This window comes from Vibrio sp. 10N.261.46.E11 (genome assembly GCF_041472735.1).
Classification (GTDB): Bacteria; Pseudomonadota; Gammaproteobacteria; order Enterobacterales; family Vibrionaceae; genus Vibrio.
Genome location: NZ_JBFRQW010000019.1, coordinates 1 through 54,680 on the forward strand (window position 1 = coordinate 1; position 54,680 = coordinate 54,680).

The 54,680-nt window shown below is 41.6% G+C and carries 59 protein-coding genes; 36 read left to right on the plus strand and 23 right to left on the minus strand.

Going from position 1 to position 54,680, the window contains the following annotated elements; all coding sequences use genetic code 11:
* Positions 1-522 precede the first annotated feature (522 nt).
* Positions 523-1,410, minus strand: a complete 888-nt coding sequence (locus tag AB4407_RS06335) for a hypothetical protein (protein ID WP_372119668.1) — start codon at positions 1,408-1,410, stop codon at positions 523-525.
* 555 nt (positions 1,411-1,965) lie between these two features.
* On the opposite strand from AB4407_RS06335, the gene AB4407_RS06340 reads away from it, so the two are divergent.
* The 5 genes from AB4407_RS06340 to AB4407_RS06360 all read left to right on the plus strand — a co-directional run bounded on the left by AB4407_RS06340 (position 1,966) and on the right by AB4407_RS06360 (position 4,824).
* Complete coding sequence (locus AB4407_RS06340; protein WP_372119670.1) at positions 1,966-2,646, plus strand: inovirus Gp2 family protein; 681 nt, start codon at positions 1,966-1,968, stop codon at positions 2,644-2,646.
* 60 nt (positions 2,647-2,706) lie between these two features.
* Positions 2,707-3,387, plus strand: a complete 681-nt coding sequence (locus AB4407_RS06345) for an inovirus Gp2 family protein (RefSeq protein ID WP_372119672.1) — start codon at positions 2,707-2,709, stop codon at positions 3,385-3,387.
* A gap of 60 nt (positions 3,388-3,447) precedes the next feature.
* Positions 3,448-4,047, plus strand: a complete 600-nt coding sequence (locus AB4407_RS06350; protein WP_372119674.1) for an inovirus Gp2 family protein — start codon at positions 3,448-3,450, stop codon at positions 4,045-4,047.
* Positions 4,048-4,114: 67 nt separating this feature from the next.
* Positions 4,115-4,303 (plus strand): AlpA family transcriptional regulator, encoded by a 189-nt coding sequence (locus tag AB4407_RS06355; RefSeq protein ID WP_372119676.1) that lies wholly within the window; start codon positions 4,115-4,117, stop codon positions 4,301-4,303.
* A gap of 80 nt (positions 4,304-4,383) precedes the next feature.
* Positions 4,384-4,824: a ribonuclease HI gene (locus tag AB4407_RS06360; protein ID WP_372119678.1), complete on the plus strand. Its 441-nt coding sequence runs from the start codon at positions 4,384-4,386 to the stop codon at positions 4,822-4,824.
* 325 nt (positions 4,825-5,149) lie between these two features.
* Here the strand turns inward: AB4407_RS06360 and AB4407_RS06365 are convergent, their stop codons facing one another.
* From AB4407_RS06365 to radC (AB4407_RS06405), 9 genes are all read right to left on the minus strand, one after another.
* Complete coding sequence (locus AB4407_RS06365; protein WP_372119680.1) at positions 5,150-6,409, minus strand: putative phage abortive infection protein; 1,260 nt, start codon at positions 6,407-6,409, stop codon at positions 5,150-5,152.
* Positions 6,410-6,756: 347 nt separating this feature from the next.
* Positions 6,757-6,990: a hypothetical protein gene (locus AB4407_RS06370; RefSeq protein WP_372119682.1), complete on the minus strand. Its 234-nt coding sequence runs from the start codon at positions 6,988-6,990 to the stop codon at positions 6,757-6,759.
* Positions 6,991-7,030: 40 nt separating this feature from the next.
* Positions 7,031-7,291 carry a hypothetical protein gene (locus AB4407_RS06375; RefSeq protein ID WP_171372629.1) on the minus strand — a complete coding sequence of 87 codons (261 nt, stop codon included), beginning with the start codon at positions 7,289-7,291 and terminating at the stop codon, positions 7,031-7,033.
* 50 nt (positions 7,292-7,341) lie between these two features.
* The gene (locus AB4407_RS06380) at positions 7,342-7,722 is read right to left on the minus strand and encodes a hypothetical protein (protein WP_171372628.1); all 381 of its coding nucleotides are present in this window, start codon (positions 7,720-7,722) and stop codon (positions 7,342-7,344) included.
* A complete protein-coding gene (locus tag AB4407_RS06385; RefSeq protein ID WP_372119685.1) occupies positions 7,719-8,486 on the minus strand; it encodes a transcriptional regulator in 768 nt (255 codons plus the stop codon). The genes AB4407_RS06380 and AB4407_RS06385 overlap by 4 nt, the downstream gene beginning before the upstream one ends.
* Positions 8,487-8,623: 137 nt before the next feature.
* Positions 8,624-8,800, minus strand: a complete 177-nt coding sequence (locus AB4407_RS06390) for a hypothetical protein (RefSeq protein WP_004735678.1) — start codon at positions 8,798-8,800, stop codon at positions 8,624-8,626.
* Positions 8,801-8,803: 3 nt separating this feature from the next.
* Positions 8,804-9,247 (minus strand): DUF2787 domain-containing protein, encoded by a 444-nt coding sequence (locus AB4407_RS06395; RefSeq protein ID WP_372119687.1) that lies wholly within the window; start codon positions 9,245-9,247, stop codon positions 8,804-8,806.
* 45 nt (positions 9,248-9,292) lie between these two features.
* Positions 9,293-9,730 (minus strand): DUF2787 domain-containing protein, encoded by a 438-nt coding sequence (locus tag AB4407_RS06400; protein WP_171372625.1) that lies wholly within the window; start codon positions 9,728-9,730, stop codon positions 9,293-9,295.
* Positions 9,727-10,200, minus strand: a complete 474-nt coding sequence (radC, locus tag AB4407_RS06405; RefSeq protein WP_171372624.1) for a DNA repair protein RadC — start codon at positions 10,198-10,200, stop codon at positions 9,727-9,729. The genes AB4407_RS06400 and radC (AB4407_RS06405) overlap by 4 nt, the downstream gene beginning before the upstream one ends.
* A gap of 404 nt (positions 10,201-10,604) precedes the next feature.
* On the opposite strand from radC (AB4407_RS06405), the gene AB4407_RS06410 reads away from it, so the two are divergent.
* On the plus strand, positions 10,605-10,745 hold the full coding sequence (locus AB4407_RS06410; RefSeq protein WP_372119690.1) for a hypothetical protein: 141 nt from the start codon (positions 10,605-10,607) through the stop codon (positions 10,743-10,745).
* Positions 10,746-10,978: 233 nt separating this feature from the next.
* Positions 10,979-13,576, plus strand: coding sequence for an N-6 DNA methylase (locus AB4407_RS06415; protein WP_372119692.1), 2,598 nt, complete (start codon positions 10,979-10,981; stop codon positions 13,574-13,576).
* Positions 13,577-13,824: 248 nt separating this feature from the next.
* On the opposite strand, the gene AB4407_RS06420 is transcribed toward AB4407_RS06415, so the two are convergent.
* Together AB4407_RS06420 and AB4407_RS06425 are read right to left on the minus strand one after the other, a co-directional pair.
* Positions 13,825-15,048: a tyrosine-type recombinase/integrase gene (locus AB4407_RS06420; protein ID WP_372119694.1), complete on the minus strand. Its 1,224-nt coding sequence runs from the start codon at positions 15,046-15,048 to the stop codon at positions 13,825-13,827.
* A 237-nt stretch (positions 15,049-15,285) separates the two neighbouring features.
* The gene (locus tag AB4407_RS06425; protein ID WP_372119696.1) at positions 15,286-16,152 is read right to left on the minus strand and encodes a YicC/YloC family endoribonuclease; all 867 of its coding nucleotides are present in this window, start codon (positions 16,150-16,152) and stop codon (positions 15,286-15,288) included.
* A 214-nt stretch (positions 16,153-16,366) separates the two neighbouring features.
* Here AB4407_RS06425 and rph point away from each other — a divergent pair, with 214 nt between their 5' ends.
* On the plus strand, positions 16,367-17,083 hold the full coding sequence (rph, locus tag AB4407_RS06430; RefSeq protein WP_215406366.1) for a ribonuclease PH: 717 nt from the start codon (positions 16,367-16,369) through the stop codon (positions 17,081-17,083).
* 215 nt (positions 17,084-17,298) lie between these two features.
* Complete coding sequence (gene pyrE / locus AB4407_RS06435; RefSeq protein ID WP_004735727.1) at positions 17,299-17,940, plus strand: orotate phosphoribosyltransferase; 642 nt, start codon at positions 17,299-17,301, stop codon at positions 17,938-17,940.
* Positions 17,941-18,073: 133 nt separating this feature from the next.
* Here pyrE and lpxL read toward each other — a convergent pair whose 3' ends face one another.
* From lpxL to coaBC, 3 genes are all read right to left on the minus strand, one after another.
* Positions 18,074-19,024: an LpxL/LpxP family Kdo(2)-lipid IV(A) lauroyl/palmitoleoyl acyltransferase gene (gene lpxL / locus AB4407_RS06440; RefSeq protein ID WP_372119699.1), complete on the minus strand. Its 951-nt coding sequence runs from the start codon at positions 19,022-19,024 to the stop codon at positions 18,074-18,076.
* Between the two features lie 22 nt (positions 19,025-19,046).
* A complete protein-coding gene (gene slmA / locus AB4407_RS06445; RefSeq protein WP_017100198.1) occupies positions 19,047-19,637 on the minus strand; it encodes a nucleoid occlusion factor SlmA in 591 nt (196 codons plus the stop codon).
* A gap of 138 nt (positions 19,638-19,775) precedes the next feature.
* A complete protein-coding gene (coaBC, locus tag AB4407_RS06450) occupies positions 19,776-21,017 on the minus strand; it encodes a bifunctional phosphopantothenoylcysteine decarboxylase/phosphopantothenate--cysteine ligase CoaBC (protein ID WP_372119701.1) in 1,242 nt (413 codons plus the stop codon).
* Between the two features lie 223 nt (positions 21,018-21,240).
* On the opposite strand from coaBC, the gene radC (AB4407_RS06455) reads away from it, so the two are divergent.
* The 10 genes from radC (AB4407_RS06455) (at position 21,241) to AB4407_RS06500 (ending at position 29,511) form a co-directional block, all read left to right on the plus strand.
* The gene (gene radC, locus AB4407_RS06455; protein WP_012603038.1) at positions 21,241-21,915 is read left to right on the plus strand and encodes a DNA repair protein RadC; all 675 of its coding nucleotides are present in this window, start codon (positions 21,241-21,243) and stop codon (positions 21,913-21,915) included.
* A gap of 292 nt (positions 21,916-22,207) precedes the next feature.
* The gene (rpmB, locus tag AB4407_RS06460; RefSeq protein WP_004728407.1) at positions 22,208-22,444 is read left to right on the plus strand and encodes a 50S ribosomal protein L28; all 237 of its coding nucleotides are present in this window, start codon (positions 22,208-22,210) and stop codon (positions 22,442-22,444) included.
* 13 nt (positions 22,445-22,457) lie between these two features.
* The gene (rpmG, locus tag AB4407_RS06465) at positions 22,458-22,625 is read left to right on the plus strand and encodes a 50S ribosomal protein L33 (RefSeq protein ID WP_002535344.1); all 168 of its coding nucleotides are present in this window, start codon (positions 22,458-22,460) and stop codon (positions 22,623-22,625) included.
* A gap of 347 nt (positions 22,626-22,972) precedes the next feature.
* A complete protein-coding gene (locus AB4407_RS06470; protein ID WP_372119703.1) occupies positions 22,973-23,521 on the plus strand; it encodes a hypothetical protein in 549 nt (182 codons plus the stop codon).
* Positions 23,522-23,523: 2 nt separating this feature from the next.
* The gene (gene mutM / locus AB4407_RS06475; RefSeq protein WP_372119705.1) at positions 23,524-24,333 is read left to right on the plus strand and encodes a bifunctional DNA-formamidopyrimidine glycosylase/DNA-(apurinic or apyrimidinic site) lyase; all 810 of its coding nucleotides are present in this window, start codon (positions 23,524-23,526) and stop codon (positions 24,331-24,333) included.
* 208 nt (positions 24,334-24,541) lie between these two features.
* Positions 24,542-25,492, plus strand: coding sequence for a glycosyl transferase family 90 (locus tag AB4407_RS06480; protein ID WP_372119707.1), 951 nt, complete (start codon positions 24,542-24,544; stop codon positions 25,490-25,492).
* The gene (waaF, locus tag AB4407_RS06485) at positions 25,489-26,544 is read left to right on the plus strand and encodes a lipopolysaccharide heptosyltransferase II (RefSeq protein WP_009847976.1); all 1,056 of its coding nucleotides are present in this window, start codon (positions 25,489-25,491) and stop codon (positions 26,542-26,544) included. The genes AB4407_RS06480 and waaF overlap by 4 nt, the downstream gene beginning before the upstream one ends.
* Before the next feature lie 13 nt (positions 26,545-26,557).
* Positions 26,558-27,877 (plus strand): lipid IV(A) 3-deoxy-D-manno-octulosonic acid transferase, encoded by a 1,320-nt coding sequence (gene waaA, locus AB4407_RS06490; RefSeq protein ID WP_372119710.1) that lies wholly within the window; start codon positions 26,558-26,560, stop codon positions 27,875-27,877.
* Positions 27,874-28,614 (plus strand): glycosyltransferase family 25 protein, encoded by a 741-nt coding sequence (locus AB4407_RS06495; RefSeq protein ID WP_372119712.1) that lies wholly within the window; start codon positions 27,874-27,876, stop codon positions 28,612-28,614. The genes waaA and AB4407_RS06495 overlap by 4 nt, the downstream gene beginning before the upstream one ends.
* Positions 28,615-28,617: 3 nt before the next feature.
* Positions 28,618-29,511 (plus strand): hypothetical protein, encoded by an 894-nt coding sequence (locus tag AB4407_RS06500; RefSeq protein WP_372119714.1) that lies wholly within the window; start codon positions 28,618-28,620, stop codon positions 29,509-29,511.
* 21 nt (positions 29,512-29,532) lie between these two features.
* On the opposite strand, the gene AB4407_RS06505 is transcribed toward AB4407_RS06500, so the two are convergent.
* Positions 29,533-30,237, minus strand: coding sequence for a 3-deoxy-D-manno-octulosonic acid kinase (locus tag AB4407_RS06505; RefSeq protein WP_372119716.1), 705 nt, complete (start codon positions 30,235-30,237; stop codon positions 29,533-29,535).
* A 71-nt stretch (positions 30,238-30,308) separates the two neighbouring features.
* Between AB4407_RS06505 and AB4407_RS06510 the strand changes: the two genes are divergently transcribed.
* The 6 genes from AB4407_RS06510 to AB4407_RS06535 are packed head-to-tail and all read left to right on the plus strand — an operon-like array spanning position 30,309 to position 35,498.
* Positions 30,309-31,409, plus strand: coding sequence for a glycosyltransferase family 9 protein (locus tag AB4407_RS06510; protein ID WP_372119718.1), 1,101 nt, complete (start codon positions 30,309-30,311; stop codon positions 31,407-31,409).
* Positions 31,402-32,466, plus strand: a complete 1,065-nt coding sequence (locus AB4407_RS06515; protein ID WP_372119720.1) for a glycosyltransferase family 9 protein — start codon at positions 31,402-31,404, stop codon at positions 32,464-32,466. The genes AB4407_RS06510 and AB4407_RS06515 overlap by 8 nt, the downstream gene beginning before the upstream one ends.
* Before the next feature lie 9 nt (positions 32,467-32,475).
* The gene (gene coaD, locus AB4407_RS06520; protein WP_017097381.1) at positions 32,476-32,964 is read left to right on the plus strand and encodes a pantetheine-phosphate adenylyltransferase; all 489 of its coding nucleotides are present in this window, start codon (positions 32,476-32,478) and stop codon (positions 32,962-32,964) included.
* A gap of 18 nt (positions 32,965-32,982) precedes the next feature.
* A complete protein-coding gene (locus tag AB4407_RS06525) occupies positions 32,983-33,939 on the plus strand; it encodes a glycosyltransferase (protein WP_372119722.1) in 957 nt (318 codons plus the stop codon).
* The gene (locus AB4407_RS06530; protein ID WP_372119724.1) at positions 33,929-34,816 is read left to right on the plus strand and encodes a lipopolysaccharide biosynthesis protein; all 888 of its coding nucleotides are present in this window, start codon (positions 33,929-33,931) and stop codon (positions 34,814-34,816) included. Before AB4407_RS06525 ends, AB4407_RS06530 begins: the two co-directional genes overlap by 11 nt.
* Before the next feature lie 7 nt (positions 34,817-34,823).
* Positions 34,824-35,498 carry a CatB-related O-acetyltransferase gene (locus AB4407_RS06535; protein WP_372119726.1) on the plus strand — a complete coding sequence of 225 codons (675 nt, stop codon included), beginning with the start codon at positions 34,824-34,826 and terminating at the stop codon, positions 35,496-35,498.
* A 65-nt stretch (positions 35,499-35,563) separates the two neighbouring features.
* Here AB4407_RS06535 and lpxM read toward each other — a convergent pair whose 3' ends face one another.
* Complete coding sequence (gene lpxM, locus AB4407_RS06540; RefSeq protein WP_372119728.1) at positions 35,564-36,517, minus strand: lauroyl-Kdo(2)-lipid IV(A) myristoyltransferase; 954 nt, start codon at positions 36,515-36,517, stop codon at positions 35,564-35,566.
* A gap of 75 nt (positions 36,518-36,592) precedes the next feature.
* A complete protein-coding gene (gene rfaD / locus AB4407_RS06545; protein ID WP_029222819.1) occupies positions 36,593-37,534 on the minus strand; it encodes an ADP-glyceromanno-heptose 6-epimerase in 942 nt (313 codons plus the stop codon).
* A 359-nt stretch (positions 37,535-37,893) separates the two neighbouring features.
* Here rfaD and rffG point away from each other — a divergent pair, with 359 nt between their 5' ends.
* The 5 genes from rffG (at position 37,894) to AB4407_RS06570 (ending at position 42,283) form a co-directional block, all read left to right on the plus strand.
* Positions 37,894-38,988 (plus strand): dTDP-glucose 4,6-dehydratase, encoded by a 1,095-nt coding sequence (rffG, locus tag AB4407_RS06550; RefSeq protein WP_372119730.1) that lies wholly within the window; start codon positions 37,894-37,896, stop codon positions 38,986-38,988.
* On the plus strand, positions 38,988-39,863 hold the full coding sequence (gene rfbA / locus AB4407_RS06555) for a glucose-1-phosphate thymidylyltransferase RfbA (RefSeq protein WP_372119732.1): 876 nt from the start codon (positions 38,988-38,990) through the stop codon (positions 39,861-39,863). The genes rffG and rfbA overlap by 1 nt, the downstream gene beginning before the upstream one ends.
* Positions 39,850-40,395, plus strand: a complete 546-nt coding sequence (gene rfbC, locus AB4407_RS06560) for a dTDP-4-dehydrorhamnose 3,5-epimerase (RefSeq protein WP_372119734.1) — start codon at positions 39,850-39,852, stop codon at positions 40,393-40,395. Before rfbA ends, rfbC begins: the two co-directional genes overlap by 14 nt.
* A 17-nt stretch (positions 40,396-40,412) precedes the next feature.
* Positions 40,413-41,537 carry a DegT/DnrJ/EryC1/StrS family aminotransferase gene (locus AB4407_RS06565; RefSeq protein WP_372119736.1) on the plus strand — a complete coding sequence of 375 codons (1,125 nt, stop codon included), beginning with the start codon at positions 40,413-40,415 and terminating at the stop codon, positions 41,535-41,537.
* A gap of 107 nt (positions 41,538-41,644) precedes the next feature.
* The gene (locus AB4407_RS06570; protein WP_029222818.1) at positions 41,645-42,283 is read left to right on the plus strand and encodes a TetR/AcrR family transcriptional regulator; all 639 of its coding nucleotides are present in this window, start codon (positions 41,645-41,647) and stop codon (positions 42,281-42,283) included.
* 233 nt (positions 42,284-42,516) lie between these two features.
* Here the strand turns inward: AB4407_RS06570 and AB4407_RS06575 are convergent, their stop codons facing one another.
* The 5 genes from AB4407_RS06575 to AB4407_RS06595 form a co-directional block, all read right to left on the minus strand.
* Positions 42,517-43,668: a murein hydrolase activator EnvC gene (locus AB4407_RS06575; RefSeq protein WP_372119738.1), complete on the minus strand. Its 1,152-nt coding sequence runs from the start codon at positions 43,666-43,668 to the stop codon at positions 42,517-42,519.
* A gap of 73 nt (positions 43,669-43,741) precedes the next feature.
* Positions 43,742-44,563, minus strand: coding sequence for a serine O-acetyltransferase (gene cysE, locus AB4407_RS06580; protein ID WP_009847961.1), 822 nt, complete (start codon positions 44,561-44,563; stop codon positions 43,742-43,744).
* A 199-nt stretch (positions 44,564-44,762) separates the two neighbouring features.
* On the minus strand, positions 44,763-45,809 hold the full coding sequence (gpsA, locus tag AB4407_RS06585) for an NAD(P)H-dependent glycerol-3-phosphate dehydrogenase (RefSeq protein ID WP_372119740.1): 1,047 nt from the start codon (positions 45,807-45,809) through the stop codon (positions 44,763-44,765).
* A 177-nt stretch (positions 45,810-45,986) separates the two neighbouring features.
* Positions 45,987-46,454, minus strand: coding sequence for a protein-export chaperone SecB (gene secB, locus AB4407_RS06590; RefSeq protein ID WP_009847959.1), 468 nt, complete (start codon positions 46,452-46,454; stop codon positions 45,987-45,989).
* A gap of 99 nt (positions 46,455-46,553) precedes the next feature.
* A complete protein-coding gene (locus AB4407_RS06595) occupies positions 46,554-46,988 on the minus strand; it encodes a rhodanese-like domain-containing protein (RefSeq protein ID WP_372119742.1) in 435 nt (144 codons plus the stop codon).
* Between the two features lie 306 nt (positions 46,989-47,294).
* Between AB4407_RS06595 and manA the strand changes: the two genes are divergently transcribed.
* The 6 genes from manA to AB4407_RS06625 all read left to right on the plus strand — a co-directional run.
* The gene (gene manA, locus AB4407_RS06600) at positions 47,295-48,497 is read left to right on the plus strand and encodes a mannose-6-phosphate isomerase, class I (RefSeq protein WP_372119744.1); all 1,203 of its coding nucleotides are present in this window, start codon (positions 47,295-47,297) and stop codon (positions 48,495-48,497) included.
* A 123-nt stretch (positions 48,498-48,620) separates the two neighbouring features.
* A complete protein-coding gene (locus AB4407_RS06605; RefSeq protein WP_372119746.1) occupies positions 48,621-50,021 on the plus strand; it encodes a mannose-1-phosphate guanylyltransferase/mannose-6-phosphate isomerase in 1,401 nt (466 codons plus the stop codon).
* Positions 50,021-51,406 (plus strand): phosphomannomutase CpsG, encoded by a 1,386-nt coding sequence (cpsG, locus tag AB4407_RS06610; RefSeq protein WP_372119748.1) that lies wholly within the window; start codon positions 50,021-50,023, stop codon positions 51,404-51,406. The genes AB4407_RS06605 and cpsG overlap by 1 nt, the downstream gene beginning before the upstream one ends.
* Entirely contained in the window at positions 51,406-52,200 is a 795-nt protein-coding gene (locus AB4407_RS06615; protein WP_372119750.1) for an ABC transporter permease, read from the plus strand. Before cpsG ends, AB4407_RS06615 begins: the two co-directional genes overlap by 1 nt.
* A complete protein-coding gene (locus AB4407_RS06620) occupies positions 52,200-53,465 on the plus strand; it encodes an ABC transporter ATP-binding protein (protein WP_372119752.1) in 1,266 nt (421 codons plus the stop codon). Before AB4407_RS06615 ends, AB4407_RS06620 begins: the two co-directional genes overlap by 1 nt.
* The coding region (locus tag AB4407_RS06625; protein ID WP_372119754.1) for a hypothetical protein at positions 53,462-54,680 on the plus strand (1,219 nt) is incomplete at its 3' end. The genes AB4407_RS06620 and AB4407_RS06625, both read left to right, overlap by 4 nt.

A 54,680-nucleotide genomic window follows, 5' to 3' on the forward strand; every position in this document is an offset into this window, starting at 1 on the left:
TGCTTAAATGATCAGTGTTACCTAAAACTAGGGGCTTATCTTGATCTAATTAACACCGTTAGTTAATCAACACTGATTCAGCTAGTGGTTATCCACAGTGTGTTACTGACAAACTGTTATTCAATATTCTGGATCTGTTTGTCGAGTAACTGTATTTATTGTTTGAAAATCAGTGGTTTAATGATTGCGTTTCATCTAATTTAGGGCTTTACTACCCAATATACTACCCGGTTGGTTTAAGTCGCTATATTTCTTACGTTGACAATAGTTCTGTTTTTGATGAAATAATCTTCACTCAGTCACTTTAAGTTGTGACAGTATCCTGTAGTTCAACTCTCGATATACTATATAGCTAGATCATTAATAATAGTGATAATGATGTTCATTTGCATGTATTGTTTGACTAATCGAAGCACTAAGCTGTGAGAGTGAGTTATATTTGTATATGAGGTACACATAGTGTCATGTGATTCTGCCGTAAACAACCGTGTTTTTGTTTTAGGTGTTGCTTCACCAGAGCATCTAGAGCAGCACTCGATAGGCGTGCACTTTAATCACCTCCTCGACCTCTGGCTGGCGTACTAATTTCAAGAGTCTCACTTTAAGAGTGTATATTTTATTTTGATACCAGAAGAAGCCTTCCTTACCATGTAGATAATAATCTGGTTTCTGATCGTCTAAGTTTTCCTTTATGTCATCGTACATACTTTCTTTATCGGCAATTCTAATTATTAAGTTTTCGTAATCTTGCTCAGGGGTGGTGTGATTGTCACGTGTGCCTACTTCAGAGTTTTCTTTTGGTTTAGCCTTCCCTTTTCTAAATAGAGACGTAAATTTCAATACAAATGTACGGGTAGGTTCAATAAAACAAGGAAGAGTCACACTGTCGATATCAGATCGCCTTTGGTGAAAAACGATTAATCCCATTTCTTCTAGTGATTTGATACTGACGGTTATCTTACGGCTGTTAGTTCCAAGTCTAGTGGCTAGCATTTTTATCCCCATTGGGATCCCACCTAGTTTCTCATCATAATTTTTTGCTAACAACATACACAAACAAATGAGGGTAGATTTTGGCTGTTGCCTGATGTTCTTTTTTTCGAAATAACGATAGATGTTTTGATACTCAACGAATTCATCGGCTATAGGGTTATTTCGAAATCTTGATTCGCTTAACGGGCTGAACGGGAGCAGGTAAGTGTCACCATAAGGGTTAAAATTCGGCTGTATTGGCTCTAGTTCTTCCCGGCTTTTTATTTCCAAATAACGTGCGGGAGAGTAACTTTTTTTAACAAGATGGTGTGTCTTGGGATTCCCTTCTGAAAATAAAATATAAGAGCCTTGCCTATCAAAGGGGTTGATGAAATTGTGGATATTGCAGGGTACATCTGTTATCTGGTTTTGGGACACAATGCTCTCCTTAATGGTCGGTGCATTTACGTTTACGCTCTGCTTTTTAGTGTAGTCCGATTGCTTTGTCTATTAAAATTATTTTTTAATTATCATCTTTTATGTGAGTAAATTCCAGAAATAAAAATGTATGAACCGTGGTTTTTGACAATGAATGGGGGCGCGTTGAGTCGTTTTGGCGTGATGGATTGTTGTTGAAGTAGTGTGCATTATCGAGATCTCTCTCTTCATTAACTAGCTCAACGAACTGTCATTTAACTTGTAACTGACTTGGATTCTAGAGTGGGGGAGCTGATATCGATTTTCCACAGTTCAGTGCCTAGGCGTTGATGGTTAGCTAGCAATTGCTCCTTCAGACGAACAGGAAATGAATAGGTAGCGTTTTTTGCATTGTCTGTCTGGTTAGTATTATTACGTTAATAACTAAACATCTACCATACCTAGTACACGACTACATCATCACATATCCCTGAGTCACACCAAGTGACTCACAGTACGCCATTATAAATAACGGCATCGACCTATCTATGAACCTCAACATAGGAATAGATAGCAATGAATGTACGTTCTAGAAAAAACAAAAACCTTAGACTCACCATTAAGAAAACCTTTCTTGGTCATCCTATCCAGACGGCACACGGTCCACTGTACCTCGATTACTTAGAAATAATGCACGCCACCATTGAACGAGCATTAGATGACTATCCTCGCCTCATGGCTATCCGTGTAGATTTGAGATTTCCAAAACTAAGAGCCAAAGAAGAATGCGGTAATGTCATCACAGATTTTATCCGCTCGTTGCAGTCACAGATAGCTTACTCTGGAAAGCGAAAAAAAAGACAAGAGGGTGGTAGGGTTCATCCCTGCAAAGTTCGAAACGTGTGGGTTAGAGAGCGCTCTACCTCAATGAATGACCACTATCACCTATTACTCATGTTCAATAAGGATAGATTTAACTGGTTGGGACAAACTCAAACACCAAATGATAACTTAGGCTCCTTTATCGTGGAGGCATGGGCTAGGGTCGTCGGTGTTGATTATGAAGAGGCAAATGGATTAGTACATTTCTCAAAGAGAAAGAATAGTGACAGCGTGGTTATTCATCGCTTGAACCGTAACTCTGATGACTTTGACGACGCGTTTGATGAGCTATTTAAGCACATTAGTTATTTAGCCAAAGAAGACACGAAACACTTTGGTAGCGGTAGACGGAATTTCGGCCATAGTCATAAGTAGTTTAAAAATTACGGTAGTGACAGTTCCTGTGGGATTAACAACAAACCACAGGATACTAGAATGCCAAACCAGCTCAACGCCACTCAACATCACTCAGAAGCGTCTAACCACCTCACCATCACTCATGACCGAAGGTTTAATGGAAAGCCACTCTACTACCATGAGGGTGGTCTTATCCTTGAGTATTTGGAGGATATCGATCAAGTACTGGTTGAAGCACTAAATCAATATCCGAGACTCTTTGCTGTTCACCTCAACCTAAATCTACCGAGTCACTTCAGGGGCGATTACCTAACGGTGTTTGCCCATTTCTTTCGTACTTTAGAATCGGAGACTAATGAACTCTGTAAGGACAAATACATCAATGATACCTATCAACATCCACAAATGGTGATCCGCTATATCTGGGCGAGGGAGTGTGACTCCACTAGCCAGTATCATCTTATCTTGCTCTTTGATCGAGAGCTCTTCCAAAGCTTAGGAACAGGTCGAGATAGTTGGGGGCGTTTTCTCTACAAAAAAGTAAGAAAGACATGGGATAGGGTGGTGGAAGCTCACTCTAACCAACGATGCTCAGGGTTAGCGTATTTCCCTAACAATGAAGGTTTTGAACTTTCTTCCGACACAGAAACGTTCCCGTTACAGCTAAACGAGTTCTTCTATCGAATGAGTCGTCTCGCGAAGCCCATTACCAAACACGGCGATAACCGTAGTACGAGTTTTGGTTGCAGTCGTCGATAACCTAAAAAATTACACCACAAGCAGTACTTATGTCATTCAACTAGCCATAGGTACTGTCTCATGCCCCACACTCCCCATACACCAGCAATAACCCATTCCACCACCTTTAACGATTATCCCGTGATCTACAGTGAGCACGGGCTGTATGAATCCGCCCTTACGAGTATGACCGACCTCTTTGAACAGGCACTAGAGCAGTTTGAGTTCACGTTAGTCATGCATTTGGGGCTATACCTTCCTAAAGACCACCCAGACACCGATTTAACCATCATCAATGACTACATCCACCAGCTTAAAAAGAAACTCAATACAGACTCACTCTATTACTCGTGGCGTAAGCGAGCCGATAAATCCCCCTCACACAATTACCAAGTCATACTCTTGCTTGATTACAACCAGTACTTTGGCTCCGCTATCTGTTGGGATAAACGTAATCAATTAGCCAACCACCTTAAAGAGGCATGGCAAGAGGCTGTAAAGAGCCACTACGAAGGCAAAGAGCGTTCATTGGTATTATTTAACGACCGAGGTAACTACGGCTTAGGGACGCGCTGCAAGAGTAAAAGTAGCGTAGTAAAGAACAATGTATTTCACCGCATGAGCCGTTTAGCTGAGGCATGGGAAGAAGAGCATTACTGTTTTGGCTCTAGCGAGGATTAACCCCACCGCACTTTTTTACAGCGGTGGCTTATCTCATGGGTATATACAAAATACAGGAGCATTCCCAATGAGATTCTTAAGATTAAAAGACGTAATCGCAGCAACAGGGTTAAGCCGTTCAACTATCTACAAGTTTATGGATGAAGAAGTCTTTCCTAAAACCATTCCATTGGGAGGAAGAGCAGTAGCGTGGCTAGAGAGTGAAATCGAAGAATGGATGGAACAGCGTCTAGCAATGCGAGAAAGCCAAAGCTAACCACAAGCAACAACGAACACAGTTATCACATCAACAGGGAGCCATTGAGGGCTCCCTTTTCAATTAGAGAGAGAAATAAAATGAGTTTTTCAATTTACGTAGATGGCGCAGCACCGAACAATCAACACGGATGCACACAGGGTGGAATTGGTATTGCAGCCTTTAATGAGCACGGTGAACTGGAGTATCAAGATAGCATCACTATCAGACGCAGTACCACCAATGCAGAATTAGAGCTAATGGCCTTAATCGAAGGTCTAGAGTATGCGCAGGATGGCGATGTCATCTACTCAGACAGTGACTTTTGTGTGAAGGGTTATAACGGTTGGTTAGATAACTGGAAGGATAAAGGTTGGCGTAAGTCAGACAAGAAGCCAGTAAAGAACCGTCATCTATGGCAACAAATCGACGAATTGCGTTCACAGAAATACGTAGAGGTGAGAAAGGTCAAAGCTCATTCAGGTGATAAAGGTAACGACATGGCAGACTTGTTAGCCATTGAAGCAGCAGAGGCTGATTAAGAAGATTGTGCACAGCTTGTTGGCAGACCGCTAGCAGGCTGTGCGGTCGTATTTTTGCTTTACCCTTAGGAACGGTGATTTGTCTTTAGAGTAGCGTTAAGCGTTTTTATAGATAACATATATCTGTAGGCTGATGCGATTTAGGGAAAGAGTCGGTAGTAGTTGTGCTGACTAAGATGGATTGTAACTTAAGCAATATTAATTGCCCTGGGCTGAGTACCGATTTGAGATAGTTAAGCTTATTCAGGCAAAAGGCAAAGCCTGACTGCTTTGATCTATTACTAGGGAAATAGAAGCGACAGCACTACTAAACTAAAAGTACTAGTCAAGTTATGTTAACGATTGCTTGAACTTCCGTCTCTATTAGCTTCAGCTCTGTACTAATGGTATGCATTATGCCGTCAAGAAAATGATAGAGAGCGGTTGTATCATCGATCTCACATAATGTTGATGCTAACTTTGCTGCATTATAAAAACTTAAATGTTTTAGTTTTTGATGAGCACTAATACGACGTCCTTCAATATTTTTCTTAATCTCAGGAAGTCTATTTGTAAAATCTTTGGGTATGATTTCATGTTCGTTTATATTGAGGTGCCAATCTACAAGAGTGTAGTATTCTAAGTTCAACTTAATCAACTCGTTGGAAGCTGTTCGACCGAGGTTTGCATGTTCTTCCAGTAAACTAATGAATCTTGGCAATTTTTGATTTACGAAGTCAGTGCGTTTTTTATAGGTTCTTATCGTCTTACTTGTCTCCAAGAGGTTGTAAGATAGTGTTGAGTGATAATCCTCAAGGACTACTTCTAGAGACCTCTTGATATTTTCTCTATCACCAAATGCTGAAGGGGTATACGTTCCAGCGATAACTAGTAAATTTGTTAGCTTGTAAGAAGCGTACATCTTGGGGGCCTTAGCTAGGTCCAGTAGGATTAAGTGTTCTAATAAGTGGTATTTTTCTATAAGTCTCTTGTACTTCGAAAAAATAATCTGTCCACTAGAGTCACGTTGAGCACTGTTGAGCGCCAAAACCAGATTTAAGTCATTTGAGATAAAAGATCTAAAGATACGAGAGTACTTTAATTTGTCAGTAGGACAATTATCATCGATGAACTTTAGTATTTGATACACAACTCTGACGTATTTATGAATGTCGTAGTTATCATTTAGACTTTTTCTATATTTTGGGTCCTCGGCCAACCAGTAATGCCCGAACTCACCCAGAGCATCTTCAATGGGGGATGTTGACTTTTTAGTAGGATTGTCCGTTTGGCCATCTAAGGTTTGTTTTGTTGAAAGGGAGTTAGCTAGGCTATTGTGCTGTTCTAGTAAAAGATTAAAGGTGGTCTCAAATGACTGTTGGCGAAAGGTTTTGACAACGTAATATAGTGAACCGACTGCGAAAAGAGGTGACAGTAACCCACCTATATAACTACCGAAACTACCCCAATCGCTCGTTTTTGTTGAAAGTTGATAGCCCCAGAATTTCGCTACATAAGGCATTCCAACAGCTAAAGTAGTAAATCCGATAGCACAAATGAGTTTCGTATGTTCTTTCTGAATAGTTCTTTTTAATGCTCTTATCACTGATGCAACCTTGCCTAAACGGATTTGACGACCAACTACTGCCAGTAGAGGGGGGTAACTTGCCTAATATTTGAGAACGTTATACTAGCATGATATGTAGTTCTGCTCGGAGTTCGGTCAATAAGTGTACGGTACGTGAAAAAAGAAGCAAATAACGGAGACTGGCCCTGCTTGCTTTTGCCTATTTGAGTTTTCTATATTTTAGTTAATGCTCTTTTGCTATTTTAGTGAGGCCTCTCAGTCATAGCTCCAAAGTGTTTTAGATGGGAGGTAGGTATGAAGAAGCAAAAAAAAGAATGGGGAGCGTGATTGCTCCCCATTGTCATTTTTAATCTTGGCTGGTGGTATTACTTTTCTGTGATCGCTTCACAGCCTTTAGGAACCGTAACTAACGAGATCTGTTTACCTGCGTTTAGGGCTGCTTTCACATCCAACTTGTATTGAGTGCATTTACCTACACTGACGTTAACCGCTCCCGTTTCTACCGATGGATTACCTCCAAGCGAACCACCACCTTGAGCCAAAACAAAAGGTGATGCTAGGGTTGTCAGTAGAACAAGTGTGTTTGTGATTTTTTTCATGGTGTCATTCTCACTATAATTTTAAAAAGAAAATTGGGGGTTAGTTAGACGTTTGTTCAGCTTCAGATGAGCACTTATTCTTATCGGAGATATGACCGTTAAGCTTTCCACACGCATCGGCTGTCCAATGTAGAAGCGCTCCAGCGACAAGAGTGGATTGAGGGCCTTGTTTTCCATTCCAGTGTTTCTCCAGATGCGCCTTAGATATGTTTGGTGTTCCACCGAGCGCAGCGTTTGCCATTGATGAAACGCTTAGAGATGAGCTCAATGCAATCGCGATGAGTACGTATGATTTTTTCATATTCGATCCTTATTGGTATTGATAAATAGATGAGTCGTTTTGCTTTCGGTTTAGAAGGTGTAAACAAAGGTGCCAGCCGTTGAAGTGACTTCAATTTCTTTTACGTTATCGACGGTGCAGTTGTTGCTGTATCCCGTATAGGTTTCACCGAACTTCAATGAAACGTTTCTAGATAGCTCTGAGGCCGTACCAGCAGGAATACGACAATTACCTCGGTTAATCACAACATCGGTGATGACGGTGTTGTTGGTGATGGCTTGTAGGTCAAAGACTAAGCTTCCCCAATGAGAGTTGGTGGAGATCGACACTTCTATATCCGCAACGGCTTCAGGAGATTCTTCCTGTTCAGTGCATCCTGTTGCTCCCATAAATAGGGCTATCGTGACTGCGTATCGAACCGATTGGTTTAGTCGACGTTTTATTTTGGTCATGGGGTTACTCTCCTCATTGGTGAGTGTAATTCTGGGTAGCCTGCTCCTTCGTGAGCCAGCATGAACTGCTCAACATTGAAGTCCGAGGGATAGGTAAATGAAAATGTCGATACACTGGCCTCATCGATGAGTGGTAAGGCAACGGTGTGTATTGGATGTTGGTCGGATAACCGAAAGAGCAGTAAGAGCGCGTCGTACTGAACCGAGAGTCCCAGTGGTTCAATGAGCGTTTGCTCTTGCTGCAAAGCTTGGCTAGAAACCTTTAGCATTCGGTTGTTAAGTAATGCTTCATGGACTGACCCTAAGACTTGTTGCTGCTTGTTACTCCAGCTTCTCGTATTAGGTAGATTGAGGTGTACTTTGCTTAGCCAAATTCGTTCTTTTGAAATGGTTGAAGCCTTATCCAGTAAGGGTTTGTCTCTCTCCGAGGACCGACCCTGTCCATAATTCAGTGCATCAGGAATAAGCGGTTGTAAGTACTTGTTGGTCAGTTGCCAATAGAGCATTTCTTGCTTATTGAACGTCAGCAACTGCTCGGATGTTTTTCGGTAAACATGGGGCATGCTCATCGAATCACACTCCACGTTAAACACCTCCACAATGACTTCATCGAGGTAGCGTTTGATACTGCGGGTGGTGCGGTGGATATCGATTAGGGCTAACTGCTGCTGCAACTCCCTAACGGTGACCCATCGATGTTGAGGAATAAGCATCAGCGTGTGCAGCAAAGCAGATAAGCCTTCAATGCTGGTTTTATTGCTCATGGCTACTCTCTCAATACATAGCGCTCCACACCGGAGTCGGACATTTAATGTCGGGAGAATAGAGGTGGGTTCGACACATAATGTCCAACGGTTAAAGCGCCATCAATCGGCTTAGTGAAAGCGTGAGTCGATTAACATTATCGACGGTTGTTTTTATCTCTCAGCTCTGAGATGGCTACCAGTAACCCAATCAGCAGTACCACTAGAAAGCCTAAGGTCGTTAGGGTTCCAATGGCACCAAAGAAAGGGGAAAGAGAAAGTAACGTGATGAGGGCAGAGATAAGCTTGATGGTTTGTAGAAGAAGGGAAGTCATGAGTTATTGCGGGGTAAGAGTAATATCGTCGAATGCCTCCATCTCGACGTATGCGAGAAAATTACTCTCCCACAATTTATACAGCTCGATAGCCTCACGGTTATCTTTCATTGAAAACCAGCCGTGGTAGCTGGCGAAACATTGACGAGCGCGAAAGTCAAAATCCAAATTCCGCTCAAGCTCAGGGTAGTAGCTCCCCATATAAGCAAAGTCCGTGATGTACTCAATACACCATTCTCCTGTTGAAGATTGGCAAATGGACATTTCGACAGGGTGAAAGCCACCAGCATCAGCACTGTAAGTTTTATCACGAAAGTTAAAGACCACATGACGGCTGGTGGAGAGCGTTTCATTGTTAAGTAAATGAGCCGAGTAACGCGCATTAAGCAACGCATACAGCTTTTTAGAAACAGGTAGGGGTAATGACGTAAAGGCTAATTGGGACATCGACAGTCCTCCTTGTTTGGGGTAAATCAGAAAGTAGGCAGGGGGTTAGTTAAACGAGCTGACCAACGAGAGTTGCACGCTATCAAAGACGTTTCGGGTTAGGTGGCGAGTTAATGCGTTCATCCAAGCGGTGAGCACCTCTTGCACTTCTGGGTGAGATAAATCCGTTGTTCCTGTATCGGGTTGATAGAACCAGCGATTAGCAAGATGAAAGTACAGCTCTGGCTCTACTGAAGTACTGTTGTCATTAGGGTAAGAAAAGCTCGCAAAGAACACGATAAGCCAAGGACCTGAGCGTGACTCTCGTTTGAGCTGTATCTCTATAGGGTGCAGTCCTTGACGATGGCGGTAGTAACTCATTTGACGGCAGTTTAATACCAGTCTTTCAGCCTGTTCAGGCAGTGTGTGACCAGTAAGAAGACTTTCTAGTGATGAGAGCAGTGCATCATTGATACTGATATCACCATAGTGTTGTTCAATCATAACCAGCCTCGCTCAGCAAATGAGGTGCAGATTTCGCCTGTTACGATATGGTCCAATACGCGCACATCCACCAGCGCTAAAGCGTCTTTGAGTCTTTCGGTGATACGTCTATCCGCTTGTGAGGGTGTAGAGTCACCGGAAGGATGGTTGTGAGCCATAATCACTGCTGCTGCATTCACTTCCAACACCGCTTTTACTACTTCTCTTGGGTAGACACTGGCGGCATCGACGGTGCCATGAAAGAGCTCTTTAAACTCAATCAGTCGGTTTTGGTTATCCAGTAGCAGTAAAGCAAACACTTCACGTTCATAGCTGCCTAGCTTGCAGCGTACATACTCTTTGGTCGCATCTGGGCTAATTAAGGCATCACCACGCACATAGCGCGTGGCGAGTATCTCAGCGGCATGCTCTAGGATTTCATTCTCCTGATAGCGCTGTTGTTTTCTGTAATCAGAATTTTGGGTAGTCATTACGGGCTCCTGTCGGATTCAATGATGGTTATTCACATTGATGACATATGCCTGAATATTTTTTGACTGAGGTTTAGAGGGCTAACAAGGAAGTGTGAACATATCAGAATGAACGAGTGTTATGTAATTAACTTTCTGGTCATTTACATTTTATGTCTATGGCTTATTAAGCATAAAAATTATATAGCCTTATCCCTTGTGATGTGAGGAGGTATTGGCATTTAGAGTAAGCACTCAGTGTCGTGTGCGCTTTGATTAGGAAATCTGTTATATCTAAGTTTAAGAAGTCCGATATTAAACATGACAACTATAGCTGGAAAGCTATTCCTGGAGACGTTCCTAAAGTTACAGGTAAGCCTGATAGGACTCTTTTTAGCAGAAAAGAAGGTTATGAAGTGCTCTATATGATCAATAAAGTACTGAAGCATAGAGAGTTGAGCAGTGTAGCTTCTGGACAAAAAGTAGAAACTCTCATTAAAGACCGCTTACCAGGCAGTGTGCGTAGCCAAGAAAACGTATTCAATTGGTTAAATGACAACTGGTAACTGATTACAAGAGATGCTAGGAAAATCGCCAAGATGTATCTTTAGGTCTTGGCATTTTTTGGTTTTTATCAGTATTAGATGTTTTCTTTTGTTGTCAGGCTTTGATGATATAGACGGCAAGTAAGTGTCAGGATGGGCTGCAAGCAGCTGTCTATAAAAAGTTAAGCGACAGGTATCTCAACCAAATGATATAGTCCTATCTATAAGCATTTATAAAAGAATTAAGAGATTAAATGGATAATTTTGCAGTAGAAACGAACGACGAAGGTAAAATAGTCGACTTTTTAGACGGCATACTTTTAGAGCCAGGTCCTGAAGAATTCGTAAGGCAAACATACCTTCGGATACTTCATTTTGAGTATCAATATCCTAAAAATGTTTTGGCGAGAGAAATTCCGATCTATTACGGTAGCTCAGAGCTAAAAGATACCAATGGGCGGCCAGTAAGAGCTGATATCGTCATTTATCGTAATGCAAAAGCAAAGAAAGATCGAAACCAAGGTGCAATTTCAATGGTTGTCGAGTGCAAAGCTCCCAAAGTAGAGACTGGCTACAATCAATTAGTATCGTATATCTATAACACAAGCGCAGAAGGTGGCGTATGGTTTAACGGCGATGCGCCACAGTACTTTCGTAGGTTGAGTTCACCCACTAATGATTTAATAGACTGGACAGGTATCCCACGTCCAGGAGAAGCATGGGAGGCACTAGGTCAACGCAAGAAGGAAGATCTTAAGCGACCAAAAGATATTAAGGGCCTATTGCGTCAATGTCATAACAAGCTTCATGGTCGTGGTGTTGATGGAGATGACGATGATTTAACCATGGATATGGTAAGGATCATCCTCGCGAAAGCGATGGATGAGGAAAAAATTGCAGAGTTTTGCGATTTTTACTGCACCCCTGAAGACTACAAAACACCTGAAGGCCAAGCGTTGGCTGCGCAAAGAATCCATGACCTATTTGCTGAAGTTGTAGAAGACAATCGCGATGTTTTTTCAGAGCATGAAAAAATATCAGTAGGGCCTAGAGTTATTTGTGATGTAGTGATTGAATTGCAACGTTATAGACTTTTAAGTGATCTCCATGAGTCTGATGACTGGGACATTATGGGACATGCTTATGAGCAATATACAGCAACTTATTTAAAGAAAAAGCGCGGTCAGTTCTTTACCAATAGGTTGGTCGTTGATTTTCTATCAGAAGTTTTAGATCCAGATTATCAAGATATTATCTTAGATCCGGCTGGTGGTTCTGGTGGTTTTTTGACTGGAGCAATGCGCCACGTAAGGAAAAAAATTCTATCGTCGAAAGGTAGTGCAATCGCAAAACAAAGGCAGCTAGACAAGCATCGTACAAATTTGTTTATGGTTGAGATAAGCAAGCGATTAGTAAAAATAGCCAAAACAGCGATGATTCTAAATGGCGATGGCCACACGGGCATGACTCAAGGAGACTCGTTAGGACCAATCGAATCTCTTCATGAGCGAGTAATCGGAAGGTGCGGCATCGGCTCTCCAAAAATCATACTTACGAACCCCCCTTTCGCTGGAGTTGGGGATGGGCGCATTTCAGATCCGGCAATTCTGGATAACTTCTCAAGCGGTATTCGTTGGACAAATCGTGGAGGAGAATATGTTTCCACAGGAGAAAGGAACTCGGAAGGCGTGCCTCCTGAAATGCTTTTCTTCGAGCGTTGTTTACGCTGGATAGCTCCAGGTGGAAAAATTGGAATCGTAATGCCTAAGAGCTTTCTAGATACAAAAACGTATTATCCAGTTAGGCGAATGCTTTTAGAAAGTTTTAAACTTGTCGCTGTCATTAATTGCCATAAAGATACATTCCAACCTCATACAGGTGTTAGAACTTGTTTGGTAATTGTTGAGAAACCGCTTAACGACACAGATCTTCCTGACCAATATACCATATTCATGGCTATTTCTAAAAAGATAGGACAGGACAGTGAAGGCTTTCCAATTTTTAAACGCGATAAAAACAACAATCTTACCGGGCAGATTGATCACGACCTTGATGAGATATTGATTGATTATCAGGCGATGAAAACAGGTGAGCTTAAAGAATCAGAGTATAGATTCACAATTCAAAACACTGAGATCGACAATCTACTAAGGATTAATCCTCAGGTATACTTGCCGAACCTCAACGAGTCTATAAAGCAGATTGAATCAATAGATGGTATTGACGGTTGGTCTGTTACGACAATCGGTCAAATTACAAATGATGTTAGAATTTTCAAAGGGCCTAGACTAAAGAGTGAGAACTTAATCGTTGAAGAGCTTGCAGATGGCGTTGAGCCTTATTATACACCGTCGGCTGTACTACAAGAAAAGTCTGACAGTGCAAAGCTCCTTAATGTGAATTTCGCAACGGAAAAGCAACTTGCAACAATAAATGCTGTTAGGGTGTACCGTGGTGATATTGTAATTACAAGGTCTGGGACAATAGGTCGTGTTGCCTATATTACAGAGCGCCTTGATGGGGCAATTGTTTCAGATGATTTGATTCGAGTCAGAATTGAAGATGAGGAACTACGCCTCTATGTATATCAATTTTTACAAACTGAGAAGGCTCTTAATCAGATGCTAAGAAATGAGTATGGGGCAGTTCAGCAACACTTAGAGCCAGCCCACATCTCAGACATATTGATCCCAGTTCCAGATGATCTTTCTGTTTTGGAAAATGTGATATCTCTTACAGCTGAGCAAATAACTTTGAAAGAAAGACTTGAAGAAATGAATCAAGCATTAGACTCGGAGAGCGAGAGTTTACTATCAAGTTTGATATCTAGTGGAGTAGATAAAATCACTTAACAAGGTGCTGCACACGGATAAATTACTTGCGGCGCTCCTAATTTACCGATGAGTGCATCGTTATTCGCCTTACCTGGCCTAATCGATGATGGTTCTAAATCAGCAATACCAATAATCTATTTCTGTTCATCAGTTGGCTGCGTAGGGCGATTAAGCATGCTACTAAATCAATACTGCCAGATTGTGTGTTAGACAGACATTTAATACGAGGATGCTAGCGGCATCCTCTTTTCTTTTTTTGCTTATGTCTAAATGACAATATGATTCTTAACCAGATCGGTGACTTTTTCCAGTGCTTCTTTGCGCTCTTCCAAGTAGTCATACCGATCATAGATACCCTCGACTCCTTTCAGCTTGTGATTTAAACAGCGCTCCGCGATATGGCTAGGAACTTTTACCGAAGCGAGTAGGCTACGGCAGGTGCGACGTAGATCGTGAACCGCAAAGTGTTTGATATCCCGCATTTTATTTGGTGGTTGTACCTTACGACCGGGCTCTCGACCAAATAGCTTTGAAATAGCTCTGTTCAATGTGTCTTTGCCCATGTGCGGTACTTTGCTTTCTCTTCTGTTAGGGAAGACGTATTCCGAACCACAAGCTCGCATATACAGTTCTTTAAACCACTGTATGCACAGCTCCGGAAGCGGAATAGTGAAACCTGTCCCAGATTTGCTTCGCTCCGCTGGTAGGTGCCATAAAGCATTATCTAGATCGAACTCAGTCCACTTTGCTTCTGTTAGCTCTGATTTACGAACGCCAAGACAAAGAAGCAGAGCACAAGCTAGGTAGTTGTCTCGATTGAAACTATAAATGTTTTGGTTGAAGACGGAAAAAACATGTTTAATCTCTTCCAGTTCTAAGACCCGATCTCGACTTTCTTCAATGCCACCAGCATCATAGTTAGAAAATGCTAGTGCAGGGTTAGACTCAATAACACCAATCTTCATACCGTGTTTAAAAAGCTGCTTACAATACATTAGCGTGTCGTTAGCTGTGGTTGGACGGCCACTGTCAGCGACTATTTGGATGATGTTACGGATATCTAAAGGTGTGACACGTTTCAACGTGTATTGACCAATTTGTGGAGAGATCTCTTTCTGATAGATACGCTTAGGTATATTGGGATGCTTGAGCCTTTTGGACAGATCCTTGTACCAGTCTTCGAAGAGATCATCGATTATTTGTATATCGGCTTGCTTACTCCGTTTTCTTTCTGCAATTGGGTTAATCCCTTCGCTTATTTGCTTTCGAAGCTCAGATGCTTTCAACCTTGCATCTGCAAGAGAAAGTTCATCGACCTTGCCAATAGTCACCTCCTTTCTTTTCTTAAAAAGGGTATACCTTAGCATCCAGTATGGTCGACCTATTCTAGGAATCATTAGATAGAAACCATCACCATCACCATCGGCATGACGACCCGTTTTTTGGTCTTTTACTATCGCCTTAACTTGGTTGACGGTGAGATTCCCCATCTCTATCTCCTTGAATTTATAGCTCTAATCGAAGTTATCATAACATCACCCTCCCGAAGTGGGGAGTATGTTATGATATTTATACTACGGTGGGGAGTAAATAGCAAAGTGCTACCCAAGATACTCCCCGTTCGTTCATGGCTGTTGACGAATTTTATGGATGTATAGGGATGAAAAAAAACAACAAAGCCCTTATCAATAAGGGCTTTGTGGAAGTGTGTGGAGTAGAGGGGGAATCTATTCGATGTTCTGGATCTGCTCACGCATCTGTTCGATAAGAACCTTAAGCTCTACGCCCGATGCTGTGATGTCTGTGCTGATAGACTTAGATGCTAGCGTGTTTGACTCACGGTTGAACTCTTGCATCATGAAGTCAAGCTTACGGCCACAAGCGCCACCTTTCTTCAGTACTACATTTGCTTCTTTCACGTGAGAGTCTAGACGGTCTAGCTCTTCTGCTACGTCTGACTTTTGAGCCAGTAGGATAAGCTCTTGTTCAACACGAGAACCTTCAAGCTCAATTTTCGCATCTTCAAATTTGGTAAGAAGGCGCTCACGTTGCCACTCTAGGATCTCAGGCATGCGAGCACGAACTTTAACTACTTCTTCAGTGATCGCATCTAAACGCTGAACGATGAGCGCTTTCATATTCTCGCCTTCACGAGCACGAGCATCAATGAACTCTGCGATGGCATCGTTGAATGCTTCAAGTAGGTCTTTGTTGATAGCATCCATGTCTTGCTCTGGCGTTTCCATTACGCCAGGCCAGTTCATGATTTGGAATGGGTTCAGACGGCTGTCTTCGCCTGTCATCGCCATCACTTGGTTCGCCGCACTGATTACTTGCTGAGCCAAACCTTCGTTAATGCTTAGCTCGCCTTTCGCTGCTGGGTTTGCTTCAAAACGTAGGTTACATTCAACCTTGCCGCGAGCTAGACGCTTACGGAAACGCTCACGTAGGATTGGTTCTAAACCACGGAACTGTTCAGGCATACGGAAGTAAGTTTCTAGGTAGCGTTGGTTTACACTACGGATTTCCCATACTGCTGTACCCCAATCGCCTTTTACTTCTTTGCGTGCGTACGCGGTCATACTATAAATCATCGAATTTTCCTGTCTTTTATCATTCTGAAAATAACGCGCACGCATAGTATCACGATACGAGTTGCACTCGAAGCCTATCGCCTTTCATGATGGATAGCTTTGCGCGATAAACTGCTATATAATCTTGCCCCAATCAAAACTGTCTCACCCCTTTCTTAGGTGATGCACTCTTTCGATAGAAAATCACTTCAGACTGTTAATAAGGTAGATACCAATGCGTCCAAATGACCGCGCTGTAGATCAAATTCGTCCAATTAAAATTACTCGTAACTACACAGCTTATGCTGAGGGTTCTGTATTAGTTGAGTTTGGTAACACTAAAGTTCTATGTAATGCGACGGTAGAAGAAAACGTACCGCGTTGGTTAAAAGGCCAAGGAAAGGGTTGGGTAACCGCTGAATACGGTATGCTGCCACGTGCAACGCACACGCGTAACCGTCGTGAAGCGGCGAGTGGTAAGCAAGGTGGTCGTACGATGGAAATCCAACGTTTGATCGCGCGTAGCCTACGTGCAGTTGTTGACCTGAAAGCGATGGGTGAAATCATGATCACTGTCGATTGTGATGTTATCCAAGCTGACGGCGGTACTCGTACTGCTTCTATTTCAGGTGCAAGCGTAGCAATGGCAGACGCTATCAACAGCTTACTAGCAAGCGGAAAACTGAAAAAGAACCCAATGAAAGGCCACGTAGCGGCAGTTTCAGTGGGCATCGTTGGTGCACAAGCATTGTGTGACCTTGAGTACGTTGAAGACTCAGCAGCCGATACCGATATGAACGTTGTAATGACGGAAGACGGTAAGATGATTGAGATTCAAGGCACCGCAGAAGGCGAACCGTTCAGCCACGAAGAGCTGATGCAGCTTTTAGCCCTGGCGAATAAGGGCATTGCCGATATCGTCGAAGCGCAGAAAGCTGCGTTGGCCGATTAGTTTCTAGATAGCTCCCACATTGGGGGCTATTTTTTTATCTTCGTCGTATTCGCGCCCTCCGTGTTGTTAACTGCGCTTGCTCACCCGAATCACTTACTACTCGTAAGCTCACGGGTTTCGCAAGCTTGTTGCCTAGCGGAAAACACGACTACTTAGAAGATACTAGGAAGAGTTTAAGTTAATTAAGTTATATTGAATAAACGTAGAGGAAAAACATGAAAGCATATCAACGTGAATTTATTGAATTTGCACTAGAGAAAGAAGTACTTAAGTTTGGTGAGTTTACTTTAAAGTCTGGCCGTAAGAGCCCTTACTTCTTCAATGCTGGATTGTTTAATACAGGTCGTGACCTTGCACGCTTAGGTCGCTTCTACGCAGCAGCATTAGCAGATTCAGGTATTGAGTTCGATGTACTATTTGGCCCTGCGTACAAGGGTATCCCAATCGCAACAACAACAGCGGTTGCACTGGCAGATCACCACGATGTGGACACGCCTTACTGCTTCAACCGTAAAGAAGCGAAAAACCATGGTGAAGGTGGCAACCTAGTGGGTAGCGAACTTGAAGGTCGCATCATGTTAGTTGATGACGTGATCACTGCTGGTACTGCGATTCGTGAGTCGATGGAAATCATCCAAGCAAACGGCGCTGATTTAGCGGGTGTGCTTGTTGCTATCGACCGTCAAGAGAAGGGCAAAGGCGAATTGTCTGCGATCCAAGAAGTAGAGCGTGACTTTGGTTGTGCGATTATCTCAATCGTTAGCCTGACTGACTTGGTTACTTTCCTTGAAGAGAAAGGCACCGACGCAGCACACCTAGAGTCAGTAAAAGCGTACCGAGCTCAATACGGAATCTAATTCGTAAACTGAAGAAGTTGAACCTAATAGTTTAGTGCCTTAGGTTTAGAGCTTAAAAAAGAAAAATGCCCGAGAGATGAAACTCTTTCGGGCATTTTTTTACTTAAATCTTATTGGACAGAACAAGGCTCGTTTACTTGTAACGAATGCCTTTTTCAGCTTCTGGATCTTCCATGGTTTTGAAGCGCTTGTGTAGCCACATCCATTGTTCTGGGGCTCTTAAGATAATCTTCTCAAGATAGCGGTTCATATACGCTGCTGCCGCTTTTTCATCTTTTTGGGGATAGTTATCTTCAATTGATTCATCGGCCATGATTTCATATTTGCCGTCGGCATTTCTAAAGCCAGACCCAATAACGACCGCGCATCGACTGGTGTAAGCCAAAATGCTGGTTCCAGTGGTGGTGCTTGCATCCTCTACTGCAAAGAAAGGTACGAATACAGATTTATTGCGACCGTAGTCATGATCAGGGAGATAGAATAGGCGATCTCCGTTACGCAGAACACGTATCATCTTTTTCACATCTTTACGATCAATAGTCAGATTGCCATTGTGGGTTCGGCCCCAAAACTGAATAAGGTTATATGCCGCGTTGTTATGTGGGCGATACACGCCATACCCATGCTGTCCGAGTACAGCAAAAGCGCGAGCGGTAATTTCAAGGTTGAGAGCGTGCACGCAACAAAGTAGAACGCCTTTACCATTTTTGCTATGCGACCTCATTACTTCAGTATCTTTATCAACCAGTAACATCTTAAATCGCCAAGTTGGCCAAAACCAAGTAATGCCGGTTTCAATCAACGCTAATCCAGTATTTTTGAAGTTTTCTTTGACTAGTTGGTCTATTTCTTCTTTGGGCTTTGCAGGAAAGGCCAGCTCCATATTACGAGTTGCAATATCAACCCGTTTTTTACCAAAACGCACGCCTAGTAAGCCAAGTCGCTGCCCTAAGGAGAGCAACACACGGTAAGGTAGCAGGTTAACAATTAGAGCCAACAACCCAAAGCCTAGCCATACGGGCCAGTACTTAGGGTGAAGCAGTAAGAGTGAAAATTCAGGCTTATCATATGTGGTTTTGTTCATATATTTGGCTTAATGCTGATTACTATTCGATTTGTGCACTCAGAAGTGCCCAATACTCTTCAAAGTTTGCTGTCGGTTGATATTTGAAGTCCGAGCGAACAAATCGATTTAAACTTCCTTCAACCTGACCTAACAATTGAGCCGCTAAGATTTTTTCATCAACCGGGAATGACTTCCCTTCGCGAAGCTTTCTTTCTCGTAGAATTTGACGAAGTTGCGTCTCAATACGTTCGAAAAGCTGATTGATGCGATCGCGCAGGCGTTCATTTTCAAACATTAGAGCATGACCAGACAAAATTCGAGTCAGGCCTGGGTTACGTTCTGAGAAAACCAAGATAAGTTGTAGCACTAGGCGTATGCGCTCTAGTGTGTCTTTCTCTTCATCTAGAATACGGTTGATTCGAGACATCAACGCTTCTTCAATGAACTCGATCAAGCCTTCAAACATGCGAGCTTTGCTTGGGAAGTGGCGGTATAACGCAGCTTCAGAAACACCAACTTGCTTGGCCAACTTTACCGTTGTGATACGAGAAGCACCTTCGGTCGATTCCAACATTTGTGCTAGAGCTTGCAGGATTTCTTCACGACGGTTTGATTTTCGAGTACCGGCCATCTATTTACTTCCTTTCCTAAAGATGAGGATTGAGTGAAGCAGGATTATAAACACCATTCAATTCTGTTCCTAGTTTTGTAAGACCTAGGTCAACAGAATCGAGAGGTGTCAGCGTATTGTCAGGGTAAAATTGTGCGTTTATACGTCAATAAGCTGTTGGATCTGATTAAGGATCTGGAAACCAAGAGAGTCTTTGCTATCTAGAGGTAGAGATTTATCGCCACCTTTCCAATAAAGGTGCAACTCATTACTACTACTATTGAAGCCTTGGCCTTCGACAGAGACATCGTTAGCACAAATCATATCGAGGTTCTTTCTTTCCAATTTTCCGCGCGCATACTTCTCGACATCTTGAGTTTCTGCTGCGAAGCCGACAGTAAATGGACGATCTTCAGTCATTGAGGCAACGGAAGCCACAATGTCTGGGTTCTTAACCATTTGAATGGTCATGTCATCTTTACCATCGACTTTTTTAAGCTTTTGGTCTGCAATGGTCTCTGGGCGGTAATCGGCAACCGCAGCGCAGCTGATGAAAATATCATGCTGAGCAGCATTGGCACTCACGGCATCAAACATCTGTTGTGCGCTGTCTACATCAATGCGATTAACCTGATTTGGTGTCGCGAGTGATACAGGGCCACTAATTAGAGTTACCGTGGCACCTTGTTTCGCGGCCGCTTCAGCCAGTGCATAGCCCATCTTGCCCGAGCTATGATTGGTAATGTAACGAACTGGGTCGATCGCTTCGCGAGTTGGACCCGCAGTAATTAACACCGAACGGCCAGTCAGAGGTTTAGGTTGGAAGAAGTCTTCACAACGATGGACCAGTTGCATTGGCTCTAACATACGCCCCATACCAACATCGCCACAGGCCTGTTCACCAGCTGCCGGACCCCAGATTTCACATCCACGACGTTTTAGCGTTGCGATGTTCTCTTGAGTTGCAGGGTGGCTGTACATTTGTTGGTTCATTGCTGGGGATACCGCAACTGGCGCATCGGTTGCTAAAACCAAAGTGGTCAGTAGGTCGTTACCCATGCCTGCGGTCATACGCGCAATAAGGTCTGCGGTTGCGGGTGCTAATAAGACTAGGTCAGCCCATTTCGCCAGTTCGATGTGCCCCATGGAAGCTTCAGCAGCAGGATCAAGCAAACTATCAGACACTGGCCTTCCAGAGACAGCTTGCATGGTGAGAGGAGTAATGAACTCCTTAGCCGCAGTAGTCATGACGACTTGTACCTGCGCACCACGTTCGATTAAGCGTCGAGTCAGTTCGGCACATTTATAAGCTGCGATACCACCACTAATGCCAAGTAGGATTTTTTTTCCAGCTAGGCCTTGTTGGTCAGCGTTATCCAGTTGATTAACCAATGTTTGCATGATTCTGTTCCTTAATTTCTCTGGGACTAACGATATCAGAACAAAGGATTAGTGCCTAGAAGCAGAATTGGAACAGGTTTGACACTCATCAAGTTGATGTTATCAAACTTATCAATTACACGGTTTTGCTAGGCATTAGTCTTCTTTATAACGCTGTGGAAGCTCTCCGTAGACAAACGGATTAGGCTGATGGATCCTATTCATCACCCTAGATAGCCTTTATATGCCTATAAGTAAAATGCCTGTTGAGTCGATGCCAAGAGAAAAGTTACTGAGTAGAGGCCCCGACTCCTTAAGTGATGCGGAGTTGTTAGCTATATTTCTTCGAACGGGCACACAAGGAATGAATGTTTTAGAGCTATCAGACAAGTTGATCAAAGATTTTGGTTCGCTTCGCCATCTTTTTTCTGCAACGGAGGCCGAGTTTTGTGCCCATAAAGGGATGGGGCAGGCGAAATATGTCCAGTTGCAGGCTGTTTTGGAGATGACGCAACGTTATTTGGCCGAGACTTTATCTCGAGGGGATGCACTAACTAGCCCAAGTCACACCAAGTTGTATCTTTCGAGTATATTGCGTGATCGCCAGCGAGAAGCCTTCTACATATTGTTCCTAGATAACCAAAACAGAGTAATAAAGGATGAAGTGATGTTTGAAGGAACCATCGATGCAGCATCTGTTTACCCGAGAGAAGTGGTTAAACGGGCACTTCATCATAATGCTGCCGCTTTAATTCTAGCGCACAACCATCCTTCCGGTGTCGCAGAGCCAAGCCAAGCAGATAGGCGAATTACACGCAGATTAACCGACGCATTGGCACTAGTGGACATCCGAATTCTCGACCATTTTGTCGTTGGAGATGGCGAAGTTATCTCTTTTGCAGAGCGCGGATGGATTTGAATCACATTTTAGGTTGTTAGTTGCGTTAAATCTGCTATCATTCCGCCCACATTTTAGAACCTTAAATCAGCTCTGATTACTCAAATAGCTGCCCTGTTCAAAAAAAGATCACGAAATCCTTAAAAAGGATCTGTTCGGGTCTTGAGCAATGCATGTCAAGTTAGTATAATACGCGACCTTTGATAGCCTTGAATGGATTTTCCATTATGGTTTTTACCTCTATTTTCAGAATTGATAGAGAGGTTCGGCCACCAAGGTTGATATCGAGCTGAAACGATTTGGAGAGACATTCATGTCCCGAGTATGTCAAGTAACTGGTAAGCGTCCAGTAACGGGTAACAACCGTTCACACGCACGCAATGCTACCAAGCGTCGTTTTCTGCCGAACCTACAAACTCACCGTTTCTGGGTAGAGAGCGAAAAACGTTTTGTTAAACTACGTCTAACTGCTAAAGGCATGCGTATTATTGATAAGAAAGGCATCGATGCTGTTCTTGTTGATATCCGTGCACGTGGCGAAAACGTTTAAGAGGAATTAAGCAATGGCTAAAGGCATTCGTGAGAAAATCCGTCTAGTATCTTCTGCTGGAACTGGTCACTTCTACACAACTGACAAGAACAAGCGTAACATGCCAGGCAAATTTGAGATCAAAAAGTTTGATCCAGTAGTTCGCCAGCACGTTATGTACAAAGAAGCTAAAATCAAGTAATTGATAGCCCCTTTGTCTCTTCTTTTATAGAAGAATAAATTAAAAACCCAGCTTATAGCTGGGTTTTTTTATGCCCAAAATTTGGGAAGCCCCAGTATTTGGAGAAACCTGAGTTTTTTTGAGAAGCTTAAATATTTTCGAGGAGACTCAGTGTTTTTGATAAGGGTAAGTATTATTGGTTAAATTTGGCACCTACCGTACAGACGTTACACTTGCCGATGGGCTTATGTGATAGAAAACCGCGCAACATAGAAAGTATCGCCTTTTTCACGATATACTGAACACTCAATAGGTTAGATGAGCAGAATCAGATGAGATATCGTGGGCGTCGATGGAACAACATACTCATGTTAAGCGTGATCGCTTTTATTGGGGTGCTAAACCTTCCAACATTGATCAAAACGTACCTTATCGAACCCGAACCCGAAGTTAAAGTCAGCGGATCTTATCCTTCTCTTTTAAATCCAGCAGCTGAGCTTCAAGCTTTGCATTTTGCTAATTGGTCAGTTGTACTCGAAGACGATCATTGGGCTTATCAATTTAAAGACACAGTGCTTCCTCAAACTACCAGTGCGCAAGAGCTGTCACAGAGGTGGCAGGAACTTGTGGGCACCGAAGTCGACTCACAAACCTATACCGACCTGACTCCCCAGCTTAATACGCCGCATACCATTGAAGTTTGGTATCAAGACCAAGAAGAGCCACAGCGTATTACTTATTATCAACTTGCTGAGTTTTGGTTGCTAAAAAACTGGAATGATCAGTGGCTGGCGGTGTCTATTGAAGAGAGCTACTTGTTTCCAAGCTTTGGCTCAGGAGATTCATTTAAATCAGACCATCTCTTTAAAGCAGACAAGCTATCTATATCAGACAAACCACCTAAATCGGACGACTAACTATGCCTGAATTACCCGAAGTTGAAGTAAGCCGTATGGGGATCTCGCCTCATTTAGTCGGTGAGAAGATTAAATCCCTGACTTTTCGAACGCCTAAGCTGCGCTGGGATATTCCTCAAGAACTTAAGCGATTAGAAGGGCAGGTCATTCGCTCTATTTCACGCCGAGCTAAGTACCTATTGATTGAGACAGATACAGGCACTGCGATTGTGCATCTTGGTATGTCTGGTTCACTGCGCGTGTTAGACGCGGATTTCCCGCCAGCAAAACACGATCACGTGGATCTTAAGTTAACCAATGGCAAGGTACTGCGTTACAACGATCCCCGTCGTTTTGGTGCGTGGCTGTGGTCTGCACCTAATGAATTCCATTCTGTGCTACTAGGCTCTGGCCCTGAGCCACTAACTGACGACTTCAACGCAGATTACATTGCTGAGAAAGCAGAAAAGCGTAAGGTTGCCGTCAAACAGTTCATTATGGACAACAAAGTAGTGGTAGGTGTGGGGAATATCTACGCCAATGAAGCGCTGTTTTCTTCACGAATTCATCCACTTCGCCCAGCAAGCAAAGTGACAAAACAAGAGTGGATCTTGTTAACCAAAGAGATCAAACAAGTACTCGCTACCGCCATCAAACAAGGTGGGACCACACTCAAAGACTTCGCCCAAGCGGATGGAAAACCGGGATATTTTGCTCAAGAGCTGCAGGTTTATGGTAAGGCTGGTGAACAGTGTCCGAGTTGTAGTGAGAAGCTTGAAGAGCAAAAAATCGGACAGAGGAATACGTTTTTTTGTTCTCAATGTCAGGTATAGATGTATAGCCCTCAATACAGAGCTTGATATCACTTGAAGCTGTGTCTAGGGCACTTTATCTGATAAAATTACGGGTATTATTGTGGAACTTGTCGTCTTCATTTCTAAAGGCAGAATCTACCTCTAGAGCTTCGTTGATAATTCCTTACCTATGGTTGCTGACTTTTCTTTCGTTACATTACGCAAAAATAAAATATAAAGAGAAACTATGAAGATATTTTATTATCTAAAACATGCCTTGCTCTCTATCGCACCTCGTTTGTATTTTTCAAAACAGTTTGAAAAGCTGGAAAAGTCATATTCCGGTCAAGCTGATTATATAAAAAGCAGAGTAAATTATTATGTGAAAGGGCTCAGCGACTTTGATAAGGCTAGTCTAAGCTGCGAGATTAGTAATTATTCTCGCAAAGGCTATACATCTTATTTCTTTGATCTTAAAGAGTTTCTTTATTATTTTCCAAAGTACTTTCGTTTCAGTTACTACTTTGGTGATGAAACGCATATAGAGCCAGTTCCAACTTTATTTAAAGCTCGTCCGATTGATGGGAACAATAGTAACTCTGTACTATTTAAATTAGATAAGCGTCGTCATTTCCGATTCGTGGATGATAGCTTAAGTTTTTCTGATAAAAAAAATATGGCTGTGTTTCGTGGTGCTGTGACTCAACCACATAGAATTCGTTTTATGCAAACTATGTATGGTCATCCACTGATGAATGCCGGTCAATCGAATACTTCAGAGCAACACCCTGAGTGGCAACAACCATTTATGACAGTAGAAGAGCAGCTTCAATACAAATTCATTATTTGTCTTGAAGGGAACGATGTTGCATCAAACTTGAAATGGGCAATGTCTTCAAACTCACTTGTCGTTACTCCAAAAATGAAATTTGAAACCTGGTTTATGGAAGGCACTCTGCAGCCGGGCGTGCATTATGTAGAAGTGAAAGATGATTGGTCAGACTTTGAGCAAAAAATTCAATACTATTTAGACAACCCTAAAGAGTCTGAACAGATGATCAAAAATGCGCATGAATACCTTGCTCCTTTCCAAGATGAACAATTAGAAAAATTGGTCTGCATTAAAACACTTCAAGAATATTTTAGACTATCTGGCCAAGCTATTAACGAACACGCTATTAACGAGCAAGACAAATGAAAATTCTGATTATTGGCCCATCATGGGTTGGAGACATGGTGATGTCTCAAGGCTTATATATTGAGTTGCAAAGACAGTATCCTGACGCAAAAATTGATGTTTTAGCGCCAGCATGGTGTAAGCCTATTTTGGAAAGAATGCCACAAGTCAATCAAGCGCTTGAAATGCCACTAGGGCATGGGCAATTTGATCTGAAATCTCGTTATAAGATCGGCAAATCGTTGAGGGAAGTTCAGTACGATAAAGCGTACGTATTACCTAACTCCGCCAAATCAGCTTTAATTCCCCTGTTTGCACGCGTTCCTGAACGAGTTGGCTGGAAAGGTGAAATGCGTTTTGGTTTGCTTAATGACGTTAGAACCAATAAAAAAGCGTTTCAATACATGTTAGAGCGGTATGTAGCGTTAGCGCACCCTAAAGCTGAAATGACGGGTAGTGGTTGTTTAGGTGAATTGTCATCATTACCTTTTCCAAGCCTACAAGTTGTTGACTCCAGCCAACAAGAGGCTATGGAGCAATTTGGTTTAAACAATCAAAGGCCTGTCCTTGGTTTATGTCCTGGTGCTGAGTTTGGTCCTGCGAAACGTTGGCCTGATAATCACTTTGCAACAGCAGCGACAGCGATGATAAAGCAAGGTTACCAAGTGTGGCTGTTTGGCTCGGCTAAAGATCGTGAAGTAACCCAAAAGATAATCGAACAAGTCCCTGTTAATATGCAGCAGCATTGCTTCAATTTAGCTGGAGATACGAGCTTAATTCAGGCTGTAGACTTGATCGGGGCTTGTCGTACTGTCGTTAGCAATGATTCTGGGCTGATGCATGTGGCCGCTGCGGTGGGCTGTAATGTCGTGGCTGTTTACGGCTCTAGTTCACCTAAATATACGCCTCCGCTAACGAACAAACTGGCGATCATCAATACCGATATTGAGTGCCGACCTTGCTTTGAACGAACTTGTCCCAAGCAGCACCTAAAGTGCCTCACTGAGTTAATGCCGAGTAGAGTCATTAGTGCTATTGAGCAGTTTGATGTTATTTCCCAAGGCAAAATATAAATAAGGTCGTTATATGAGCATCGTCGTTCGTTGGGCCTATACCGCGCTACTTTTCCTTGTTAGCCCTATTCTGCTTTGGGGCTTATATCGCTCCAAAGCAAACAAACCGCCTTTTGGTCATCGCTGGAAAGAGCATTTCGGATTTACACCGCCTATTAAGAATAGACAATCGGGTGTGATTTGGATTCATGCCGTTTCAGTAGGGGAAGTGCTGGCGAGTAAAAAGTTAGTTGAACAACTGGCGATACAAAACCCAGATAAAAGAATACTGATCACTACAACAACGAGTACAGGCGCTGAGCAGGTCGAAAAGATGAGCGGTTCGATTAGCCATCGTTATATGCCTATTGATTTTAGTTGGTGTGTTCAACGTTTTATCAACCGCGTTCAGCCAGATAACATGCTCATTATTGAAACGGAATTATGGCCAAACACCATTAACACCGTTGCTAAAAATGATATTCCGATGATATTAGTTAATGGACGATTATCCGAAAAATCAGCCAGTAATTATCAAAAAATGAGTTCGTTAATTTATCCGACTATCTCTAAGTTAAATTTAATATTGACGGTACACTCTGATGATAAATCTCGATTTGAGTTGCTAGGTGCGCCGAGCGAAAAAGTCATTGTCACAGGGTCAATTAAGTACGATGTGTCGATTGATAATAATGTCATCACACAAGGTGAACATCTTAAAAGGATTTTGGGGCAGGGTAGACAGATTGTTGTCGCCGCGAGTACCCATGCCGGTGAAGATGAACAGATTTTTAGGGCCTATCAACAAGCCAAAAGAGAACTGCCAAAATTACTCTTAGTGATAGTACCTCGTCATCCTGAACGGTTTGACTCAGTTGCAGAACTGGCTCAAAACCAAGGCTTAGTTTTAGTTCGTCGAACCGAAGTTGTTGACGAGTTACCGCTCGATGTCGATGTCTACCTAGGAGATACGATGGGAGAGCTTATGGTTATGCTTTCTGCGAGCGATCTTGTCTTTATGGGAGGAAGCCTACTTGGAAAGAAAGTAGGAGGGCATAACTTCATCGAACCTGCGCTGCTTCAAAAATACTGCTTAACAGGGCCGAGCTATTTCAATTTTGCGGACCTGGCGAATCAATTGATCGACTCGAGCGCACTGTCTGTTGTAGCCGATGAGAATGAGCTTGCTTTACAAATGATCAGTGCATTATCCAAGCCTAAAGAGTTAATTGAAAAAGGGCGAATAGGCTATGGTATAGTTCAACAGAATCAAGGTGCGTTACATAAAACACTCCAATTGATACATCATTCAGCCACCAATAATCAGTCAACCAATATTGAGACATCACCATGATCAAAACTTTTGTTATTCATGTAAGCAAAGGCTACGAAGAACGTAGAAAACATATAGATAAGCACCTGCCAGAAGTGGGCATCACTGATTACGAATATATGTTAGCTGGTGATATCGATGATCTATCTGATGAGGTTAGAAATGGTTTTTTTGACGACTCACTGAGGCTCCCTGAGAAGTCTTGCTTTTATAAGCACTACTTAGTGATGAAAAAAGTCGTAGAAGAACAAATTCCACAAGTATTAGTGTTAGAAGATGATGCTTTTTTAAATAGCGATTTTATTGAGCAACTAGAAGCTTTCCAAAGCGAGCTTGCTGGTGAAGAAAAGTATCTTGTAAATATTGAAGAGGCATCGAGCTTAGTACCTGCATCAGTAAGAGTTCCAAATCAACATCTGTACTTGTGTAAAACGAACAAGCTTACTGGTGGTTTGCTTTATGACCTTAGTTTTGCTCGTGCAATGGTAGAGCATATGGAAAGCAATATAACTGACGCACCTATTGATGGTTATATTGGTAATGAGCGAACGACATTAGAGTACAATATTTTTTGGACACACCCACCTTTGGTTCGTCAGGGTAGTAAAACCGGTGCATTTGATAGTGAGTTGAGTGGTAGAACCTCAGGGCTTTATGCGACGGTTAGAAGTTGGTTTAAAGAGGGATACCGAACTCATGTTCGAAGCCATGTCAGCAGCAAGCACAAAGCACTTTTTAAAAATATTACGAAGTACTAAATTATGAAATCAGAATTGGCTAGAAAACACTTAACATTTGTCATTTATGGCAATGATAGAACTTACTATCAAGGCGCAAGGTTTTGCATTTTGTCTTTTTTAGCCAATTGGGTTGAGGCAAATGGAACTAGGCCTGAAATTTCTGTTCTAGCGGAAGAACCTGAGCACTTCGCTAATATGCCAATTAAAGTGTTTCCGATATCGCCTGATCAAAAGGCTGAATGGAGTCTAGACAATACTTATCACTTTAGAATCAAGAACCGCGGCTTAAAATATCTTTGTGATAATTTAGAGTTGAGTCCTGAAGATAAACTGCTTTTTCTAGATACAGATACGTACTTTAACGTGCCAACAAACGTTTACTTCGACTCTATATCGGATAAAAACGCGTTACTGTTTTGCTCAGAAGTGAACATCAATACTTTGCCAAGCACCAATGAATACGCACATATCAGAGATAGAGATATAAAGCTTATGGATGGCAGTGTCTACCGCACCAATCCAGACTCAGTTATGTGGGCGTCGGCAGTCATCGGTATCACCGGAAAACACACATCAGCTTTTGATCATGCCGATGTGTTGATTCAAGCGTTACGTCAAGAAGGGTGTGAGGCACACACTTTAGAGCAGTTTGCGTTATCTGAAGCGCTCTCTACACAGGTGAATATTGAACCAGCGAAAGCTTGGCTCAATCATTATTCAACAAGTGGACGAAAAGACTGGGCGAGAACGGTGTTGGAACAGTTCTTTGAAGCACATGGAGATAAACCATTTGAAGAGCAAATACGCTTAGCTAAAGAAGTGTGCTTCAAGCGCCCTCTTGCTGAAGTGATTCGAGGGCATATCTATAAAAAGAAAAAGAAACTTCGTAAGTTATTTGGTTTGAAAGAAGAATAAATCACAGTTTCTCAAGGGTACTCAGTTTGTGTACCCTTGTTCAATTTGTGAAAAATCAAAGTGCTGAGCATCAATCCTTCCCAATCGAACTTCTTTTTCGAATGAGCGCTTAAGTCGCTTTAAATTACTCTCTTTCCAGTTATTACCTGTTTGCGTTACGCATTTATCGAAATCAATAATCCAAACCTTGTCTGCTTTATCAACGAGAATGTTATGGATATTGAGGTCGGTATGATTGACCCCGGCATCGTGCATTTTTCGAATTTGATGGCCAATATCGTTGAAATGGGTATCGGATAGTTTTTTGTTCGACAGTATCTTTACTAAGTCTTCGGCGTCGGAAATCTTTTCAATTAAGATATCGGCTTTGTAAACCAGCCCTTCTCGCGACACCTTTGCAGCAACTGGGCTTGGGACATTAACTTTATGTGTGGCTAGAAGCTCAAGTAACATTAGCTCTTGGTATGCTCGTGAGTTCTCTAATCCAGTAAATAAATAGCTGTCTCTAACTAGCTTTCCAAACAAGCCGCCGCGATGATAATGTCGAAGAGCGAAATTGCTTTTTTCTCCCTTAACAAACCATGTTGTTCCTCTACCTTGAGCGTGCCCCAGTATTGCTTGATTCGCCTTCCAATAATCCACAGAAAAAGCCAATTCAACGTCTTCGGTGAGTAATTTAGGATTATACCAGTACGTTGTTTTATGGATTTGCTTTGTTGTAAACATGAATCACTGTCTCGTATTGGGGAGTTTATGGCATACTTGGTAGAACAGTATATCAAACGCCGAACAGATTAATGAACGATTCATGTAGTTACCAAAAAATATTAGTTGTTGCCACTCATTGCATTGGTGATAGTTTGTTGATCTCTGCTTTTACCCATAGTCTGAGAAAAGCGTTTCCGACCGCCACAATAGATGTTTTAGTTAATGCTAGAGGGGAGATGGTTTTTGGTACCAATCCAGACGTTGACTCTTTAGTTGAAATTCCGCCAAGAGCATCCGTTAAGGACTATTACCGGATTTTAAAAACGCATGGTCGATATGATTTAGTCGTCAATGAAATGCTTAATGATAGAACAGCTATCTATAGTTTTATCTTTGGTAAGAAAAGACTTGGTGCAATTGATGAATCGCTTTCTGGCGCCTGGGTTAAAAAGTTAATTTATACTCATTACATTAAAGAACAGCATCGCTTTGAGCATAAAATGAGTCGCGTTGCTCGTATGCTGGATACCATAGATGTTAATTGTATTGCACGGCTAGTCTCTCCCGAAGAGTTATTACCTTCAGTGGTTCAAAAGAGATTGCCATCAAACTACATTGTTGTGCATGCGCCATCCTCCAACGAAATTAAGCAGTGGCCAGTCTCGTATTGGGTTGAAGTCATCAATCGTCTGATATCTGCAGGTTATAATATTGTCTTATCTGGCGCTAAATTAGAACGAGACGAGACCATTGTTGAACAAATCATGAGCCAAGTCCCTAAGTCGACCCAACTGGTCAGTGTTTTAGGGGAATTATCTTTAGCTCAAACCTCTGTATTAATAAAACACAGTGATGGTTTTGTTGGACCTGATAGTGGCCCGGGTCACCTCGCATCCGGTTACTCGATCCCAATTGTATCTATTATTAGCGTAGCGCCAGCAAGCATGTGGTCACCTTGGCCATATGCAGAGCCAATTGATGTAACGAACAATTTATACAGTAATGGTGTTAGCTCCCAAAGGGTCGCTAATATTCGACTTGTGCAATCTGAACGTAACTGCGTCCCTTGTTATAAAAACAGATGTCAGATTAGCGATGATGTCTATTCGCCATGCCTTCAAGATATCAAGCCAGATAACGTTGTTTCTGCTGTTCTAGAAATGATGCCATTGGAATCGATCAATGAATAACGCTCTTTCTGCTCCCAAATCTATTTGTATTCTGCGCTTATCTGCCATTGGTGATGTTTGTCATGCCCTTTCTGTGGTGCAACTTATTCAAGCTACCTATCCAGAATGTCAGATCACCTGGGTTATGGGTAAAATCGAAGCTCAATTGCTTGGTGATATACCGGGGATTCAGGTTGTCGTGTTTGATAAAAAACGCGGCCTAAAAGGAATGAAAGAAGTATGGAGAGCCTTACGACACACTCGGTTTGATTATTTACTGCATATGCAAGTTGCATTAAGAGCCAGTCTGTTAACGTTAGGAATAAAGGCAAAAGTAAAACTTGGTTTTAGTTGGACACGTGCCAAAGAGGGGCAGTGGCTCTTTACCAACCGCAAGCTACCAAAAACGGACGCATCTCATGTGTTAGATAATTTCTCTGAATTTGCTTACTTTTTGGGGTGTTCCAAACAGGTGCCGACATGGGATCTTGCTTTGTCTGATGAAGATCAAAGACTATCGATGGAGCTTGCGCATGAGCCGTATATTGTTATTAGCCCTGCCGCGAGTAAAGATGAGAGAAACTGGTTAGTTGAGCGCTATGCCGCTGTCGCCGATCACGCTTATCAGTTAGGCTTTAAAGTGGTTTTTTGTGGTGCACCAACGGATAGAGAGCGCAATTTAACCGACAATATCTCTCAGCACATGACATCACCTTGTATTAACTTAGTAGGCTCAACCTCGTTAAAGCAGCTTACCGCAGTGATTGGTCAATCCAGTGTAGTGATCGCTCCTGATTCAGGGCCTGCACACATTGCGACGACTCAAGGTATCCCCGTGATTGGTTTGTATGCGCACAGTAACCCAATGCGAACAGGGCCTTACCATAGTTTAGACAATGTGGTTTCTGTCTATGAACAGATTGCTGAAGAGCAACACGGCAAAGCGGTTAGTGATCTTCCATGGGGAACCCGAGTCAAAGGAAAAGATCTTATGGCCTTTATTTCTACAGAATCGGTGATTGAGCAGCTAGACCGTGTGTTAGGCCGATTGAAAAACAAGAAAACATCCAGTGAATAAAGGAATGTCATGAAAATAGCAATTTACCCAGGTACTTTTGATCCAGTGACTAACGGCCACTATGACTTAATTAAACGTGCCGCATGTATGTTTGAAAAACTTGTCATTGGTGTCGCAGAGAGCCCAAGTAAAGCCACCTTATTTAGCTTAGATGAGCGTGTGGCCTTATTGCGAGAAACTTGCCATGAATTACCTAATGTCTCAGTCGAAGGCTTTAGCGGCTTGCTGGTTGATTTCGCGACCGAGCAAAATGCCTCAATTTTGGTGCGTGGCTTAAGAACGACAATGGACTTTGAGTATGAATTTGGTTTGACGACAATGTATCGTCGGTTGAAACCAGAACTAGAGAGCCTGTTTTTGACGCCTTCTGAAGAGTTTGCTTTTCTATCATCAACATTGGTTCGTGAAGTGGCTATTCATGGTGGAGACATAGAGCAATTTGTTCCAGAGTGTGTTCATCAAGCTGTTGTCGCTAAAGTAAAAGCTTTTAAAAATTAAGTGATTATGAATATTCTAATGTATACAAGAGCCACGTTACCTGTGGTGAATTATGGTGGAACCGAACGAGTCATTTGGGACTTAGTTTATGCATTGCATCTTGCTGGGCACCGAGTGACGCTGCTCGCTGGTAAAGGAACAAAGTGTGATTGGGCGAGAGTCATAGAGTATCAACCGAATGTACCACTGCAAAGTCAGCTTCCAAATGATATTGATGTTGTACATTTCCACTCTGATCTAGAGCCTATCTCGTATCCCTACATTTTAACGCAGCATGGTAATTCAGACGGCCCTATTGACCCTAATACCGTCTTTGTTTCATCTCAGCATGCAAAAAATCATGGTGCACAAGCTTATGTTTACAACGGCTTGAATTGGGACAACTACCAAAAGCCTAACTTTAACTTGAAACGAGAACGTTTCCATTTTCTTGGGAAAGCGGCGTGGCGAGTTAAAAATGTTCAAGGTGCCATTGATATTACCAAGAAAGCGGGCCAGCAGCTTGATGTCTTGGGCGGCCATCGATTGAACCTAAAAATGGGTTTTAGGTTAACGCTAGATCGTCATGTTCGTTTTTTAGGGATGGTGGACGATACCACGAAATCTCAGATCATGACTCAGTCAAAAGGTCTGATATTCCCCGTGACTTGGCATGAACCGTTTGGCTTAGCGATTACAGAGAGTTTGTATTTTGGTTGTCCAGTGTTTGGTACACCCTATGGCTCACTGCCGGAATTAGTTTCTAGTGAGGTAGGTCTTTTATCGAGCAGTGAACAAGAGCTCGTAGAAGGAATCTTAAATTCTGACACCTATGATTCAGCTCGTTGTAATGAATACGCGAGAGAGCAATTCAATGCCAATGTCATGGCTGCAGCGTATGTGAGTTATTACGAGAAGGTAGTTGAAGGTAGTAAAGCTAATAGTGCATTAGGAAGTATTGTCGAGTCTTTTAAAAGGTTGCCTTATGAACGATAAATTGAAACCAAAACTGGTTTTTGTAGGCTATAAACAACAGTATGAAAAACTAGAAATTGATGTGCTATCGTCTGATTATGAAAAGCATCATATTTTCTTAAGCAAATGGTTAGTGAAATTAATCTCTTTTTTATTTTTCTACAGTAAAAAACACTATCATGAGGCTTATGGAGCGATCATAAGACGAAGAATAAAGGCGCTAGATGGCTTCGATGTCATATTCACCACCGATTCTTTGAGAGACATTAAGTCAATATCAAAGGTTGATGGAAGAAAAGTGATTGTTTTCAGAAATGTCACAGATGGAAGTCTGAACCATCACCTAAACGATTTCGAAACGTATACTTTTGATGAAGGTGATGCAGAAAAGTATAACTTTAAGCATATTTACCTACCTATGCCTCAACTGAAAATCATCGATGAGATAGAAAAATCATCTGATTTCGATGTTTCTTTTGTTGGTGTGGATAAAGGAAGGAAAGAAAAGGTTCAAAAAATAAAAGAGGCATTGGGTGACTTTAAGTGCAACTTTATCGTTTTTGACAAAAAACCGTCTTATTCCTATGTTGAATACCTAACCGTGATGCTCAATACCAAATGTGTATTGGAAATGGTTCTTGATGGACAGACGTCTGACACTATGAGAGTGAAAGAAGCGCTATACGCAAGAAAGAAAGTCATCACTAATAATACGAGTCTTTATAACCACCCTTTGTACTCAAAAAATAACTTTCTGATATTTGACTCTTTAAGTGAACTTGCCAGTAATATTGAAGGCTTTATGTCTAGCGGTTTTGACGAGTCAGTGTTGACTAAGCTTGAAGATTACACAGTAGATGGTTTTTATCACAAACTGCTATCTGGTAATGGTGAATAGACTCGTTATGAAAAAAATTATACGCAAGATAAAGAAGCTAATATTCATTCGCGACCAAAAAAAGCAGAGGAATTTCCTTTCTCGAAAATCAAACTTTACAGACACTCAATTTGAAGGCTGTAACTCAGTGGCAAACGGTTGTGATGTGAATGCTTCATATATTGGCTTTGGTACTTATATTGATACACATTGTAATATGAACAATGTCAAGATAGGTCGTTTTTGTTCGATTGCTAATAATGTGAAAATTGTCTTAAATAATCACCCGGTCAATGATTATGTTTCGACTCACCCATGCTTTCATCGTGCAGATCATCGATTGATGCAGAAACAAGGGCTGGACTTTAACAAGGGTACTATTTACTCGCATACTCAGTATGTTGAGGAGCATTACCAAGTTGTTGTTGGATCCGATGTTTGGATTGGTGAAGATGTGAAGATATTCCCGGGAGTGACTATCGGACATGGTGCTGTTATTGCAACAGGTTCTATTGTGACCAAAGATGTAGAAGCATTCAGTATTGTGGGTGGTGTTCCGGCGAAAGAGATTAAGAAGCGCTTTACTGAGCAGGAAAGGGAAGCTCTTTTAATGGAACCGTGGTGGGAATGGCCACTTGAAAAAATCAAAGAGCATCAAGGGGCCTTCATTAACATCAAAGATTTCACACGATTGATTAGCTAGAGTTTTCTAATTAATTAATCAATCGAGTCTATATGCCTACGTGTAGGTTTATACCCATATGTAGGTTAATAACCCACATATGGGTCTTGTCCATTCCTGCGTGTTTTTAACAACTTTAAAATCCACATGTACTGTTCAGGTCTAGGGTTAACAAAACCTTCAACGACTTCATTCATTGCTCTAGCGTCTTGATGTTCATCGCCAGATAACTCAATGGGTGCTTTAATTTCGATTTCGTATTTACCCGTCTCAATATTATAGCTGGCAAAGGTCGGAACGATCTTCGCTCTGCTTACTTTTGCTAGTTTTCCAAGTCCGGGCAAGGTTGCTTTTTCAGTCGCAAAGAAGTCTGAGAATACACTTTGCTCTGGACCATGGTCTTGGTCTGGCAGGTAATATCCCAAGTAGCCATCTTTGACTGATTTGATAAAAGGCTTAATACCGCCACTGCGATCATAAACTCGCCCGCCATACTGAACTCTTTGCTTGTGCATTAACCAGTCGGTCAGAGGATTTTTCTGGCTATTGGCCATCGCAGAAACGGGTAAGCCTCTTGAAGCTAAAAGGATCGCCGGAATGTCGATGCACCAAGAGTGAGGTACGAGCAAAATAGCACTTTGATTGCCTTTTTGTAGCTGTTGTAAGTGTTCTAATCCAATGATTTCTGAGTGTTTTTCAAGCCAACGTTTACTGCGTAATGATATAGCAGGAAAACCAAGTAAAAAGGCGCCAGCCGTTGTTAGGCAATTGGTTAGAATGGTTTCACGCTCTTGAACAGACTTTTCTGGAAAACAAAGCGCGAGGTTTATACGTGCCTTTTGTACTGAGCCACGTTGCTTCTTCGCCATTTTTGTCGCCACGAATTTTGCGATGGCTACTCGAATCGAGTTTGGCAGCAAAGAAATGGGCAGGCATAGGCATAGCCCGAGCCAAGTTCCCCAGTGTTTTGGTGATAAAAACGCACTGATGAATTTAGGATTGTATGCTTTAGGATCGTAGTCGTCGCGTTGAGTTGTCACTGTAAACCTTTAACTGGCGATATAGATTGAACAAGCTAACAGTATATCGTTAGCTTGTTTTCGAGATAATGTAGTCTAGCGATTAACTGACTGCATGTATTCGCTGACGCCTTCAGCAACCGATTTAAATTGAACATCGCAACCGGCATTGCGCAGCTTAGTTAAATCAGCTTGAGTAAATTCTTGGTAAGCGCCTTTCAAATGCTCAGGGAATGGGATGGTTTCAATCTCTCCCTTACCATGATGTTTGATCACCGCTTTTGCGACTTCTTCAAATGATTCAGCATTACCTGTACCTAGGTTGAAGATACCGGAAACGCCATTTTTTAAGAACCATAGGTTTACGGCCGCAACATCACCCACATACACAAAATCACGCTTGAAGGTTTCGCTTCCTGCGAATAATTTCGGGTTTTCACCGGCGTTCATTTGATTGTTTAGGTGGAATGCGACAGAAGCCATGCTGCCTTTGTGCTGCTCACGTGGACCGTAGACATTGAAGTATCGAAAACCAGTGATTTGAGAAAGCGTTTCGTTGTGTGCGGTTGCATCTGCAGTTAAGCGACGCACATAGTTATCAAATTGCTGTTTTGAATAGCCGTATACGTTTAGCGCGCCTTCGTACTGCGGCTCTTCAATAAAGGTATCGGTTTCACCATAAGTGGCAGCAGAAGAAGCATACAAGAACGGAATCTCACGCTCGATACAGTAATGCAGTAACTCTTTAGAGTATTCATAGTTGTTGAGCATCATGTATTTGCCATCCCACTCGGTGGTTGCAGAGCATGCACCTTCATGGAAAACAGCCTCAATGTGACCGAAATCATCGCCAGCCATAACTTGAGTTAGAAAGTCATCACGATCCATGTAATCGGTGATATCTAGGTCAACCAGGTTCTTAAATTTTTTGCCATCTTTTAAGTTGTCGACAACTAGAATATCGTTATGGCCTGCTTCATTGAGCGCCTTAACAATATTGCTGCCAATCATGCCTGCACCACCAGTTACGATAATCATATTTCTTCCTACTTTTTTGAATACAAACTCACACGAGTATAGCAAGGAACAAACGAAGCGAGCTAGCGGAATAATTCTTTAATTCTAGTGTGATATGATTGTGTTAATCTAGTCATTATTACCTACTCACAACGCGATCTTGTTGGCCTTAGTATGAAAGATTCTACGTCTTCGACTTTTGTTTGAAGGCCGGCTTACGCGCGACATGAGCGTTGTTTAGTCGCAATTGATTCTGAACTATTTTAGTTGCTGAGTATTTGAGCTGGTATTAACGTATCGAACTATCCTTCGAATAGTAATAAATAGATTTGCAAAATTAGAAAAACTTTTCCTTTGAATTTTAGGGTTTTAGAAATCTCATGAAGATATTAGTTACAGGCGGTGCTGGCTTCATCGGTTCAGCAGTCATTCGTCACATTATAAATAATACATCTAGCAGCGTCGTGAATGTTGATAAGTTGACTTATGCGGGTAACTTAGAGTCTCTTGTTGATGTGGGAGAGCACGATCGCTATGCATTTGAAGCGGTGGATATTTGTAATCGTACTGAGCTAGACCGTATTTTTGAGCAGCATAAGCCTGATGCAGTAATGCACTTGGCTGCTGAATCTCATGTAGACCGTTCGATTGACGGCCCTGCTGCATTTATTGAAACTAATATTGTTGGTACATATACATTACTTGAAGCGACTAGATCCTATTGGAATGAGCTTTCTGAGAGTGATAAAGCTGCTTTTCGTTTCCATCATATCTCTACTGACGAAGTCTATGGCGATCTAGAAGGTACGGATGACTTGTTTACCGAGACGACGTCGTATGAGCCATCAAGCCCATACTCCGCTTCGAAAGCTTCTTCTGATCATCTCGTCCGGGCTTGGCTACGCACCTATGGTTTACCAACCGTCGTCACTAATTGCTCAAATAACTACGGCCCTTATCACTTTCCTGAAAAATTAATCCCATTGATGATCTTGAATGCTCTTGATGGGAAACCTCTGCCAGTGTATGGCAACGGTATGCAAATCCGTGATTGGTTGTTTGTTGAAGACCACGCTCGAGCGTTGTACAAGGTGGTCACTGAAGGTGAGGTTGGTGAAACCTATAACATTGGTGGTCACAATGAAAAAGCAAACATTGATGTTGTTAAAACGATCTGTTCATTACTTGAAGAATTGGTGCCCAATAAGCCAGAAGGTGTGGGTAAGTACCTTGACTTAGTTACTTATGTCACGGATCGGCCTGGGCATGATGTACGTTATGCAATCGATGCTTCAAAGATTGAACGTGAATTGGGTTGGAAGCCAGAAGAAACTTTCGAATCAGGTATTCGTAAAACGGTCGAGTGGTACTTAGAGAATAAACAATGGTGGTCACGCGTATTAGATGGTTCTTATGCTGGTGAGCGCTTAGGTGTTTCTCCTGAGCTAGTTGTAAATGGTAAGGTTGATAAGTAATGAAAGGTATTGTTCTTGCTGGAGGCTCAGGCACGCGTTTATATCCACTCACTCGCGGTGTGTCAAAACAGCTTTTGCCCATCTATGATAAACCAATGGTTTTTTACCCAATTTCGACGTTAATGCTCGCTGGTATCAAGGATATTTTGATTATAACTACAGCTGAAGATAACGCTGGTTTTCAACGCCTGCTTGGTGATGGTTCAGATTTTGGCATCAACCTTGAATATGCCATTCAACCAAGCCCGGATGGTTTAGCGCAAGCTTTTATCATTGGTGAAGAGTTTATTGGTGATGACTGTGTTTGTTTGGTGTTAGGGGATAATATCTTCTACGGACAGTCTTTTTCTAGAACCCTGCAAAATGCCGCTTCAAAAGAGTCTGGAGCTACTGTTTTTGGTTATCAAGTCAAAGATCCTGAGCGTTTTGGGGTCGTTGAATTTGACGAAAAAATGAAAGCTGTTTCGATTGAAGAAAAGCCGGCAATACCAAAGTCTAACTATGCGGTAACCGGTTTGTATTTCTACGATAATCGAGTTGTAGAAATGGCAAAGCAAGTGAAGCCGTCTCTTCGAGGTGAGTTGGAAATTACCACGCTTAATGAAATGTATTTAAACGATGGTTCTCTGAATGTGGAACTATTAGGCCGTGGTTTTGCCTGGTTAGACACTGGCACACATGAGAGTCTTCATGAAGCTTCATCTTTTGTACAAACTATCGAAAATGTACAAGGGCTAAAGGTTGCTTGTTTAGAAGAGATAGCTTGGCGTAATGGTTGGTTAACTGATGAGCAAATGTTAACGCTTGCTAAACCAATGATGAAAAATGAATACGGTCAGTACCTAGAGAGGCTCGTAAACAGTGAAAGCAATTAAGACTAAATTAAAAGACATTTTGATAATTGAACCTAAAGTTTTTGAAGATGAGAGAGGCTTTTTTATGGAAAGCTTTAATCATTCAAACTTTGAAAAATTAATTGGCCGAAGCGTTCAATTTGTTCAAGATAACCACTCTAAATCAGGCAAGGCTGTACTTCGAGGTCTGCATTATCAAATACAGCACCCGCAAGGTAAGCTTGTTCGAGTTGTCCGTGGAAGAGTTTTAGATGTCGTGGTCGATCTACGGGCTGACTCTCCAACCTATAAACAGTGGCAATCGTTTGAGCTGAGTCAGGAGAATAAGAAGCAATTATGGATTCCTGAGGGTTTTGCCCATGGTTTTTTGACATTGACAGATGAAGTCGAGTTTTTGTATAAAACAACCGATTATTACTCCCCGCAAAGTGAACGTTCTATTGCCTGGAATGACCCAGAATTAAAGATCGATTGGCAATTAGATGAAGAAAGTTTGATCGTTTCAGATAAAGATAAGAATGGGCTGCTACTTAAAGATGCAGAGCATTTCTAAAAATAAGGTTTTATAAGATGACAACGCAATTATTTGTTCCAAAGTTTCGTGTTGATGAGTGTCTAGAGCATGTAAGAGAGTGCCTAGAAAAAGGCTGGACAGGAATGGGCTTTAAAACTGTCGAAATTGAGGATGAATGGAAAAAGTATACCAGTCTACCTCATGCTCACTTTTTGAGTTCAGCCACAGCTGGCCTTCACCTCGCATTTGAAGTCTTGAAGCGTGCGCATAATTGGAGTGATGGTGATGAAGTGATATCTGCATCTTTAACATTTGTCTCTACGAATCACGCAATTAAGTACGCTGGTCTAGAACCTATTTTTGCAGATGTTGATGAGTACTTATGCTTAGACCCTCAGAGTATTGAAGAAAAGATAACGGATAAGACTAAAGCTGTTGTTTTTGTGGGGCTTGGTGGAAATACTGGTCAACTTGAAGCGGTGGCAAAGCTGTGTAAAGAGCGTGGGTTGGCTCTAGTCTTAGATGCGGCGCATATGGCTGGCTCAAGGTTTGATGGAAAGCACGTAGGTTATAATGCTGATGTAACCGTGTTTAGTTATCAAGCTGTAAAAAATATGCCTACAGCTGACTCTGGAATGATTTGTTTCCAGAACCCAGAATATGATGCGTTAGCACGTAAACTAACTTGGTTGGGTATTAATAAAGATACTTACGCGCGTACAGCAGCACAAGGTGCTTATAAGTGGAAATATGATGTTGAAGATTTAGGCTTTAAATATCATGGCAACTCAATTATGGCCGGTATGGCTTTAGTTGCACTTAAATACTTAGATAATGATAATTCTTATCGCCGACAGTTAGCTAAGTGGTATCGTGAAGAGTTATCTGAATGTGATAATGTAAAAATAGTTCCGATTGCTCAAGGGTGTGAATCATCGACACATTTACTTCAAATACGAGTTTCAAATCGAGATGAGTTACTAATCAAGCTAAATGAAAATGATATCTATCCAGGTGTGCATTATACAGATAATTCAGAGTACAAAATGTATGAAAAATCTGGTCGTTGCCCAAAAGCTTTGATAGCAAGTAATGAAATCATTTCATTACCAATGCATATGGGCATAACAAGGCATGATGTTGTAAATGTAGTAAATATGGTAAAAAAATACAGTAAATAAACTGTCTGCCATGTAGCTATAGCTAATTCGACCAGATGTGAACAGGTCGATCTATCTGTTTAGTGGCGATATACTGAACCACTAAACGGATAGGGATACTAATGCTAATGAAAACACGTGACAAGATTGTTTACGCAGCTCTAGAGCTTTTTAATGAGCACGGCGAGCGTAGTATTACGACCAATCATATTGCTGAACACATCGAAATCAGCCCAGGTAACCTCTACTACCACTTCCGCAACAAACAAGAAATTGTACGTGATATCTTTACTCTCTACTCGACTGAGTTACTTGAAAGGTTTACTCCGATTCAAGGGCAGCAAGAAAGTCTGACGCTACTAAAAAGCTACTTAGATTCAATCTTCACATTGATGTGGAAGTACCGATTCTTTTATGCAAACCTGCCTGAAATATTGTCTCGTGATGAAAAACTGCATCTTGATTACATGGCCGTTCAAGAAAAGCTGCAAACGAATCTTGTGGATATTATGAGAGCATTTGTTGAGTTGAATTTGCTAAAGGCAACAGATGCAGAAATGAAGTCGATGGTCACATCTCTTCACTTGATCGCATCAGGTTGGTTGGCGTATCAGTCCGCGATGTCGCCAAAAGCTCAAATTACTGAACAAGTTGTTCACCAAGGAATGCTGCAGATGATCGCAACCGTTAAACCGATTGCAACGACTCAGGGCTTTGAGCAACTGACATTGTTAGAAGATGGTGTAAGAGCGCTGAACAGCAAATAAAAGCGAAGATGTGGGTAAGCGGTAAGTCGGATTCGGGTAACGAGAGCGGAAAAGCGCAGATTCGAGTGATAGGGAATCTCTCTTTATCCTCGAGGGTAGCAATCTCAAGCGAGATTCCAGATATTTCGTCCCTCAATTCTGGAATGACTGAGTTTGATTAATGCGAATTCGGAAATTTTCAGCTCTTTGGGCTTGTTCTTCGCATCTCGGTTACTTATATCTCGTATCTGTTTTTACCTAACCAACCATCTTTTCGGGTTTTGAGCTTGGCTGTTTCTACGAATTTCAAAGTACAGCGATGGGCGGGTTTGTCCGCCAGTGTCACCTGCAAGCGCAATAGCCTCACCTGCTTTCACCCTGTCACCTTCTTTCTTTAAAAGCGCTTGGTTAAAGCCATAGAGAGTCATGTCGCCTTTACCGTGATCAAGCAGTACCACTAAACCATAACCACGCAAGTACTCGGCAAATACGACCGTTCCCGAGTATACGGATTTTACTTGTTGACCGTATTTTGCTTTGATCACCATGCCTTTCCAATTTACTTGGCCAGTTTGGCGTGAGCCGTAGTTATGCAGAACTTTATCCTTGATTGGCCAAGGCAGTTTACCTTTACGTTTGGCCAAACCATCCATAGGGACAGCATTGCGCCTCTCTCGAGCGGCTTTTTCTGCTTTCGCTATTTCGGCTTTTAGACGAGTTTCATTGCGTTGAAGTTCGGCTAAGTAATTTTTGTCGCCAGAGATGTTTTTCTTAATACTGCCGACGGTCTTTTTACGCTGCGTTTGGGTTTTGGCTAGCGTATCGCGCTTGGTTACCTGTTGTTTTAACAGCGTTGCTATTTGTTCTTGCTCAAGTTGGCGTTGCTTATGGCTTTCTTCTAATTCAAGTTGAGTTTGTTCGATCGTTTTGATTGTTGCAGATCGCGCTTTGGCGAGGTGTTGGTAATAGTGGCTAATGCGGTCTTCTTCAACGCCAGTATTTAAGATGTGAGAAGAGGCTTTGGCTCTGCTGGTCATGTAGTAAGTCTGAATCAGCTGCTCTAACTTATCAGTTTGGGCTTTTTTCTGTGCTGTAAGCACTTTAATCTTATTATCTAAGCTAGCAACATTAGCATTGGCGGTATTGAGTTGTTTTTTACTTGTTTTAATGGCTTTTTCAAGCAAGGAGATAGAGAGCTCTTGTTGCTTGAGGTTTGCTTGTAAATTGTCGAGCTTCTTCTGTTGTGAGGATAGTGTTTTTTGTTGACGAGATATCTCACTCGACACACCTTTCAGCTCCCCTTTCGATGCGGCAAGTGGCGATGCAGAAAAAAGAACAGCGCAAAGGCTGGCAGATATCAAAAGAACAGTGCTAATTACTTGGACTGGTTTCATCATTATCGTCATGTTGCTCTTATTGGTTCTTAGCATCTGCTCTTAAGTTTTTCGTATCTCGGTTCATCGAACCTACAATTAGCTCTTAAATTCCATCACCATGAATGAAATTTTGCGAGCGACCATTGAAGCCTTGGTCCATATCTAAAGATGGTTTATCTGTTTTCGGTTTTCCGACAATTTTTGCAGGAACGCCTGCGACTGTTGTATGAGGTGGTACGGCTTGTAGTACAACAGAGCAAGACCCTATCTTCGCGCCTTCACCAACTTCAATATTGCCGAGTATTTTAGCACCAGCCCCAATCATCACACCTTCGCGGATTTTGGGATGACGATCGCCGCCTTCTTTACCGGTACCACCTAAGGTCACATCTTGAAGAATCGATACATCATTTTCGACTACTGCCGTTTCTCCAATCACAATGCCAGTAGCGTGATCGAGCATGATTGCTTTACCGATACGTGCGGCAGGGTGAATGTCAACTTGGCAAGCGACTGAAATTTGGTTTTGTAGGTAAGTGGCAAGCGCAATACGACCTTGTTTCCATAGCCAGTTAGCCACTCGGTAACCTTGCAGAGCGTGGTAGCCTTTCAGATAAAGTAGAGGCATCGAGTACATCTCGACCGCAGGATCTCGATTTACCGTTGCACAAATATCACAAGCTGCCGCATCGATAATCGATTGATCCTGCTTAAATGCTTGTTCAACCACTTCACGTACTGCCATTGCTGGCATTGAAGCCGTCTTTAATTTGTTTGCTAGGATGTAACTGAGGGCAGCCCCCAAGCTTTCATGGTTGATAATGGTGGCATGATAAAAACTCGCAAGCATAGGCTCTTGCTCTGACTGCTGTCGAGCTTCCTTCACAATGCATTGCCAAACTTTTTGTTGTTCACAGTGTTTCATTTTACCATCCATTATTTTTTAAGGAGCAGATACGAGTGACGAGATGAGAGATTCGAAGAGCGACAAGAACAGATTAAAGTAGCGAGTAACGAAAAGCATTCTTCTTTAAGTGCTCAACATGCTCTTAATTCTCTTCGTATCTCGTTTACTCGAATCTCTCTACTGCTCTTGGGTTACCCGAATCTCGTACCCGCTCTTATTATCTTTCTGACTTCTTGTCTCGAGCAAGTAAGTCTTGTGCCGCTAAGTGTGCATCTTTCCCTTGATACAACACTTGATAAATCTGTTCAACAATGGGCATTTCAACGCCCATACGTTCTGATAGTAACCAAACTTCTTTGGTGTTGCGATAACCTTCTACCACTTGGCCAATTTCTTCTTGTGCGGTATCTACATCTTTACCTGCGCCTAAAGCTAAACCAAAACGACGGTTACGTGATTGGTTATCAGTACAGGTTAGCACTAGGTCACCCAACCCAGCCATGCCCATGAAGGTCTCTGGCTGTGCACCAAGTGCTGCGCCTAAGCGACTCATTTCAGCTAAACCACGCGTGATCAGGGCTGTACGAGCATTGGCACCAAAACCAATACCATCCGACATGCCTGCGCCAATTGCGATAACGTTTTTAACAGCGCCGCCAAGCTGCATGCCAATGAAATCTGAGTTTGCGTATACGCGGAATGTTTTGCCACAGTGAATCTTCTCTTGTAGCTCTTCTAGGAAGTTTTCGTCTGGTGAAGCCACAGAAATTGCAGTCGGCATGCCCATCGCAAGCTCTTTGGCAAAAGTAGGGCCAGATAGAACAGCCAATGAGTAACCATCACCAAGTACATCGTGCGCGACATCTTTAAGTAAACGACCGGTTTCTGGCTCTAAACCTTTAGTAGCCCAGCAGATACGAGAACATTCTGTTAAGTGAGGCTTAAGGCTATTTAAAACGATACCAAATACGTGGCTAGGGACGACAACAAGAAGATCACGACTTGCTGTTACTGCCTTCTCAAGGTCTGACTCGATGATTAGGCTTTCTGGGAAGTCGATATTTGGTAGAAATTCATTATTTGCGCGCTCAGATTCGAGACGAGCCATGTGAACAGGATCATGCCCCCACAGAACAACGTTTGCACCGTTACGCGCTAGAGATATAGCTAGAGATGTTCCGTAAGAACCTGCGCCAATTACTGTCATGGCGATCTCTTTGCCGTAAGCGTTTGTCGAGATTGTCGGGTGAGTTGTTTCTGTCATGCTTCCACCTAAAAATAATGAGGGAAATCGAAGAGTCTTGGAAAAGCTATCCACTAAATCAGAGGAGCTTTCAATTTTAGTACAGTGTAAAGAAAAAATGCACATCGCAGAAGTTGCGATGTGCATTTAAAAGCTAACTAGCGCTTGAATCGTTAGAGTTAAGCTCTACTTTGAGACTTAAGCTTGTTCGCCTTCAGCTTGTTGAGCTTGGTTTTGTAGGTAGTTCATGAACAAAGCATCAAAGTTAACTGGTGCTAGGTTCAGTTGTGGGAACGTACCTTTAACCACTAGGCTAGAAATTGTTTCACGAGCGTATGGGAACAAGATGTTCGGGCAGAATGCACCTAGGCAGTGAGCTAGTTGGCCAGCTTCCATTTCGCTTGCAGAGAAGATGCCGCCTTGCTGAACTTCACAAAGGAATGCCGTGTCTTCTGCGTTTTTAACCGTAACCGTTAGACGTAGGATTACTTCGTACACGCCTTCGCCAAGTTCACGGCTTTGAGTGTCTAGGTCCAGTTTTACATCTGGGTTCCACTCTTTTTGAAACATGTCTGGAGAGTTTGGCGCTTCGAAAGATACGTCTTTTAGGAAGATACGTTGGATTGCGAAGTTCTGTTGTGCGTCTTGTTGTGCTGCTTCAGCCATTTTCTTGTCCTTAAAAATTTATAATTAGGTTTCGTTCGCCATCTCTGTTGAACAAAACCTTAAAGTCATATTCGTTTAGTTAGGTCAGCTTACTTTTAACTACTTTTTACCTTTCACCAAAGGTAGGTTAGCTTCGCTCCAAGCTACTAAGCCGCTTTTCAGCACGCTTACGTTTTCGAAACCAGCTTTAACCAGTAGGTTAGCGCTTTCTTGAGCTGTTTGACCTGTCTTACATACTACGATAATTGGGTTTGCTTTGTGGCTTTCAAGGCTACCAAAGCTATTTGCTTTGATATCTGACGGCAAAATGTGAACTGCGTCAGTAATATGGCCCTTTTTGAACTCATCTTTAGTTCGAATATCAACCACAACACCGTTTTCACGGTTAATCATGTGTGTGGTTTGCGCTGCCGTGATCTCTTTGTAAGCTGCGTTTGATGTCTTGATAACGTTCGCAATGATGGCAACAACCAAGCCGATCCATACGATGGCTAAAATCATATTCTCTTGAACAAATGGAACTAACTCTTGCATATCTTGAACTCTTATTCGTTATTGGGCGAAAAATTATAGGGTAGGAGTATAGCGAGGTTTTGGGTTTGGTGTATATAGAGTCGAAGTCATAGTTAGGTTCTTACCATATAGACCTTAAAGCCATTATTGTGATTGGTAAGAGGAGAAACAGAATTTTTTTTGCTTCCTACTGAGACATTGGAGATAATAACATGAGTATTAAGCCATTCCTGTATATGCGTAGTGTGATTTCGCCTGATTATCAAAGGGCGGTAGCATGCCTATTTTTTGAGGTGGCTAAAATTTAAGGTGTCAGGAATTACATAAATGTTTGAAGCTGAAAAAGAAAAAAATTTTTTTGAGATGGATAATGTTATTCAAAATTTTGCTTGGGGTAGTAAGTCTTCGTTTAGTCAGTTATTTGATATAGATAACATTGGCAATGAACCACAAGCTGAAATGTGGATGGGGGCTCACCCAAATGGGTGCTCAAAGGTTCAAAGTAGCGACTCAAAAGTATTATTGTCTCAATTGATTGATGTCCACAAAGATGAGTTTCTATCAAAGCAGATAAGTGAGAAATTTGGAGAGTTACCGTATCTATTTAAAATCCTAGCCGCTGAAAGTGCACTGTCTGTTCAAGTGCATCCGAGTAAAGAGGAAGCTGAGCTTGGTTTCCACAAAGAAGAGCAAGCTCAGGTTCCTCTTTCTGCTCATCATAGGAATTATAGGGATTCGAATCACAAGCCTGAACTAGTTTATGCTTTAACTCCTTATCAAGCCATGAATGGTTTTCGAGCAATCCCTGAGATCATTTCACTATTTTCAGATGTTGGGGTTCCACAATTAAGTGAGTTGCTTGAACATTTTAATGCAAACCCTTCTTCAGAAGGACTTCGTGAGTTTTTTGTAGGTATCCTCTTACTGGAAGGGGATAACAAAGTCGAAGCCGTCGACTCATTAGTCTCCCAAATTGAGCATAATGTACCCCAAGAGTTGTCTTCATTAATCTTAACATTGTCAGAGCAGTATCCTGGTGATGTCGGCTTGTTCACCCCATTGATGCTCAATGTCATTACTTTGGAACCTGGGGAGGCGATGTATTTAGATGCCAGAACGCCCCATGCCTATTTAAAAGGGACGGCATTAGAAGTTATGGCTAATTCTGATAATGTTCTTAGAGCAGGTTTAACTCCTAAACATATTGATGTTCAAGAACTCGCTAGCTGTACTCTTTTTGAGGAAAAGCCGTTTGATGCGCTAAAGTTAGCGCCGATAAGTGAGAATGGTGTTCTCACTTATCCCGTTCCTGTTCCTGATTTCAGATTCTCTGTTTATGAAAAACCAAGTAATGAGCTTGTTAGTCCAGAAAGTGCCGAGATTTTATTGCCGTTGGATGCTGAACTGACGTTAACTCATGACTCTGGCGAGGTTGTGACGTTGAAAAAAGGAAAGTCAGTTTTCATTCCAGCTTATGTCGATAAATATCGTATATCTTCAAAAGGAAATGTAGCTAAAGCTCATTGTTAATCTAGCGTATGACAACCAAATGTTAAGTAGTTTGGCGCTGATTTTAAGCTATTTATTGTTATCCCTTGCTCTGACTACGAAGCAGGGGCCAAAGTATTGATTACAAATTAAAGAAGAAAAATTATGTTTATACCTGTCATTATGGCTGGGGGTTCTGGCTCTCGTTTATGGCCTCTGTCGCGTTCAGCGTTTCCAAAGCAATTTTTAGCGCTAGATAATCACAATTCATTAACGATGTTGCAGTCCACCTTAGATCGAATTAGTGGTATGTCGGCTTCTGAAGCAATCATTATTTCTAATGAGGACCATCGCTTTGTGGTTGCGGAGCAACTTCGTACTTTTGGGCAGGAAGCTCGTATTATCTTGGAACCGGCAGGGCGAAACACTGCACCGGCTATTGCATTGGCTGCAATGCAAGCCATAGCGCATGGTGATGATCCTGTAATGCTGGTTTTAGCCGCTGACCACATAGTACAAGATACGGAAGCATTTCAAGACTCAATTCGTAAAGCTCAGGCTGTCGCAGGTGCTGGTAAGTTAGCAACCTTCGGTATAGTACCAACTGCACCTGAAACGGGGTATGGCTATATTAAGCGAGGTTCTAAAGAAGGTGATGCAGCTTATGTTGTAGATAAATTTGTTGAAAAACCTCAGTTAGAAGTCGCTGAACAATATGTTGCAAGTGGAGAGTACTACTGGAATAGCGGATGCTTTATGTTCAAAGCGAGTGTCTTTCTGGAAGAGCTTAAAAAATACTCGCCAGAAATTTATGAGTGCTGCTCAAAAGCAACGAATGGCACGACAGAAGATATGGACTTTATTCGCGTCGATAAAAGCGAGTTCTTAAAGTGTCCAGATGATTCTGTTGATTATGCTGTAATGGAGCGCACCGACAAGACTGTAGTTGTACCTATGGATGCTGGTTGGAGTGACGTTGGTTCATGGTCCGCGTTATGGGAAGTTTCAGAGAAAGATAGCTCTGGAAACGTGATTCATGGAGATGCGATAACAGAGGATACTGAAGGGTGTTACATTTACGCTCCGAATAAACTGGTAGCTTCTGTTGGAGTAAAAGACATCGTTGTCGTGGAGACCAAAGATGCAGTTTTGGTCGCTCACAAAGACAATGTTCAACAAGTGAAGAAAATTGTTGAGCATCTGAAGGCCGAAAACCGAGCTGAATTCAGAGAGCATAGAGAAGTTTACCGCCCTTGGGGTAAGTCTGATGCAATTGATGGTGGTGACCGCTACAAGGTGAATCGTATTACCGTACAACCAGGTAAAAAACAATCACTCCAGATGCATTATCATCGGGCAGAACACTGGGTCGTTGTTTCTGGTACCGCCAAAGTAAGTAGCAATGGCAAAGAACAAATTATCTCAGAAAATCAGTCACTCTACATTCCAGTTGGCGTAAGTCATATGGTTGAAAATCCGGGTAAAATACCGCTCGAGCTTATTGAAATACAATCAGGTTCATACCTAAACGAAGACGACGTAGTACGTTTAGAGGAAAGTAAATAATGACAAAGTTAACATGCTTCAAAGCTTATGATATTCGCGGTCAGCTAGGTTCAGAACTCGATAATGACATCGCGTATCGAATCGGCCGAGCTTACGGTCAGTTTTTAAAAAGTGAAAGTGCAGATGAAAAAACCATTGTTGTTGGAGGAGATGTTCGTCTTACGAGTGAAGAACTGAAACTCTCTTTAGCTAACGGTTTGATGGAGGCGGGTGTTCACGTTCTAGATATTGGCTTATCAGGTACGGAAGAAATCTACTTTGCTACCTTTCATCTAGGTGTTGATGGTGGTGTAGAGGTTACAGCTAGTCATAACCCTATGGATTACAATGGTATGAAGCTTGTTCGTGAAGGAGCAAGACCAATTAGTGGTGATACCGGGTTACGAGATATTCAAACGTTAGCTGAAAACAATGACTTCATTGACGTTCCTGTTAAAGGAACCTACAAGCAAATTAATGTTTTGAAAGAATACACCGATCATTTGATGGGATATATTACGCCAGCTAACATCAAACCGATGAAACTGGTGATCAACTCTGGTAATGGCGCAGCAGGGCACGTGATTGATGCTCTTGAAGAGCGTTTTCAAGCAATGAATATTCCGCTGGAACTTATCAAAGTTCACCATGAGGAAAACGGTAACTTCCCTAATGGTATCCCAAATCCATTATTGCCAGAATGCCGTGCAGATACAGCAAATGCCGTAAAAGAACACAAGGCTGATATGGGGATCGCCTTTGATGGTGATTTTGACCGTTGTTTCTTATTTGATGAAAATGGCGACTTTATCGAAGGGTACTATATTGTAGGTTTACTCGCAGAAGCGTTCTTACAAAAAGAAAAAGGCGCGAAAATTATTCATGATCCTCGCTTATCTTGGAACACTATTGACGTTGTCTCCAAAGCGGGCGGCGTTCCTGTAATGTCGAAGACCGGTCATGCCTTTATCAAAGAGCGAATGCGTAAAGAGGATGCCATTTACGGTGGAGAGATGAGCGCGCATCACTATTTCCGTGATTTCGCGTATTGTGATTCAGGTATGATTCCTTGGTTGCTAGTAACCGAGCTGTTGTCAGTTAAAAGCATGAAGCTTTCAGAAACGGTTTCAGAGCGTATCAGCGCATACCCTTCATCTGGTGAAATTAACTCCAAGCTAGATAATCCACAAGAATCAATTGCTAAGGTTTTAGAGTCATATAAGCCTGATGCATTAGTTTTTGATGAGACGGATGGAATTAGTTTAGAGTTCGCTGATTGGCGCTTTAATTTACGTTCTTCAAATACTGAACCTGTTGTGAGATTAAATGTTGAATCTCGATCAGATATCGAGTTAATGGAAGAAAAAACTAAAAAAATACTAGATTTGTTAAAGGCCAGTCATTAATGAAAGGGTTATTATTAGCAATTTATAATTACAGAGGCTTTATTGTTGCTAGTGTTAAGCGAGACTTTCAGTCTCGCTATCAAACGAGTATGTTAGGCGCTGCTTGGTTGATATTACAACCTTTAGCAATGATACTTGTATATACATTAGTCTTTTCTCAAGTAATGAAAGCTAGGCTTCCTGGCGAAACTGGCCCATATGCTTATAGTATTTACCTTTGTGCTGGTGTTTTAACGTGGGGGCTGTTTGCAGAAATAATAGGTAGGAGTAAAGGCGTTTTTATCGATAATGCTAATCTATTGAAAAAAATGTCTTTTCCGAAAATATGCTTGCCTGTAATAGTTGTTATCTCATCAACAATTAACTTCTTTATTATTTTCTCCTTATTTATTATTTTCTTGCTATCAATTGGTCAATTCCCGGACAGTCTTATTTTCGATTTCTTAATTGTATTGACTCTGCAAATTATACTAGCTTCTGGGATTGGAATTATTGTTGGTATTTTGAATGTTTTCTTTCGAGATGTAGGACAATTTGTTGATGTATGTCTTCAGTTCTTATTTTGGTCTACGCCTATTGTTTATGCTATTGATATAATATCTGATGAATTACATTCAGCCATAATGCTAAACCCAATGGCTAGGCTAGTATCATCTTATCAAGAAATATTTGTACACAAGCAGTCGCCAGATTGGCAATTTTTATTTCCTGTATTAATTTTTGCGATATTTTGCTGTTTAGTAGGTCTAACTTTATTTCGTAAGCATTCTTCAGATATGGTAGATGAATTGTAATGGGTAAAATCACAGTTAACAATGTTGGAAAAGCATATAAATTATATAACTCAAGGTTTGCTCGGTTTATTGAATGGATATCGCCATTTACTAAACACAAATTGAAATGGATTTTAAGTGATATCAATTTTTCTATTGAACCTGGAGAAGCCGTTGGTGTCGTGGGAATTAATGGTGCAGGTAAAAGTACACTACTAAAAATGATAACAGGGACCACAAGACCTACAGTAGGAGACGTTATTGTTGAAGGGCGTATAGCGGCATTACTTGAATTAGGTATGGGCTTTCATCCCGATTTCTCTGGTCGACAAAATGTATATATGGCAGGGCAGCTTCAAGGTCTTAGTACTGAAGAGATAGATTCGTGCTTCTCTGAAATTGAGAATTTTGCTGATATTGGTGATTACATTGACCAACCAGTAAGGGTGTATTCGAGTGGGATGCAAGTTCGTCTAGCTTTTGCAGTTGCGACTGCTATTAGGCCAGATATACTTATTGTTGATGAAGCACTATCCGTTGGAGACGCTTCTTTCCAACGTAAATGCTTTCGTAGAATCGAGGAATTTCAGAGTAAAGGTACCACCTTGCTTTTTGTGACCCATGATATTGAAAGCATGAAGAAAATTTGTGATAAAGGGCTTTTGTTAAACAAAGGAAAACTATCTGGTTTTGGCGATGCAAAAAGTATTGCCGAACAGTATGAAAAGGAACTTTTTAATATCGTTCATGACACCGATACTGTAGAGGACACCGAAACTGTAAAGGAAGCAGAAACCATAGAAAAAGTCGATCCAGAACTCATTAGTAATTGCGAGATCCAATATGGTGACAAGCGAGCAGAAATAAAGTCTCTTTGGTTAGAAAATATCAATAATAAAAAAACCAATGTGTTCGATAGTAAGTCGAATATGAAATTGAAATATAAAGTAGAATTTCATGAGGATGTGGAAAATATAATATTTTCATTTCTTATCAAAACTAAGGATGGAATTACGTTGCTTGGTGTAGATACTTCTGATTGTAAAGTAGAACATCAAAAATATAAAAAAGGGGATATCATTGAAGTTGAATTTGATCTTAAAAATACATTTTATCCTGACACCTATTATATCAATGTAGGCCTTAGAGATGATAGTGAAGATTCCCCCACTTTTTTACATCGGCGCGTTGATGCGTTAATTTTTCGCATTGTTAATGATGAAGATACATACGTAAAATCTGGTTTGATAAATACACCCGTAAAATTTGGATTAAAAAGATTGTGAATAATGAAAAAATAAAAAAGAGTAATGAACCTATATTTGTTCATAGTTTATTTCGTTCAGGTAGCACATATGTTTTTAAAAAATTTCGTGAAAAAGATGAATTATATACTTCGTATCAAGAACCTGTTCATGAAATAAGTTATTTGGCATTGTCTGACTTTGAAATACTAAACGAAACAGTAGGAAATAAAGAAAATTCAGTTTTAAGGCACCCTTTATTAAAAAAATCTTACTTTGCAGAGTTGTATGATATAGCGGGAGATACATTACATCACTTAAATAAAGAGGATATTTATACCAATTATTTTGATAATAACGTGAACTCTTTATGTGTGTATCTGCAATCAATTATTAGAAATAGTGAACATCGTTGTGTGATTCAAGAATGCAGGCTGACATCAAGGATTTCAGCAATTAAAAAAAATATAGCGGGCATGCATCTTTACCTTTGGAGAAATCCATGGGATCAGTGGTGGTCATATAAAGTAACTGATTATTTTGATGCAGCCAACATTTGGATATTAAATGCCAATAATCCCCCTAATCTTATAGAACGAATTGTTAAAAAACTTAATATCCCCAAATCTAATGAAAAAGATCTATCTAAAGCGCTTAATTTTTATAAAAATAAAAAATTAAACGCTGAGGATAGCTACTTTGTATTTTACACTATTTGGTTATTAAGCTTAATTGAGGCTTCAGAGCAGGCCGATTACTTGTTTAATATTGATAAATTATCAATTTCTGATGATTATAAAAAGTTAGTATCTAACGAACTCCAGAATAGAGGGGTGCAGGGTCTTGATTTTTCAGATTGTGAAATTCCACAAGCTCACTTTGCCAATAAAGATATTGAGTTTTTTACCGCTATTGAATCTTCTGTTCATAGTTTATTTTTAAAAGTTGGTTATGAGAATGAATTATTAGAAAAAGTATTGTCTTTAAGATATGAATACTCGCCTCATAAACTACGCCAAGACGAAAATTTAAGTACTAATCAAATTTTAAAAGACTCAGAAAGAGCAAGAGAGCTTACAAGAAATTACATGTCTGATCTTTCTGTTTTACATCAGAAATTCGAGTCCGAAGATAACAATAATAAATATTTGATTCTTCAAGCTGAACAGGCGATGCATCAAGCAATTGTTAAAGCGAGAAAGCTAGAAGCTAAAGTGAGTGAAGCAGAAGCCAAAGCGAGTGAAGCCGAAGCCAAAG

Coding starts and splice junctions, on each gene's coding strand:
- AB4407_RS06525 (WP_372119722.1), top strand. CDS start 32,983: ATGTATACAAGAGCCACGTTACCTGTGGTGAATTATGGTGGAACCGAA.
- AB4407_RS06515 (WP_372119720.1), top strand. CDS start 31,402: ATGAATAACGCTCTTTCTGCTCCCAAATCTATTTGTATTCTGCGCTTA.
- pyrE (WP_004735727.1), top strand. CDS start 17,299: ATGAAAGCATATCAACGTGAATTTATTGAATTTGCACTAGAGAAAGAA.
- secB (WP_009847959.1), bottom strand. CDS start 46,454: ATGGCTGAAGCAGCACAACAAGACGCACAACAGAACTTCGCAATCCAA.
- AB4407_RS06350 (WP_372119674.1), top strand. CDS start 3,448: ATGCCCCACACTCCCCATACACCAGCAATAACCCATTCCACCACCTTT.
- AB4407_RS06480 (WP_372119707.1), top strand. CDS start 24,542: ATGAAGATATTTTATTATCTAAAACATGCCTTGCTCTCTATCGCACCT.
- AB4407_RS06495 (WP_372119712.1), top strand. CDS start 27,874: ATGATCAAAACTTTTGTTATTCATGTAAGCAAAGGCTACGAAGAACGT.
- rpmG (WP_002535344.1), top strand. CDS start 22,458: ATGGCTAAAGGCATTCGTGAGAAAATCCGTCTAGTATCTTCTGCTGGA.
- AB4407_RS06390 (WP_004735678.1), bottom strand. CDS start 8,800: ATGACTTCCCTTCTTCTACAAACCATCAAGCTTATCTCTGCCCTCATC.
- AB4407_RS06530 (WP_372119724.1), top strand. CDS start 33,929: ATGAACGATAAATTGAAACCAAAACTGGTTTTTGTAGGCTATAAACAA.
- AB4407_RS06425 (WP_372119696.1), bottom strand. CDS start 16,152: ATGATTTATAGTATGACCGCGTACGCACGCAAAGAAGTAAAAGGCGAT.
- AB4407_RS06605 (WP_372119746.1), top strand. CDS start 48,621: ATGTTTATACCTGTCATTATGGCTGGGGGTTCTGGCTCTCGTTTATGG.
- AB4407_RS06415 (WP_372119692.1), top strand. CDS start 10,979: ATGGATAATTTTGCAGTAGAAACGAACGACGAAGGTAAAATAGTCGAC.
- AB4407_RS06500 (WP_372119714.1), top strand. CDS start 28,618: ATGAAATCAGAATTGGCTAGAAAACACTTAACATTTGTCATTTATGGC.
- AB4407_RS06380 (WP_171372628.1), bottom strand. CDS start 7,722: ATGACCAAAATAAAACGTCGACTAAACCAATCGGTTCGATACGCAGTC.
- radC (WP_171372624.1), bottom strand. CDS start 10,200: ATGACTACCCAAAATTCTGATTACAGAAAACAACAGCGCTATCAGGAG.
- rfbA (WP_372119732.1), top strand. CDS start 38,988: ATGAAAGGTATTGTTCTTGCTGGAGGCTCAGGCACGCGTTTATATCCA.
- rph (WP_215406366.1), top strand. CDS start 16,367: ATGCGTCCAAATGACCGCGCTGTAGATCAAATTCGTCCAATTAAAATT.
- slmA (WP_017100198.1), bottom strand. CDS start 19,637: ATGGCCGGTACTCGAAAATCAAACCGTCGTGAAGAAATCCTGCAAGCT.
- AB4407_RS06595 (WP_372119742.1), bottom strand. CDS start 46,988: ATGCAAGAGTTAGTTCCATTTGTTCAAGAGAATATGATTTTAGCCATC.
- AB4407_RS06620 (WP_372119752.1), top strand. CDS start 52,200: ATGGGTAAAATCACAGTTAACAATGTTGGAAAAGCATATAAATTATAT.
- AB4407_RS06375 (WP_171372629.1), bottom strand. CDS start 7,291: ATGAAAAAATCATACGTACTCATCGCGATTGCATTGAGCTCATCTCTA.
- AB4407_RS06420 (WP_372119694.1), bottom strand. CDS start 15,048: ATGGGGAATCTCACCGTCAACCAAGTTAAGGCGATAGTAAAAGACCAA.
- gpsA (WP_372119740.1), bottom strand. CDS start 45,809: ATGACAGAAACAACTCACCCGACAATCTCGACAAACGCTTACGGCAAA.
- AB4407_RS06395 (WP_372119687.1), bottom strand. CDS start 9,247: ATGTCCCAATTAGCCTTTACGTCATTACCCCTACCTGTTTCTAAAAAG.
- coaBC (WP_372119701.1), bottom strand. CDS start 21,017: ATGCAAACATTGGTTAATCAACTGGATAACGCTGACCAACAAGGCCTA.
- manA (WP_372119744.1), top strand. CDS start 47,295: ATGTTTGAAGCTGAAAAAGAAAAAAATTTTTTTGAGATGGATAATGTT.
- rffG (WP_372119730.1), top strand. CDS start 37,894: ATGAAGATATTAGTTACAGGCGGTGCTGGCTTCATCGGTTCAGCAGTC.
- AB4407_RS06385 (WP_372119685.1), bottom strand. CDS start 8,486: ATGAGCAATAAAACCAGCATTGAAGGCTTATCTGCTTTGCTGCACACG.
- AB4407_RS06565 (WP_372119736.1), top strand. CDS start 40,413: ATGACAACGCAATTATTTGTTCCAAAGTTTCGTGTTGATGAGTGTCTA.
- AB4407_RS06535 (WP_372119726.1), top strand. CDS start 34,824: ATGAAAAAAATTATACGCAAGATAAAGAAGCTAATATTCATTCGCGAC.
- AB4407_RS06410 (WP_372119690.1), top strand. CDS start 10,605: ATGATCAATAAAGTACTGAAGCATAGAGAGTTGAGCAGTGTAGCTTCT.
- AB4407_RS06575 (WP_372119738.1), bottom strand. CDS start 43,668: ATGACGATAATGATGAAACCAGTCCAAGTAATTAGCACTGTTCTTTTG.
- AB4407_RS06370 (WP_372119682.1), bottom strand. CDS start 6,990: ATGAAAAAAATCACAAACACACTTGTTCTACTGACAACCCTAGCATCA.
- cysE (WP_009847961.1), bottom strand. CDS start 44,563: ATGAAACACTGTGAACAACAAAAAGTTTGGCAATGCATTGTGAAGGAA.
- AB4407_RS06570 (WP_029222818.1), top strand. CDS start 41,645: ATGAAAACACGTGACAAGATTGTTTACGCAGCTCTAGAGCTTTTTAAT.
- rfaD (WP_029222819.1), bottom strand. CDS start 37,534: ATGATTATCGTAACTGGTGGTGCAGGCATGATTGGCAGCAATATTGTT.
- AB4407_RS06470 (WP_372119703.1), top strand. CDS start 22,973: ATGTTAAGCGTGATCGCTTTTATTGGGGTGCTAAACCTTCCAACATTG.
- AB4407_RS06360 (WP_372119678.1), top strand. CDS start 4,384: ATGAGTTTTTCAATTTACGTAGATGGCGCAGCACCGAACAATCAACAC.
- lpxL (WP_372119699.1), bottom strand. CDS start 19,024: ATGAACAAAACCACATATGATAAGCCTGAATTTTCACTCTTACTGCTT.
- AB4407_RS06505 (WP_372119716.1), bottom strand. CDS start 30,237: ATGTTTACAACAAAGCAAATCCATAAAACAACGTACTGGTATAATCCT.
- waaF (WP_009847976.1), top strand. CDS start 25,489: ATGAAAATTCTGATTATTGGCCCATCATGGGTTGGAGACATGGTGATG.
- rpmB (WP_004728407.1), top strand. CDS start 22,208: ATGTCCCGAGTATGTCAAGTAACTGGTAAGCGTCCAGTAACGGGTAAC.
- coaD (WP_017097381.1), top strand. CDS start 32,476: ATGAAAATAGCAATTTACCCAGGTACTTTTGATCCAGTGACTAACGGC.
- AB4407_RS06510 (WP_372119718.1), top strand. CDS start 30,309: ATGAACGATTCATGTAGTTACCAAAAAATATTAGTTGTTGCCACTCAT.
- AB4407_RS06615 (WP_372119750.1), top strand. CDS start 51,406: ATGAAAGGGTTATTATTAGCAATTTATAATTACAGAGGCTTTATTGTT.
- waaA (WP_372119710.1), top strand. CDS start 26,558: ATGAGCATCGTCGTTCGTTGGGCCTATACCGCGCTACTTTTCCTTGTT.
- mutM (WP_372119705.1), top strand. CDS start 23,524: ATGCCTGAATTACCCGAAGTTGAAGTAAGCCGTATGGGGATCTCGCCT.
- cpsG (WP_372119748.1), top strand. CDS start 50,021: ATGACAAAGTTAACATGCTTCAAAGCTTATGATATTCGCGGTCAGCTA.
- AB4407_RS06345 (WP_372119672.1), top strand. CDS start 2,707: ATGCCAAACCAGCTCAACGCCACTCAACATCACTCAGAAGCGTCTAAC.
- AB4407_RS06355 (WP_372119676.1), top strand. CDS start 4,115: ATGAGATTCTTAAGATTAAAAGACGTAATCGCAGCAACAGGGTTAAGC.
- radC (WP_012603038.1), top strand. CDS start 21,241: ATGCCTATAAGTAAAATGCCTGTTGAGTCGATGCCAAGAGAAAAGTTA.
- AB4407_RS06400 (WP_171372625.1), bottom strand. CDS start 9,730: ATGATTGAACAACACTATGGTGATATCAGTATCAATGATGCACTGCTC.
- AB4407_RS06340 (WP_372119670.1), top strand. CDS start 1,966: ATGAATGTACGTTCTAGAAAAAACAAAAACCTTAGACTCACCATTAAG.